This is a genomic window from Okeania sp. (assembly GCF_035285525.1).
Taxonomy (GTDB): domain Bacteria; phylum Cyanobacteriota; class Cyanobacteriia; order Cyanobacteriales; family Microcoleaceae; genus Trichodesmium.
The window spans coordinates 1-45,419 of sequence record NZ_JAYKGW010000129.1 but is presented as its reverse complement, the minus strand read 5'-3'; the positions used below and the strand labels follow the sequence as shown (position 1 = coordinate 45,419).

The following is a 45,419-nucleotide window of genomic DNA, read 5'->3' as shown; positions in this document are numbered from 1 at the left end:
ACTACAGGTTGTGGAACTGCTGTTTCCTGGACTACAGGTTGTGGAACTGCTGTTTCCTGGACTACAGGTTGTGGAACTGCTGTTTCCTGGACTACAGGTTGTGGAACTGCTGTTTCCTGGACTATAGGTTGTGGAACTGCTGTTTCCTGGACTGGTGTATTTATTGACTCTACAGGTTGTAGTTGACTATTGTTTTGTTGTTCTTCTTCCATATATCCTGAATGCAAGGAATTTTAGTTAGTTTGCCCTATTATTATTAGATTGACTCATCTCCTTTATTTGGTATGTTGGGTTTTAGGGAATTTTATCAGAAATTTTACTATATATAAATATTTTCCCTGTTAATATCGAATAGATTAGATAGATTTATGTGTATCAAATTGCACCAAAAAATCATCTAATCAGGACTTACACGGGAGGCACTATATATAGAGTATTGGTGCGTTGTGCGTTGTGCGCTTTTCATGTCGCGCAGCGAAACGCATCCTACCAATAGCGTTCGTGCGTAAGTCCTACTAATATTAAATCTTCTTGCTATGGTTTCCGATAAATAGAAGTATCATCAAAATAATTGGGTCTAAAGCCCAGCCTTGATCGGCGAAATGTTTTGATTCCTTGCTTAAATCCCCGTTAAAAAAAACAACTTCTGTACGTCACCAATCCAAGGCTCACCTATCTGACTTCTGACTTCTGACTTCTGACTTCGTAAACAGAAACCGGATTTGTGGGAGGTAAATATCAGTATAGTCAATATTTCATATAAACTCGGTTTCTCTGCTTTTTTTTTATACCAATACTACCGTATTTAATCAGGACTTACGCAGTCACCCTAGATATAGTGCTTAAAACCCCATGCGCAATCGTTTTTTTAACTCTATATATAGCAGCTTTGCTTAAGTACTGTTAATATAAAATCTCAAAAAATTAGTTAAATTTAAGTTAAAATTAATTCAGGTAGTGAGTCAATCTAAAATTTTTTTCTGCTGTTAAAGATATCTTCAAAACTGGGTAATACCCGGATACCTACAGGATGTTTTTGAACTTTTCTTAACTGATAATATTGCTTTATAGCAATTCCCATACTGGTTTAAATTTACAGCAAACAAGAATTATGATACATAAATCAAAACTAATTGCCACACTTATAGATAAAAATCGTGGTTTACTGACAAGTAAAAACGAGCAAAAAGAAATTTTGGCAGCGATCGCGAGACTAGAAGATGATAATCCTAACCCCCACCCTTTTGCATCAAAAAAGCTATTAAATGGTGATTGGAAATTACTTTATACTACTAGCCAAGAATTATTAGGAATTGACAAATTTCCGTTCTTGAAGCTAGGTGATATTTATCAATGTATCCGAGTTGAAGATACAGCTATCTATAATATTGCTGAGATTTACGGTTTACCATTTTTAGAGGGAATTATTAGTGTTGTTGCTCAGTTTGAAATTGTCTCTGAAAAACGAGTAAGTGTTAAATTTAATCGTTCAATTTTAGGTTTGCAAAGTTTAATTAGGTATCAATTTCCTCACAAATTAATTTCTGAAATAGAATCAGGAAAAAAATTTACTGCGATTGATTTTAATATTCAAAATCGTGAGCAAAAAGGATGGTTAGATATTACTTATCTAGATAAAGATTTACGCATTGGTAGAGGTAACAAAGGAAGTGTATTTGTACTAATAAAAGTTTCAGATAATACTGATTAGAAGAAAACTTGCTATAACCAAACTTTTACAAGTTCTAAGCCATAAGTGATGCAACTAATCCGAATCTTTGCCGTAATAATTAATTTAGGATTTGCTCCTCAATTTTTCTGCTGCATCAACCGAAAAGCTAATACTTTTACTTTTTTTTAGCACTTAAAATTGCTCAAACCTTTATCTCTAAATCCTGATGGTATTTAATCAGCAAGACCTAATTAAAGTTTGCTTATGGAAAGTCTTTTTGGCAAAGTAGAGAGTAGTTAAGACTCAAGAAGAATAGAGAATTATAGAATGAGGTACTTAGAAAAATCAAGGGATAATTTTTTTGCCCAACTATTGCCTGAATACTAACTATTTTACTATTTTAGTTTTCTTAGGCAAAAACCTGGTACTTTATTTTGACTTAAAAATTCTTTTACTTTTATTTGTCAATGCTTCTAGATTGTATTTGATCAGCAAACCCTAATTAAAAGTCTTCTATAAGAGAACTTAAATGCTGCAACACAGGATCTGACTCTGTGATAGATGTTTCAACTTCTGTAATTGATGTTTCATCAGGTAAATCTGTTTCTGTAGTTTTAGTACGAGTTAGTTCTGGTTCCTGAATAGTTTGGTAAATAGGTTTTTCTCTTCTATATTTATCAATAGCTGCTTCAATTTTTGGCAATTCTGCTTTAAAAGATTGTAAAACTTCAACAAACTTCGCATTAAAACTCAACTGCATTTGAGTCAATTGTTGATTCATTTGACTCAAGTGTTTTTTCATTTCATCTAATTCAGCTATCTGATTAGATTCATTTGATTCAGTTATCTGATTAGATTCATTTAATTCACTAGAAGCAATTGTTTTTTCCAACTCAGAAAAATGTTGGTTAAGCTTCTCATAAATTCTGTGTTCTAGACGTTGTAAATTTGACGCAGATTGAGCTATTTCTGTAGATAAAGATACATACAAAAATTGCCACAAAGCTTGCTTACAGAGATTACTAAAAGTTTGGTATTTTTGGGTATTTAACTCTTTTTCAATAGCTGCTAACAACTGTTTGTCTGCTGCCTCTTCGGTAAAAAAGACTTCTTTTTTCTGATTTTTTTCCCACAGCATCAGGTCATATTTTGATTAACTTAGACAGTAAGCATTCAGCCGTCAGCTATTAGCTATCAGAAGAATGCTTTGAGTTTGTGATAAAAGCTTTTTCATTTGAGAATGAAAAATTACTACAAAAGCCAGTTTTCAGGTTTATATTCGTTATAAATATCCTCCTTAAGCTTGAGGTTTTTATTACTGATAGCTGAGGTGCTAATAGCTAAATGCTTAACTTTAGACAAAGCACCATATCAAGTATTTTAGTAAATAATTTTGGAAAAACTTCTGAGCTGCTATAGATAATAATTCAGTTTTTCATCCAATATTCAACTTTACTTTAATACTTAGGGTTTGCTGATTAAATCTAAAAGCCTTTACCGAAATAATTAATAATTAAACAATTAAATAATTCGCGCCTTGAAGCCTCCCCTGGGATAGGGGAAAAAAATAAATCTTTTCCTTAAGCGCCAATCCTCTCACTATTAGGGAGAGGTAATTATCCATTATCCATTATCCATTAATGAAATACTAATGCTTTTAGCATTTTTAGGTATGGAAAAATTACCCGCTTTTAGGTTTCTCAAACACGGTAAGGTTCCCGATAAATTGGTGAAAAATCATGCATTCTAGGATTTTAGGGAGACCAAGGGTAGAAAAATCAAGAAATAATTTTTTCTTCTATGGTCTGTGTCTTCCCACCCTTCCCACACTCTGCTTTTTTTCAGCAAACCCTACTTATAGAGGGACAAAGAAAATTTATTTTCTACTTTGTCCCCATTATTGTTACTTTCAGATACAGAAACAACTACATTAAAAAAATATAGCGCTCTAATCAATTCTAGATTGGGTCTTGACATTGAAATTACCTATATTGTAAGTTCTAAGTCTAAATATCTTGGTTCTCAATGTCCAAAAAAGCAACAACTTACTTAGATGTTGCTAATTGAGCTTCCCCATAGATGTATTGTCCTAAAGCATTTGCTTCTCTGGGAGGTTGAGCCAAATGAGGTTTAAGGCCAGCTTCTTGGAGTAGTTTGACTAAATCTTCCTGGAAAAAATCAGCTCCACCACCAGTGAGAATAACATCACTTACCCTTTCTGGTATCCACTTAATTAAACGGGTACAAAGCTCTTTAGCAAATTCTTTACGCTTATCAGGTATTATACCATCAAGATCCACAGGTTTTGTGGCTCCCCTGGGACGATAAGAACGCTGACCTTCGGGCTTGTGGACAGCTTCTATCAAAGACAAAGACTGAGCATCTGCACCTGGAATCTTATCAGCTAAACTTTCATAAAATTTGTTCATACCAAAAGGTTCACTCTTAGAAGCAGCTCTGGCGAACCGAAAACGATCTACCATCAAAAAGTCAGAGGTTTGATGGCCAATATCAACAATGGCCAGAGATAGTTTAGGTAATTGTGGTTGAAATTCTTTGCCATGATTAGCCTCAGTCCATAACAAGGTACCATATCCTTCTGGCATAACCCAAACTTTGTTAATCCTAATTTCTATAGATTCAGCCCCTCGATAAGACATGAGATGACGAGATTGTAGTTGACTAATAATCTGTGCTTTTTCCTTCTCAAATTGTTCTTGGGAATAGAAAGGTAAACCGACAACAACCGAAAACTCTCCTGTGAGCTGAAAATAGCCTACACAGGCCAAAACTTTAACTAAAGCATCTTCAACTTTAGACTTAGCCAAAGTATCTTCAGTTTTAGGTTTAGGTAAACCTGGATTCTCACCAAATAGATTAGCTCCAAAGTCGGCAGCTAGTTGACCTAAAGCATATCCAACACCTTGATACTCTAACCACATATCTAATAGTGGATCTGTAGGTTTAGATTCAAAATTTCCCGATCTTACTTCTTCTACAGTTAATTTCTTAACATTAGCGGGAATAAAGACTACACTATTTGGGGTACGACTCACACAAGCTTTGGTAGCTGTCCGTCCTAGATCTGCACTAAGAATAACTTTTTTATTAGGATTCCCTTGTTTTTGAGTCAGCATTGCTGCTGCTGCTGGTTGTTTAATTACCATTAGATTCTATATACCTCCTCACTAAAACTTTTAAATCAAAATACTACCGTTATTGAAAGTCCTAAATTTCTATTCATAAGTTTCTATAAATTAGGTAATTAAGACTAACGGTACAGAAAGCATAAGCAACTCAAATCATCTGACAAAATTAATAATTGCATAAAACTAGAGTTACAGTACCTTCACAAATTCCAGTTAACTGGATAATACTTCATAAAAACATAATCACAATCACATAGGATAAGACAGGTCTTTAATTTTGTCAGTCTTATCTCAACTGAATGAACTATAACACCACATTAGTTAGTTGTTTCAAGTTAGAAGATATGCCTGAGGCATTTACTTCTCTACCTCATAGCAAAAAGCATTAAAGTTGTCCTATCGTTTAATATTAAGTTACATTTAATTAAGATTATGAGTGTAGAAAATTACACTTCTCATTTTTCTAATGCAATTTTACTAAAAGAGGCCATTTTTTAATGAAAATTTCTTGGAAAACCATCGTACTTTGGACTCTACCAGTTTTGGTCATTGGTTTTTTTGTTTGGCAAGGGGCATTTGCCCAGACACAAGCAAATATGGGCAGCAATACTGCTAGAAGCCGTATGAGCTATGGTAGATTTTTGGACTACTTACAAGCTGATCGAGTTACAAGTGTAGATTTGTATGATAATGGTCGTACAGCTATTGTCGAAGCAGTTGATCCAGAACTGGATAATCAAGTCGCCAAATTACGGGTAGATTTACCTGCTAATTCCCCAGACCTAATTTCCCGTCTGCGAGAAGCAAATATTAATTTTGATATCCATCCTCCACGGAATGAAGGAGCGGTATGGGGTTTATTAGGAAATTTGATTTTCCCTATTTTATTGATTGTAGGTCTATTTTTTCTATTCCGACGCTCTAATAATGTTCCTGGTGGCCCTGGACAAGCTATGAATTTTGGTAAGTCCAAAGCTCGTTTCTCAATGGAGGCCAAAACAGGGGTTCTGTTTGATGATGTGGCTGGAGTTGATGAGGCCAAAGAAGAGTTACAAGAGGTTGTGACTTTCTTGAAAAAACCAGAAAAGTTTACAGCAGTGGGAGCGAAAATTCCTAAAGGTGTTTTGTTGGTAGGCCCTCCGGGAACTGGTAAAACTTTGTTGGCCAAGGCGATCGCTGGTGAAGCTGGTGTCCCATTCTTTAGTATTTCTGGTTCGGAATTTGTGGAAATGTTTGTGGGTGTGGGGGCTTCCCGGGTACGAGACCTTTTCAAGAAAGCTAAGGAAAATGCTCCTTGTATCATTTTTATTGATGAAATTGATGCGGTGGGTAGACAACGTGGTGCTGGTATTGGTGGTGGTAATGATGAGAGGGAACAAACTCTGAACCAACTACTAACTGAAATGGATGGTTTTGAGGGTAATAGTGGAATTATTATTATTGCTGCGACTAACCGTCCTGATGTTTTAGATTCTGCATTGTTACGTCCTGGTAGATTTGACCGTCAAGTTACTGTTGATGCTCCTGATGTTAAGGGTCGTTTATCAATTTTAAATGTTCACGCTCGCGATAAGAAATTGAGTGAGGAAATATCTCTGGAGGAGATTTCTCGTCGAACTCCTGGTTTTACGGGTGCAGATTTGGCTAATTTATTGAATGAAGCTGCTATTCTCACTGCTCGTCGTCGTAAGGAAGCAATTACAATGTTGGAAATTAATGATGCTGTAGACCGAGTGGTTGCGGGTATGGAAGGTACTCCGCTGATGGATGGTAAGAGTAAGCGATTGATTGCTTATCACGAAGTTGGTCACGCTATTGTTGGTACTTTACTGAAAGAACACGATCCTGTACAAAAAGTGACTTTGGTACCTCGCGGTCAAGCTCGTGGTCTGACTTGGTTTATGCCTAATGAAGAGCAAGGTTTAATTTCTAGGTCGCAAATTTTGGCTCGTATTACTGGTGCATTAGGTGGTCGCGCTGCTGAGAAGGTTATTTTTGGAGATGCTGAGGTGACTACTGGTGCTGGTAATGACTTGCAACAGGTTACAGGTATGGCGCGTCAAATGGTGACTCGTTATGGTATGTCTAATTTGGGTCCGATGTCTCTGGAAACTGGACAAAGTGAGGTATTTTTGGGTCGCGACATGATGACTCGTTCTGAATATTCTGATGAAATAGCTTCTCGTATTGATGCTCAGGTTAGAAGTATTGTGGAACATTGTTATGAAGATGCTTGTCAGATGATGCGAGATAACCGAGCTGTTATCGATCGTTTGGTTGATTTGTTGGTGGAAAAAGAGACTATTGATGGTGATGAGTTCCGGCAGATTGTAGCTGAGTATGCTACTGTTCCTGAGAAAGAACGTTATGTTCCAATTATGTAGATTTCTTTGGTCAACAGGAAGGAGCGATTATAATTTCTTTGAAATAGCTAAGATTAATCAGATTTCTAATTGGTAACTTACAGCGGTTTTCATTTGAGTAAACCACAGTAGGGACGTTGCATAAGGGCGTCCCTACAAGATGCAAGGTTATGGGGATGTGGTTCATTCATTTGAAAAGCGCTGTAAAGGTCGAACTCTTGAGTTGGGTTCGGCCTTTAGTTTTTAGCTTTCATTTGAAATACTTGGATATTCTAAAAATATAAGGGAAGATTATAACCAAATTGACTGTCCTACCAATATTTTTCCTTGATATTCTTCGCACCATTTTTTTGATATCCCCATTTGGTATTTGATAGTTGCTTTGGGAGAAACTCCGAAAACATCAATAATTTCAGCTCCAGTTAGAAGAATAAGTGTGCTTATTTTATAAGTTGGTGGCGGTGCTAAAGCAATAAGATAACGTACCTGATTAACTTTAATTTGTAATTTTTGATTCCAAGTTTCATTAATAATCTCTTCAGAACCAGGATGATGACGACCAAAATCAACAGTAATACTTTTACCAGTATGATGCTTGATTTCCAAAATTTGATGACGAATATCAGGAAATAAACCAGATGAAGGTGGATAATTGTATCCCAAGCATTTAGCTACCTCAAATTCAAACCAATTCCCTTTTGGTCTAACTTCTAAAAGTCTACCACTACTATCCCTTGGTGAGTCTATTTCGATTAGTTCTTCTACCAAAATTGCTATTTCTTCTATTGTGTAGAGAAGAGAACTGTCTAAGGCAGGTTGAATTGCTAATACATTACCATCTTCCAAATCCTTTTGGTAAATCAATTTCTTTTTTCTTAGAGCTGATTGTCAGAGTTTTTCTCTTTCCATATTTTAATACCTTACTTATCGTTTGTTTAAGTATAAAATTTGTTCTATTTGCTGAATTTCATCATCGACTAAATTAAACCACTTATAAATGAGTCGATCATTATTTTCTTCAATAATTTGTTGTTCTTTTTTATTGGTACATTGTAAAATTAGGCGGGTATTTTCTATCAATTGATTGACAGGAGTTAGAGATTTTTCTTGTCGGAAGTTAGGTATGGGATAAGATTTTAAATAAGATGTCCAATAGCGAAACCTTTGAGAATAAAGTGTATTACCACTGGTTACTTTATGAAAAAATTCCAAAACTTTAGAATTTAATAAAGATAATATCAACAAGTAATGTTCAAGTGATTCTTCTTTTAGCAAAATATAAAAACAAGTACCATTAACAAATAATCCTTTGTTATCTATAGCAAAACAATTGTGAGTTGAAATGTCTGGTGTAACAATCTTAAGATTTTGAAAATCGGTGGGTGATTGGTGTACCCAAATCTCGTACCATTGTCGTCCGCTTTTGTTGATATAAGTACGTGCTTCTAGTTGTTTTTGATGAGACAGTAAATATTTTTGGGTATTTGGATATATATTTAAGTCAATTGGTAAGAGTTTATTATTTTGATATTTATAAGGATATAAAACATAGAGATCTCGTTTTTCTTGCCAGTCACAATGCCATTTATAAACATTATGGCTTGACAAAAGTGGAAAAATTACTGTTGACTCTAAATGAAGGTTATTAATAAAATCAAAAGTCATAGGTTTAATAAAAACATTATCAGCCGTTGTTTTAATTCCTACACTAATTTTATGACTAATATCGGCTAAGGTACAAAATGTATTTTGTTTCAATTTTTCAAGAAGTTGCTGTTCTGTAGTAGTATGAAATGTCCATATAGATTGATTAATTTTTGGTAAAGAGGTTTTGAATTGTTTAACCTGAAAGTAGCGTTGTTGCCACTGGATAAATTCGCAACTAGGTTGTTGGTTTAATAACTCGAATAAATTCTCAACTTTGAGATAGTTAGTGAGCAGTTTTCTAATTTGTTTAATAGAGGTGTAAAGAAAATAATCTGAAGCATAAATTTGTTTTTCTATAGTTAATATCATAGGTAAAATTGCAGCTTCAAATAATTTAGTATCTCCAAGGTCGATAATTTCAATAAGATTATAATGTTTTAAAATGTAAGTTCTTAATGCTTTTGCTCCTTGAGTTGTTAACAGTTTATTAGAGATAATATAACTTAATTGACCTTGTGGCTTGAGTAAATAATACCCTAATTCAATGAATAATCCAGCTATATCAAAGCGTCCACGGGCAGTTTGATATTTTTCAACGTAGTAAGTTCGATGTTCTTTTGGTTGTAAGTTTTGAATCCGAATATAAGGAGGATTACCAATTATGCAATCAAATCCACCTTCTGCAAAGACTTGAGGAAAGTTTTCTTGCCAATTAAATATTTTAGGACTTGAGCATAGCAAATTAATTTGATAATCTGTAAAGGAATGGAGTAAAGCATCCCCTTGAAAAATCGGGATATTTACTTCTTTAATTCCTAGTAATTTTGCTTTATTTTTGAGTTGTTTTTTTGCTTCATTTACAGCATTATTATCAATATCAACACCATACAAATTATTTTCTAAAATATGGCGGATATCTTCAGGATTTAGTCTGCCAAACTGCTTTTTCCACAATGAACAAAGTAAATCAAAAGCTTTCAGTAGAAATAGTCCTGAACCACAAGCTGGATCGAGTATTTTGATTTTTTGTAACGGTATAAATTTGTTTTTTTCTAAATAAGAAAAGAGGGTATTACTGACAATATAATCAATCACGTTATCAGGGGTATAATGAACACCTAATAATTTACGTTTTTTGGCTGAATATTTAGTTTGATGGTGTCGGGCTGAAGATTCTATTTTCATAGGTAAAAATTATATTATAGATGTCTGTCTATAATAAACTACGTTGTTAATATATTTTGATTTAATATTTCCATTGATAGTTATTTTAATGACTTTTTAGTTTGAGTTGAAATGACTAACAATCTGGGATTGATTTTTGAACTAGATTGTAGGCAATATATATACAGGTTTTGCTTAAGTTCTGTTAGTATGTCAAAAGCCGAACATTAGTATTATGTTTTGCCCTTGATATTTGATATCAAATTTGGCGAAGTATAGCAGTCGAAGCAAAGGTTATATTATGTTCAGATAAACACTATAGTCATTTTAAATAAGAATGAAACATTTTTTTTAGTTGAAATTATTTGATAGTAATAAATTTTTGTCTCAGTCTAAACTAAAATGACTATAACTACTCTCTTATTTATTCAGCAAGTCCTAATTATCAATTATCCATTATCAATTATCCATTATTGAAATCTATGGAATGTCCTATTAATCTAGATTGTTCTTTACTAAGTGATGAAGTTAAGTGCGAAAACTCCGGTTATTGTCGGGATTTAGCTGAACCGATGCCTTTACCCGGCCAATACATTGAGATTAATCTGGTAAGTCTTGATGGAAGTATCGAAAGATTTTCTTATTTAATGGTTCTTTTTCTGGGGCATCATATATTGCGAGGAGATACGAAGAAAGAGTTAGAAGAATGTGGGTGGTCTCCAGCATCTTCTTCAGAATATTTAGAGAGACATATAGATTATCGAAAATCTACTTTTATTACTAACTCTTTTCAAAAGTACGGCGATTTTGATGCTCTTTATTTTTCTGTTGATGCTCCTATAGATTCTCGGAGAAATTGTCTGGAAGTTATCAAAGATATACCATCATTAGGTTGGTATAAAGCTGTTCCTTTATGGCACAAAAAATTTTACTAAATAAAAGTAAGCATTCAGCTCTTCCTACCGAATGTTAGGCAAACAGCTTGTTTAAAAATTAAGCCAACAAATGAGTTAATAACTAACAGCTCAAAGTTGATAGCTGACGGCTAAATGCTTACAATTAAAATTACTTCTCAATCTTTACAGAAAGAATTTTGTCACCCTGACGAATAGCATTTACAACTTCCATATCTTCAGTTTTTCCAAAAGTTGTATGAACGCCGTCTAAATGACGTTGGGGAGAGTGACAAATAAAGAATTGACTGCCACCTGTATCACGGCCAGCATGAGCCATGGATAAAGTACCAGCTAAATGTTTATTAGCATTAATTTCACATTTAATTTTATAACCAGGACCGCCTGTACCTGTACCTTTTGGGCAACCTCCTTGAATCATAAAATTAGGAATAACACGATGAAAATTTAAGCCATCATAAAATCCTTTTTCACTTAATTCCACAAAATTTTTCACAGTATTGGGAGCATCATTATCAAATAATTCTAAGTTGATGGTTCCCTTTTCTGTTTCCATGATAGCTCGTGTCATTTTTTGATTTTCTCCTAAAGTTAAAGAAGCATTCAGCTTTGAACCTAATAAGTTAGTAAGGTTAGCAGTTAATAACCTTTTTATTTATTAGTTTTAATTCTACTTGGAGACTAATTTTTTATTCCAAGATAATGAGTTAATAACTCATAGCTGAAAGCTGATAGCTGATAGCTAGTTAATTAGTGGCATTATAGGCCATTTGCCAAAAGTCTTTTTCTAGTCTAGCGACATTTAAAAAAGTAGTTTCAGCTTGATTTTGCACTGTTTTTGAGACATCTTCTAATACCTCATTAGCTTGTGCTTCTAGTAGTTTAACATAGTTTGTAAATTCGGGGTTTCCCCAACGGTTAGCAAATTCATTATAAGGGGGTGACATTTTTCCTGGTAATTGCCAACCTTGATTATAAGCTAGTTCAATTTCCCACAATGCAGTTGCTTGTATTGGGTATGGCATTTCAGTTAGTTTATTCATAAAATTACAATATTCTTTACAAGTTGGTTGTTTTTTAGTATTCAAGTCTAATTGTCTTTCTGTTGCTTTATCTTTAAACCAATTTAGTTCATTTTGTAGGGCATTTAATCCACTCAGAATTAGATCAAAATGAGAAGTTGGAGCATAAGTTAAAATTCTGCCTACCATCCGAGTAAATTCTACAACAAATAGATAATCTTGTACCAACCAAGTGTTAAATTGTTCAGGTTTAATAATACCTAATTTACATTCATTTAAAAATGGATGTAGAGTAGCTACTTGCCATTGTTGAGAGTATTTTTTTAATAGTTCTTGACAGCTCATATATATTAGGGAATAGGTATGGAGGGAAAAGTTGGAAAAAAATTTCCTAGTCTAAGATTCACGATCAGTAATTTTCCTAACCAATTCTTTATCCATTCTCCATTTGGCAAAGAAAGGCTTTTCATCTTTGGGGATTAATTATCAATTATCTATTAAGATTCTATTTCTGCTAATTCTAACCATCTTTCTGTAGCAATATCTATTTCTTCTCCCAAACTTTCTACTTTTTCATGGAGTTTTTGAACTTCACTAACTTCTGTTGGAGGCTCATTATAAAGTTTATTTTCTGCTTCAGCTTTTTCTGCTTCTAATTGAGTAATTTTTTTCTCTAAATTATGATATTCTCGCTTCTCTTTTGATGATAATTTTCTTTGCCCAGTCTTATCGCGAGAAACTCTTTCGGATTTTTGTTGTTTAGCCTGACTTTCTTTTTGCTTTTCCTCAACTTCTACAGATTTTTTTGCTGCTGCTTCTACTTCTTTATAATCTAAATAAAGTGAATAATTTCCCGGATATTGTCTTAAATTTCCTACTCCTTCAAAAGCAAAAATTCTATCTACAGTTCTATCTAAAAAATAGCGATCGTGAGAAACAACTATTACACAACCATTAAACTCTTCTAAATACTCTTCCAGAACTGCCAAAGTTTGTACATCTAAATCATTAGTCGGTTCATCTAAAATCAAAACATTAGGAGCGCTCATCAAAACTTTTAATAAAAATAATCGTCTTTTTTCCCCACCAGAAAGTTTATAAACAGGAGCATATTGTTGAGTACCAGGAAATAGAAATCTTTCCAACATTTGAGAAGCACTAATTTGAGTACCATCTGCAGTTTGCACAAATTCTGCCACGTCTTTTATATAATCAATTACTCGTTGATTTTCTGTGGCAGCATCAAGCAAATTTTCTGAATGTTGGTCAAAATAACCGATGTGTATTGTGGAGCCAATTTCTACTTTGCCAAAATCAGGTTCAACCTTCCCTGTAATAATATTCATTAAAGTTGATTTTCCCACCCCATTACCACCAATAATTCCCACTCTATCTTCGGGGGTAAATTCATAAGTAAAATCTTTAATCAAAGTTCTACTACCGTAGAATTTAGAAACATTTTCTAACTCAATAACTTTTTTACCAATCCGACGACCGGCAGTAGAAATATCTACCTTTCCTAATGCTTCTTTAAATTCTCTCCCTTGCATTTCTTCTATGCGTTGAATCCTAGCTTTTTGTTTAGTGCTACGAGCCTTCGGACCCCGTTTTAACCATTCTAATTCTCGGCGTAATAAACCTTGATGTTTCTTCTGAGAACTAACAATTGATTCTTCTGCTAAAGCTTTCTTTTCTAAATAGTAAGAATAATTGCCAGAATAAATAAAAATATCCCCTCTATCTATTTCCATAATTTTGTTAGTAACTCGATCCAGAAAATAACGGTCGTGAGTAATTAATAAAATTGCTCCCGAAAAAGTATTTAAGTAACTTTGTAACCATTCTACAGACGCAGCATCTAAATGGTTTGTTGGCTCATCCATTAACAAAACATCTGGTTCCGCAAGTAAAGCAGTTGCTAAAGCAATTCGTTTACGATAACCTCCGGATAAGTTACTAACTTTAGCCTCAAAATCTTGGATTCCTAATTTACTCAGGATAACTTTTGCCTTAGTTTCTAATTCCCAAGCATTAGTAGAATCCATTTTTTGAGTTACTTCTGAAAAACGCGACATTAACTGATTATCTTCAGGATGATGAGCTAATTTTTCTGATAGTTTTTCGTACTCTTTTACCAATGCCATTTGTTCGCCACTATCGACAAAAACTTGTTCTAATACGGTGTTATTTTCATCTAAATTTGGTTGTTGAGGTAAATAAATAATCCTCACATTTTGATTGACTAAAATTTGACCACTATCTGTAGGTTCTAGACCAGCAATCATTTTTAATAGGGTTGATTTTCCCGAACCATTTGTACCAATTAAACCAACTTTGTCGTTAGGGTCTAAACTGAAACTGGCATCTTTTAATATTTCTTTGATGCCAAAATCTTTTTTGACTGATTGAAGTGTGAATATACTCATTTATTTTATTTTAGGGAGTAAGGAGTAGGGAGTAGGGGATCAGAAAAACAACTGTACCTCAGTAACTTGAGAAATACTATTACTAATTAAAGTATGGTTTAGATTATACATCAATTTTAGCTTCAAGCCAAATTCTTCAAAAAGTTTTTTATATTTGAGATTAAGGATGATTTTTAATATTAGCTAATATCTGAAGATTTACATGAAAAGTCAATTAAATATTGACTGAAATATAGTTATTATTTGAGGGTTTGGAGGGGGGTTGGGAGACCAAACTTCTACTGGTTTAATTTTGATTTATGGGGTGGGTTGGGAGACCAAACCTCTACTGGTTTAATTTTGATTATGACCAGATATGAAAAATTAGTTTAAAAATATAACTTATGTATTGCTAGTTTCTTGATTTGGTAATAAATAAATTATCCCGGAAATTATTGTTAAAGCAACAGAAATCCAAAACATAATTATTGTGGGAATTTGCCAAATTTCCGGTAAAGGAGCAATTAATAAAGCAATAGCAATAACTTGACTTCCAGTCTTTAATTTCCCCCAAATATTAGCTCCATAAATTTTGGTTTGATTAACGCGCCAACCAGCTATAGTTAGCTCCCTGCCTAAAATTAAAAATACTCCCCAAGCTGGAACTTTGCCTAATTCAATTAATGCTAATAAGGGCGTTAAAACTAATAATTTATCGACTAAAGGATCTAAAAATTTACCTAGGTCTGTAATTTGGTTAAGTTGTCGTGCTAAATAACCGTCTAAAAAATCTGTAGCTGCAGCAATTAAAAAGATAATTAAACATATCCAAAGATTTTGGTTAGTTGGAGTCTTGAGAAGGTAAAAAATAATAGGTATTCCGAGTAGGCGAGAAAAGGTTATTGAATTAGGTATGTTCATCGTTAGAAGGAAGAAGGAAGAAGAAAGAAGGAAAAAAGAGTAAATATTATTATATCAGGACTTACCCACACTGAACCCAGAAACCTGGTTTTCGTATACATCTATTGTGAGAATATAAAATTTATTCTAAAAACCGATTTTCTTTGCGTAAATCATAATATGTTAGTATATTCAGGTTGTAGTCTAGATTTTAATTTACTGACTGCTATAATTATTGAGATAATTTTATTAGCTTAAATTTTAATTATGTCTGTATCAAAAGAAGAAGTCAAGCAATTATTAGAACGTTTAATTTTTGATAAGGAACGTCCTCAAGATTGGGTGCAAGATGTTTGAGGAATGAGTCCAACTTTGGGAGAAACTGCTGCTAAGTTGCTAGATGTTTTTGATGTGTTAATTGCATCTTGTCCGGAGGCAGAATTAAATGATGTACTGCAAACTTTTTATGCAGAATTATTAGAGGAAGATGAGGATATTTCCTAATAGTAATAAAATAGTAATTGCTTTTGATATTAGTTAAGAATACTTGTAATTTCCTGACTTTTCAGCTATCAGTTATCAGTATCTCAATGGAATAACAGTAGTGGGCTATGTTAAAATAATATATTATGTCAATTACAATCAACCTAACACCAGAATTAGAAGCAGGATTCTAGAAAAAAGGAAGTCAACAGGAAAAAGACATTTCCGTAGTTGCCAGTGAATGACTTGCCAGAGTTTTAGACTGGGAAACTGCCGATACTGAAGCAGCTATTAAAGCTATTCAGCAAGGATTAGATGATGGATGAAAATGGTCGATTTAGTTCTTTTGATGAATTTGCTGAAGCGCAACGTCGTAAATATAATTTATGCCTTTAAGCATTCAGCATTTAGCATTCAGCTTAACCCAAAACGGTTGTAAAGGATTTTAATTTTGTCTGCTCAGTTTTGCTGATAACTGAAAAGGAGCGATCGCTGATTTTTCCATAGTTGATGTTTTTTTCATCTATTGTACAATAGTTACATTAGGGTAGAGTGATTAATGATTAAAGTATTAATATATAAAGGTTTTAGAATTTTTAAGGTGTCAAAAAGTGCCCTGGTTTCACCGAGATTGATATTTTATTCATCTATTGGACAATAGTTAAAGTTGGCTGATTAATCATTTCAGTTTTGCTGATAACTGAAAAGGAGCGATCGCTGATTTTTCCAAAATTGATGTTTTCTTTATCTATTGGACAATAGTTAGGCTGTAGGGGCGAATGGCATTTCGCTGCGTGACATGAAACTCCCTTAGCAAATGCAGCGGTACTACCTAAGTCCTATTAATCTGAAAAGCTCTCCAAAGTAAGGATACCAGCTTTTCTATCTACTACCAAACGCCGATTTTCCAGCCAAGACAAACCGATTAAAATATCTAGTATTCCATCACCAACAACAACAGGAACTTTGATTTCTTGATCATCAAAACAAACTGCACCTTGGTACAAATTAAAAGTTGCTACTCTGAATGCTGTCTGCTTTTCTTCTTGTTCTTGAAAATACCATCCTAGACTTTCTACATCTTGAGTATCTACTGCCAACCAGTCAGTAAAACCAGTATCTAACAGAGCATCAACTATTATTTATTCTCGAACCGTCGGCAGCTATTAGCTCTATTTCAAAAAATAACTCTCCTTTGTCACCAAAGTATTCTTGAATCATATTTTTCCAACTGCTCCTGTTTCATTGACGCACATTGCCATCAATAATGCACCAGGGTATTTTTATTGAGCTTTTTGGCGGGCAATATCCTGATCGCTAAATATTGGCGTACCTCTGGGTACTTTTCTGCGTGTTGTTTAGGTCATATTTCCAACTTTTTATATAAATCAGATGATAATATTATAGCAAACCTCATTGAATTACGGCACTTTTGAGGATTAATCTCTATCCAGTGTAACACAGCCTTCGTTTGCTGTAACAACCTGGAAGGTTGTGTTACCAAATCCTGGTAGCCTAAACCTTCTAGGGAGCTTGTATGTAAAGTATAAGGGCGAATAACATTTCCTGACGGAATGCTCCGCAAACGCCCCTAATCACGAGCAAAATACACGGTTCCCGAAAAATCACACTAACTTTCTTTTGCTTTCGCTTCCAAATTTTCCAAACGACTCCTCAATTCCTGATTTTCCTTTTTCATCTTATCTACTTCATTACGCAATTGTTTCAACGCTTTATCTGAACCAATATTTTTCTGCACTCTTTGTACTGCTTCTTCGGCTCGACGACGCACTCTGGCATCAGGACTCTGTTCAGCTATACTCTGCAATATTCCAATGGCTCCAGCAGTTTCCATTTGCGATAAAGCAGCAACTACAGACATCTGAGTTAAGAAAAATGTTTCCCGTGATAATTCTGTCAGTCGCTGCAAAATTCGTTCTAAATTAATCGGAGACTGAGCAGTGGAAATAGTTCCCAAAACACGAATAGAAGTCAAACGTAATGATTGCGGTACACCCAAAGCAGTGTATTTCAAAATCAAATTCAGAGCAGTTTCGGAAGTCTTGATTTTACTCAAACCTGATATGGCACTACAGCGCACCACCTCATTCCAACCTTCTTTCTCTTTTAATACCCACTTCAATAACTTAATTGCTTTTTCTTCAGTGAGTTTGTCATCAGAGTTAGCATTGGCACTACCAATATTTCCAATTGCAGAAACCGCAGCAGCTTCTACATAATAACTGTCATCCCCATCTTTGACTATAGATTTCAATAATTTATAACTTTTGGGGTTTTTGATTTCCGTTAGTGCTTCCACTACCGCACGACGCACGCGAGCATCTTTGTCTTTTAAACCTAGAGCTAAATTCTCAAAAACTTGGTCTAATTTAATTTTCCCTAGTTGCTTTGCTATCTCAAGACGTACACCCCAGAAAGGTTCATTTATTAATGCTTTTGCCAGCACTTTCATAGTTTCTAAACCCCCTTTTTTCCCTAGTGCTTCAGCAGCATAAATACGAGATATGGGATCTGGATCGTATTGTAATTGTGCTTTTAGTTCTGCTAATGGGTATTCTAATTTAACTGTTTTTAGATAATTATTACCCACATCAAAACTAATGAATTTTGGTTTTTCTGAGAGGGGGAAATAGAAAGTTTGTTCCTGTTCGTGTACCCCCACAGTAAAGTTAATTAATTCTGGTTCTTCGTCTTTAATATAACCAAAAGCTATGGGAATTTTTAGGTCAAATAATTGTTTACTTAGATTACTATTTTTGTCATTTTTAACTATGATTTGAGCGACAGTAATTTTGGCTAATTTATTTTCACCATCCCAAGCATAATTTACTTTATAATCTGGATGACCACCCCGAAAAACATATTGATCGAATAAGAATGATAAATTCCTTCCTGTTGCCTGTTCAATTGCTCTTAATAAATCAATAGTTTCTACAGTTTTATGAGCATTACTTTGCACAAAATTATGAATTGCTTTAGTAAATAATTCTGCTCCTAATTCTGTTTTAATCATGTGATAAACACAAGCACCTTTTTCATAAAGATGGCGGTCATAAAGTTCGATTGGTTCTCGATAAACATTAGTCACCATGGGGCGACGATAGCGACCTTTATCCTCAGCAATATAATTTCGAGCTTCTTTCAAAATATAATAAGCAGCATCATCTTTACCATATTCTTTTGCTGTCCATAATACTTCTGAATAGGAAGCCATTCCTTCTTTTATCCAAGCATGAGACCAATGTTTAATTACGACTAAATCTCCAAACCATTGATGGGCGAGTTCGTGAGCAACTAAACTTTCGGAACTACGGTTATCTAAAGCCGCTTTTTCATTTAATAAACATCTGTCTGTTAATAAAGTTGTGGAGGTATTTTCCATACCGCCAAAAATAAAATCACTAACGCAAACTTGAGCATATTTAGGAAAAGGATATTTATAGCCAAATTCTTGACTAAAAAATTCTATCATTTGCGGAGTTTTGCCCATAGTGCGTTGAGCATCTTCTTGACGTTTTTTCTCTACATAATAGGTTACAGGTATACCATTCCATTCATCTTGAATTTCGGCAAACTTACCTACTGCTAAAGTCATTAAATATGTAGGATGAACTTGTTTTTGCATCCAGTGATAAATTTTATCATTTCCACTTTCTTCAGTTTGGATAAGTTCACCATTGGAAATGGCAAGAAATTTATTGGGTACTTTAACGCGAATTTCTGAAGTTGATAATTGACCAGGATAGTCGAAACAGGGAAACCAAAAACGAGAATCTTCGTCTTCACCTTGAGTCCAAACTTGGGTGGGTTTGTCTGGGTAATTTTTGTCGGGAGCTATAAAATATATACCTCGTTGGGGGTTATTTACACCGTAAGCGATCGCCACCTTAATTTGTTCGCCGATTGTAGTAACTGGCTGTAGATAAATTTCTAATTCTTTGCCATCATAGTCAAAAGCTTGTTCTGTGTCGTTGATTTTAACAGAATTAATTTCTAGGTCAACTGCATCAAGAGTTAATTTATCAATATTACTTCTGACAGGATTTAAGCTGATGGTACAAGTTCCTTGAAAACTTTTGTTAGGTATGTCAAGTTCTAGGTCAAGGAAAATATGTTCTACTTGACCTGGACGGTCGGGGTTATAATGTGGCCTTGCACCTGGTAACTCGAAGGATTTGGAATTGTTTTCAGAATCAAAGTAAATATTGGACATTCGGTATGACTATTAATATTTTTTGGACAAAGCAACAGTTTTTTTGATGTTAATCCTGACAGCTATAGCTATAGCTATATTTTAGATTATTGTAGAATCTATATACAATCATCATATAGCTTAATCCGGGATTGGAGTGTGGGAGGTGTGCGAGATGGGGAGATGGGGAGCTATTTTTCTACCTTTTTCCCCTCTACGGTCGGGGTTAGGGGTGGGTTGACTCCGATCTTACAAAAATCCACATTTTTATAAAGATATGGTTAGAGCTTCTATAGTATTTCACTCAGACAAAATTTGCTTTAATTTACAGCCATCACATTTATTAAAAATAAAAAAGTAGACCATATAGATAGTTGTGAAAAAAATCCGTATAAAATAATACTATAAATTAAGAAGAATTACTAAGAGGCATCTTAATATTAGGGGTTGAAAAAGTCTTTTAGTAAGGGAGAGGAGTCAGGAGTCAGGAGTCAGGAGTCAGGATAAATGGGATTTATGGAGTAGGTAGTCAGAAGAATAGTCTCTTAATTTTTCTGCCTCGCGTTACCCCAAAATGCTCACTTTTTCAGCTCTATCAACCTAAAAAGCTGGTACTTTTTCAAGACATAAAATGGCTAAAACTTTGATCTGTCAATCCTTTTATATTTAATCAGCAAACCCTAATTATAAGGAAGGTAGAAGAGAAGGAAAAGAAAGGTTTAAAGGGAAAAGGTTTTTTGGTCGCGGAGCGCGGAACGGAGTTCTATCAATGATTATCCTGAGATGATATTACAGTTATTTTTCTTCTTTTCTGTTACCTATTGCCTATTGCCTATTGCCTATTGCCTATTGCCTACCTATGACTTATTGCCTATTACCTATTCCCTACTCCCTATAAATATATGAATAAATTTGAAACCTCCGACTTGTTATTACCTTTACCAGTAATGCCTTCAGTAGAAAATACATTTGCTCATTATACGATAACTTCCAGACTACCAGGTGTCATCGAACAAATTTTCCAAGACAATGATTTTCCTCCAGTTATTGTGCAAGAATTAGAATCTTTAGCAGAAGAAATATTTGCTGGATGGGTGCGCCCCTTGATAGACGACCAAGCGCCAGATCTAGTTGCTTGGAATTCGTCCTATATAAAACCTTTTGAGGGTAAAAGTTGGTTTGATGTACCCTTTTATTTTGCTGAAACTTATTTCTTCCGACGTTTATTAGAAGCAACGAATTATTTTGTACCTGGAATTTGGCAAGGGGTAGATCCATTTGGTTATCAAAAACGCTCAAGTCTAGAAAAATCAATGAATGCTATCCGAGGAATTAGTGTGCGCGCTAGCATTAGGGAGCAAGATAGTCTGACTGTGACACAACAATATTACTTCCATGCTTTATCAAAACCAGAAAATTATCAAACTTGTATAACTACTTTGCTGCAAACTGCTTTATGGGGTAATCAAGTCGATCTCAGTTTATGGTCAGCTAGAGGAGGAGATGATACTAATAGAGATCTGCACCAACAACAAACTCATATATTAATAGATCATACCTACGATCTGCTCAACTACTTAAACAATATCCATGGAAAACGTATCGATCTAATTATAGATAACGCTAGTTTTGAGTTAGTTTGTGATTTTTTTCTGATAGACTTCCTTTTATCTACTCAGACTGTCGATACTGTTTACCTACATTTGAAAGCACACCCAACTTTTGTGTCTGATGCTATGAGTCAGGATGTCTTTTACACTCTAGAAAGATTAGCTAATGATGTTTCAGAAAATGTCGGAATGTTGGCAACTCGCTTACAAGAATATATTGCTTCTGGTCGTTTAATTTGCCGAGAAGACTTTTTTTGGAATGCTCCTCTAGCTTTTTGGGAAATGCCACAGTCTCTAAGGGAAGAGTTAGCTAAAGCTAGTTTGGTTTTGATTAAAGGAGATGCTAACTATCGCCGTATTTTGGGCGATCGCCACTGGTTATTTACTACTTCTTTGTCAGATATTGCTAATTATTTTCCCACACCATTTGTGGCTTTGCGTACCCTGAAGTCAGAAGTAGCAACTGGGTTAGAACCAGACCAAATTGAAATATTAGATGAACAAGATCCTTCATGGTTGACTAATGGTCAGTGGAGTGTAATTCAGTTTGTCATACCAAAGGAAGGCACAAGAACGTAGGGGCGGGTTTGAGCAAAAATTTCTCGGTTTAATCTCAGATTGATCTAAACCCGCCCTCTTTTCTGCAACATCAAAATATGGCATTGACGGGTAAATGTAGGGGTAGGGGGCGAGTTGAGTTAATTTTTCGGTGAAAACTCGTTAACTAACTTTTGAAACCCGCCCCTATTTTTAATGTGGGGGTAGGGGGCGAGTTGAGTTAATTTTTCGGTGAAAACTCGTTAACTAAGAAAACTCGTTAACTAACTTTTGAAACCCGCCCCTACTGTTAATGTGGGGGTAGGGGGCGAGTTGAGTTAATTTTTGGGTGAAAACTCGTTAACTAAGAAAACTCGTTAACTAACTTTTGAAATCCGCCCCTACTATTTTAATTGATAATTCTGTGTTAATTTTAATTGGCAGCATTCCACTTTCCCACAATAACACTCGCCCAATCATCCTACTTTCAGGATATTCCCGTTGCAACGCCTTTAAACAAGGACTCGCTAACTCAGCAGGTATCGTCGCTAGCAAACCACCAGAAGTTTGCGGATCGAACAACAATGGATAAAGAGGATGGCGACTTCCCTCTTCCTGATTTTCAATTAATGCAAACAGTTGTAGATTTTCTGGATACAGAGAACTAAAAATACCTTGTGCCAAAGTTTCAATTACCCCTGGCAACACAGGAATAGTCTCCAGTTCCAACTCCACAGCAACTTTTTGCCCTTTCACCATTTCTCCCAAATGTCCGACTAATCCAAACCCACTCACATCGGTGCAAGCAGTTGCACCATACTCCAATAACAACTGAGCAGCATTTTGATTAGAAATCAACATCGAGCTAATAGCACTTTCTATCCAACGTCCCCTTGCTTTGAGGCGCATATCCGCAGCAAATAATGTTCCGGTTCCCAAAGGTTTTGTTAATATCAGCACATCTCCTGGTTGCATCCCTCTATTGTACAATAGTTTTTCTGGTGATGCTAAACCATTACAAGTGAGACCAAAAGCAAGTTCTTCTCCCTCGGTTGTATGACCACCTATTAATACAGCACCCGCTTGATTGAAAACTTCTGTTGCTCCCAATAATAATTCATATAAAGTATCCTGCTGTTTAGTTGGAGTCGCATAGGGAATAGTAGCGATCGCTAACCCACTTTGAGCTGTCGCCCCCATAGCAAATAAATCGTTCAAACAATGATTAGCTGTAATTTTTCCTAACAAATAAGGGTCATCGACTAATGCCGGAAAATAATCTATCGTTTGCACCATTACTTTATCGGTTGGCACTCTCACCACGGCTGCATCATCAGGATTATCTATACCCATCAAAATATCAGCCCTCTTGACTTTCTGGGAAATTTGGTGCAGCACATTTTCCAAAACTCGACTACCAACTTTGGCTCCACAACCAGCACATTGCATTCGGTTTTCTCCCTTTTGGGTTTTTGCTGCCATTGTGAGATTGGAGAATCGATCGATAAATTTACTGTCAATATTGTCTTTCCAACGCCAAAGGAAACGATGAGGACCAAAACCTATTTGACCACGAGAAGCGATCGCCTGTTCGTCACCAGTACCAATCAAAATTAGGAAATTTTTCTGAGGTATAAATGATTTGAGTGGTTTTCCCAGGAGAGCGCGGTGTAGATTTTCAAACAGAGGTTTTCCTTGTCGCACCGCAAACACACCAGCTTTGGGGCGAGCATGGTTAACCATTGTTGCCACATCTCCTGCTGCAAAAACTTGGGGATGGGAAATTGATTGTAATTTCTCATTGACTAAAATAAAACCTCTGGCATCAGTTGCTAAACCTGCTTGTTGTAACCAAGGAGTTGCGGATGCTTGAGTCACCCAAAATAGAATATCGCATTCTACTTCTAACCCTGAATCACAACGAACCATTTTCGGAGTGGAGTACAAAAAATGAGGAGTTTCATTGATTTTCACATCCGTAACCAAATCACGCTCGCTTTTTAGTTTAGTTTTTTCACTATTCATGGGTGCATCTGAGACCAAATCAGTGTCTGGCACCTCCCTGGTAAAATCGCTATTTGCGACTTCCCCAACATTTTCCTGTAAATGCAAAACCACTCCCCGACTTCTCAAAATTTTCTCAACCTGTTTTCCTACCCAACGCTGACGGTCTGGTAATAATTTAGTTCCTCGCTGAAATATATGTAATTTTAAATTATCGGTAGGTTGTTGAGCATGACGATAAATCTGATGGAGATGACTTTGCACCGAGAAAGCTAACTCTACTCCTCCAGCACCACCACCAACTATACCAATGCGAATTTTCTGGTTGGGAGATGCAGAAACCATTGTTGTTATTTGATGCCAATAAGTGAGAAATTTTGATATCGGTTTGACTGCAATGGCATATTTTGTTGCTCCCGGTACAGTCAAACTCGCGGGAGTGCTACCAATATCAATGGAAAGTAAGTCAAAATTTACAGGGGGACGGTTAGCACAAAATACCTGATTTTTCTTCAGGTCTAAACCTATAGCACGGTCTACAAATATTCGAGCGCTAGCAAATTTGGCGAGGGGACGCAAGTCGATGTGACATTGGTCGAAGTTGTATAAACCTGCCACATATCCAGGTAACATTCCGGAGTAGGGAGTGTGATAGACATCTGTGAGCAGAGTTAGTCTGACTCCTGGTATGGGGTTCATGGCAAATTTGTGGATGGCGATCGCATGACTATGACCGCCTCCTATTAACACAAGGTCTTTTTCTGTTGGTGTAGATGATTTCATATAATAATTAGGGAATAGGGAATAGTCGTAACTTGTCTGGGTGACACAACCTTCCAGGTTGTTACAGCCTCGAAGGCTCTACTACAACAAGTTAATCAGGTCTAAAACTAATTTTGCTAATTCTTCAGTTGCACCAAGGGGAGCAGTCAGATGAAACTTAACATCAGGATATTTTTGGGAAAGTTGATTAACAGTATTCGCGATCGCATCAGTAATACCGCCATTGAACAAAAAGTAAGGCAAAACACCAATTTTTCGATATCCCTGTCTCATCAACATTTCCACTCTAGACTCAAGGTTAGGGGCAACAGACCAATAAGCATTACATACCAAAACTTGGTAATTCTTAGTAAGAGACTGGGATATTTTTTGCACAACCTCATTAGCACTAGGACGACGACTACCATGAGAAAGGAGTATCCAAGCATCAGCAGTTACAGAAGTAATTTTAGTTGCTAGCAAATTTACCATTTCAGGATGGGAACCAATATAGGGAAATACATTAATTTCTAATTTATTTTCCAGTTTCAAGTTACTATTTTTTTCTGGTGAAACCATTTCTGAGGCAGCGATCGCTCTTACCCGTTCTCGGAATATGTCAATTTCTGTGGGAATATCTTCAGTGACATGAACTCCCGGTAATAGAAATAAAGGTATTATTTGCATTTGACTAATGTGCAGTGCTCGTGTATATTCCCAAAAATTCTCTATTTGTTTATGTAAAGGTTTTGCCCCTAGTTCTAAAACCCCTGTAGAAATTATAGGAAACTTTAATGTATAATTATTTGTGAAATTTTTAGTCAAAATTATTTGTCTAGATAAAAGTTCAGCTAGAGTCTGTAATTCTAGCTTTGGTCTTGGGTCGCGACTGCCATGAGATAGTAAAAAATATGTTGATAAGTTGTTAGTCATTTAAGTTATTAGTTGTCATAAATTAGGTAAGCATTTCCTGGGTCATGCTGCGCCAACAGCCGTCAGTTATCAGCCATCAGCTACCTGTTTGTCAGGAGAAATTAATCTCTAAAAAGTGAGATATAAATAATAAACATCGTCAGCTAATTTTAATCCCTCCTGTAGGTTAGCTTGGTTATTAACTCACTGCTAAATGCTTACTAAATTAGTCCTTTAATGGTAAAACCAATGTATAAGCATCTTGCCTTTAATAGGTGTACCAAACTAAGATGAAACATGGTGTATTTAGGATAACATATTTATAGACTAACTGGGCTTATACAAACCAACCAAGAAACCGGGTTTATTGCCATAATATTGTTGTTCAAACCACGAAATTGCTAATCAACCCGGTTTCTGCATAAATCTTGACTAAAATTACCAATCAAAAAATGAGAAAATTATTAAAGTTAACTATTTTAACAGTAGCAGTCACTGGTTTCTACACAGTCAATTTTCCTCTATTATTAAATAGTTCAATGTCTTTTTTGAGTTTAGTTAATGCTGCTCAAAAAGATGAGAATATTCAAAGTGAACAAGAAAAAGAAATTAATCAAATACCAAGTAATAAGATTCCAGAAGACCCGAAGTTTAAACCGGTAATGGAGTATGCTATTAAACATAATTTAGCTGAACTTTCTATGGCAGAAATTATGCAGGCGATCGCTGATTATTTTATTGGTACTCCCTACAAAGCTGGATTATTAGATAAATCAAATCAAGAATCTTTAGTTATTAGTTTGGATGGATTTGATTGTGTATTATTTGTGGAAACTGTTTTGGCATTATCTAGAGGAATAGCTATCAAAGATTATTCTTATTTGACTTTTGTTAATCATATTATTGACCAGCGTTATTCTGAGGGAAAAATAGATGGATATTGTAGTCGTTTACATTATTTTTCTGGGTGGATTGCTGATAATCAAAAACGTGGAAATGTTAGAGATATCGGTTTTGAATTAGGAGGAAAGAGGCTAAATAAACAATTTTTTTTTATGAGCAAAAATAGATGGAGTTATCCACAAATTTCTGGAAATAATAAGAATTATCAGTGTATTGTCAATATGGAAGATAGTATTAGTCAACTAAAAACAAACTATATTCCCTACGATAAAATTAGTAGTATTTATTCACAATTAAAACCAGGAGATATTATTGCTTTAGCGACAGAAATTAATGGGTTAGATGTGACTCATACTGGCTTAGTTTATCGTAATTTTGATGGTAATATTGGTTTAATTCATGCCTCTCCTTCTGGAAAAGTAACTGTTGCTTATGATTTAGCAAAATATATTTGGAATGTGGAAAGTGCTATTGGTATTTTAGTAGCAAGACCAGTCGATCCAGGAAAAGTAGTAGGGGAGTAGGAAAGTAGGGGAGTAGGGGAGCTATTTTCCTTCTTCCTTCTTCCTTCTTCCTTCTTCCTTCTTCCTTCTTACTTCTTCCTTCTTCCTTCTTACTTCTTCATTTATGACTCAAACCTCACTATCAGTAAATTCCGAAAATTTCAACTTCAGCGCTCTAGCTAAAAATGTTAAAGTAGCCTTAATTATTCAATTAATAGACTTATTACTGATCTACTTAGTTAAAATATTTCTCCCTAGATGGATGGTTCAATAATGGATAATTGATAATTACCTCTCCCTAAAAGGAAGAGGATTAAATCAAAGGAAAAAATTTATTTCTCAAGGGGAGATTAGATATGGTTAGGGAACCCATCCATCTCACCCTTCGGGAAGCTCCGCTGACGACCGCTTTTTCTCCTTTAAAGGGGAAGCTTCAAGGCGCGAATTATTTAATTATTAATTCTTCGGTAAAATCAAGTACGGAATTTATGAATATGTCATCTCTTGGTCATTACTTTTAGCTATTCCCGCAGGATTGGGTTTGCCTCGCACAGTATTGCGCTTAATTTCCGATAGAGCAGCGATCTCTAATAGCTTAACAATAGCTTTATGGAAGCTCTGACTTGTTTTTATAGTTATCAAGTATTGGCGAATTTATCCTTCCGTTCCTTATGTTTTTTTTGCTCAAAAAAATAACACAAAATCGGGTGAAATAAATAATTAATAATTAGAGATAATTTTTATTATCAATTATTCATTATAATGTTAGAATCTGAACAATGTTAAGGATATTTATGTTGTATTATGGCCGTTGATATTATTGACTATGAAATAAAAGGAGAATCTCTACAATTAGTAGAAATTGAACTTGACCCTCAAGAAGGAGTTCGAGCCGAAGTAGGAGCAATGACCTATATGGAACAAGACATTGAAATGCAAACTACTACTGGTGGGGGTGCTTGGAAAGGTTTTAAGCGAATGTTGACTGGGGAAAGTTTTATGATTACTACTTTTTTTAATCGAGGTAAAGGTAAAGCTAAAGTTGCTTTTGCTGCTCCTTATCCAGGGCAAATTATTACTTTAAATTTAACAGAATTAGGTGGAGAGTTTTTATGTCAATCTAGTTCTTTTCTTTGTGCTGCTAATGGTATTGATATTGAAATTGCTTTTACTAAAAAGATAGGTGCTGGTTTCTTTGGGGGAGAAGGTTTTATTCTGCAAAAATTACAGGGAAATGGATTAGCTTTTGTTCATGCTGGCGGTACAATTATAGAAAAAAAATTAGCTGTAGGGGAAGAATTACGAGTAGAGACTGGTGCAGTTGTTGGTTTTTCTAAGTCTATTAAATATGATATTGAAATGATGGGTAATTTGAAAAATATTGTCTTTGGTGGAGAGGGTTTATTTTTAACTAAATTAACAGGTCCTGGTTTAGTTTATATACAAAGTTTACCTCTTTCAACTATGGCACGAAAAATTGTTTCTGCTGCACCTATAAGTAGTTAATTTATCAGAGAAAACAGATTATAAGTTCCATACAACGTCCCTACAGAGTCGGGGAAAATAATTGGTTATTTCTACACAAGGAATCCATAAACCCGGTTTCTTAAAGAAACCAGGTTTATTTGCGTAAGTCCTGCATTTTAATAAAAATCTTTGTATTTTCCCTCTTCCCTCTTCCTTCCCTACTCCTTACTCCCTGTTCCCTGATTTTTTAGATTTCCGAGCGGGATTAGCAGTTAATTCTGATGGCAATGATTCAACCGTACCCCACTTGTTCAACACATCTTGAAGTAAAATTTCTTGTTGACTTCTTAATTGATCTACATTAGCTCCTTTATTCAGAATAGCAAACCAAATAATTCCCTTTTCTTTTGTTGGTAAAGCACCTCCTAAAGCACTAACATAATTTAAAGTTCCAGACTTTACTACTAGAAAATTTGGCAGTAGTTTCCGTTCATTTAAAATACCTTTATCTTCACCAACTACAGCAAACACATCTGCCACACTCATATTGTATTGCTGAAGATAATTATTAATTGCTAAAAACATTCCCACAGCAGCACGAGGAGAAATTCGATTTTCTTCTCCTAAACCAGAACCATTAATTAATTGAATTTCCTCTTTTGTTACTCCTGAAAATTCAGCAGCTTTTTCGGCAACTATTTGCGGACCTCCCACAGCTTCAGCTAACATCTCTGCCATTAAATTATTACTATATTGATTCATTTTTTTGATAAGTTCGGCTAGGGGAAAAGAATAATGTTCAACTAATTGTTTGAGATTTTCTGGAGGAGTAGGAGAAACTTCGACAACTCCATCAATTATTACTTCAGGTTTTGGTGTTTCTGGAGGTAAAGTTTGATATTGAGTTAAAGCTTCTCCCGACCAAATTTGACTATTAATTCCTTCTTTAAATAAATTACCAGCAGTTTGAGGATTCGACTGAAAATTCATATAAAATTTACCAGCAATAATTAGATTTCCAGTAACTCTTTGAATCCCCTTTTTATTTAATAAATTGCCAATAGCGATCGCTTCTTCCCAAACAAAAAATGGATCTTCTCCTCCTTGAATAATTAAATCCCCATTTAAGACTCCATTTTCAATTTTTCCAGTTATAGAAATTAAGGTAATAAATTGATGGTCAGGATTAAAAGTTTTTAAAGCAACTAAAGAAGTTGCCACTTTAGTAATAGATGCTGCGGGTAAAGGAATTGTACCTTGATAATTTGCTAATAAAGTATCATTTGATTGTATCCATATTCCTTGATTTTGTTCAGAAAATCCTTGATTTGTTAATCTATTAAGATATGTTTGTATGGGAGTATCAGCTATTTTTTCTGGATTATTTGTAGGTAATATTAAAGGTTTTTCAGGAACTTCAATTGATGTTTGTGGAGAGGGAGTTATTTCTGGACTGGGAAATGTTATTTCCGGTTCAGAAGATTGACATCCAATTAAAAATAAGGAAATAAAGAAGGTAGTTATTGATAGTTTATTTTGTATTAGTTTCATCAGAAATTATTGTGGTATAAATTCAGTAAATTTAGGTGGGGTTGAGAAACCCGAAGCCAAACACATAATATCATATATTTAACTTGATTATAGATTATGCAAAGAAACCTGGTTTCTTGCCTTGATTATTGTTATTTAAACCACAAAGTTTCCTTGATACACCCAGTTTTTGCGTAAATCCTGCATAATTTAATAATTCGTAACCATTCAGCTATCAGCTTTTTTTAACTGACACAAGCAACGACTTAAGGTTAGCTGATGACCTGACCAATCTTATTAATAACAGGACTTACGCAAAGCTGCTACAGAGTCAAAAAACTATTGCGCTACAGTTTGAAGCACTATTAGGACTTACGCAAATAAACCCGGTACGAGCGTATCAACCGGGTTTCTGGGTTCAGTTCAAACCACGATATTTTGTCGATCAACCCAGTTTCTGCGTAAGTCCTGAATAATTTTTAATTCTCGCGCTTTAGACTAATTCTTCCTTTGGTGTAATAATGAGTTAATAACTGATAGCTAATAGCTGACAGCTAAATGCTTACAATAATTCTCTGGATTTCCAATTATTTTTTCTGTGGTAAAAAAATAATATTTGGTTTTTGCTATTGTTCAAATCAGGACTTACACAGATGAACCCAGAAACCAGAGACGAGGGTAGATTATTACTGCTTAAAACAACTATTGATCCTAGAAACCAGGTTCCTCTCCTGTAAGTCCTACAAATAATAAATAGTTGGTTAAACTAAAAAAGTTTACCTACTTATGATTAAATATACAACAGATTTCATCCAGGGTGTGGTACAGATATCACAAACAAGATGTCTGTATTGCAAAGGTTTATTTAAACCCTGCTCGATCTGGCAAGGTCTTCCTGTTTATAGTTATATTGTGCATGAAATCTGCTGTAAATAGTTTCTGTCAATCTGTACCCAAAAATCTAAAATCTAAATTATGACTAACAAAACCAGCCAAACTATCCTTTTAAATCCCTATATTGAATTAACCAATCAAAACCATACTATCACTTTCCAACTCACACAAGAGCATCATAGATTAGGACGCGATCGCAACCGTGCCGATCTAGTAGCACCTTCAGATTGGTTAGTCATATCTGGTTGTCATGCTACCATCCAGAAAATAGGCGATCGCTACCATATTTATGATGGTAATGGTAATCAACCCAGTGCTAATGGACTATTCATCGACCGTACCCGCATTACCCCATCTGAAGGACACCCTCTGGAAAATGCCATAGAAATGAAAATCGGTCTCGATCCCAAAAATCAAGTCTTGTTGAAATACTTTGAACCAAATAATCCTGTAGCTTCACCATCTTTGCCAAAAACCAGCTCTATCTCTTTGCAACATCGAGTGTTAATTGGTCGCAGTCATAATGCTACTTTAGAATTAGACGCTCCCACTGTTTCCCGTCATCATGCTACCATTGAACCCAATGGTCGGGGTGACTACATTTTACGCGATCATAGTAGCAATGGTGTTTTTGTCAATAAGGTACGGGTTAAAAGTACTATTGTTGTCAAGGACGGAGCAGTAATTAAAATCGGACCTTTTACTCTGATTCGTCGTGGGGATAATTTGGAAGTATTTGATAATGGCAATCAAATTCGTCTTGATGCTGATCGCCTCTACAAAGAAGTCAGAGAGAAAGCTGGAAAAACAAAAGTTATACTTAACGATCTTTCTTTCGCGATCGAACCAGGGCAGTTAGTTGCTTTAGTGGGAGGAAGTGGCGCTGGGAAGTCTACTTTAATGCGAACATTATTAGGAATAAATCCAACAACTGCAGGGACAGTTTATCTTAATGGTGAAGATTTAAGAAATAATTTTAATATTTATCGGACTCAAATAGGTTATGTTCCTCAAGATGATGTTATTCATGCCGAACTAACAGTATCAGAGGTGTTAAGTTATGCGGCAAAATTGCGTTTGCCTGCAGATATTAATGTTCCGGAAGTAGTCGAAAAAACCCTCGAACAAATAGACATGAAACAGTGGAAAAATGTATTAGTTAGTAAGTTAAGTGGAGGGCAAAGAAAAAGGGTAAGTATTGGGGTAGAATTATTAGCAGACCCGAAATTATTTTTCTTAGATGAACCCACATCTGGACTCGACCCATTGTTAGACAAAAGAATGATGAAACTATTAGAAAAGTTAGCAGAACAAGGTCGAACAATTATTTTAGTTACCCATGCCACAGCTAATATTAAAATTTGTGATCGCGTAGTCTTTTTAGCTAGAGGAGGACGTTTATGTTACTTTGGTTCTCCCCAAGACGCTCTCGATTTTTTCTCTGTAAATACTGGTAACTTTACCGATATTTACGAACAACTAGACACCAGGGATGCAGAGATAGACCAATGGGTAAATAAGTTTCATCAATCAATATATTATCAGCGCTATATTTCCAATCATCTAAGTATTAATAATTCTCCACCTATTACTAAATCACCACCCAAAACCCAACCACCTTATTTTTGGCAACAACTAATTATTTTAATTCAACGATATTTTAAATTAATGTGTCAAGACCGAATTAATTTAGGTTTTGCTTTATCAATTGCTCCCATTAGTATTTTATTAGTTTTCTGGGCAGTTATAGATGAAAACCCATTAATTGGAGACCCCGAAGCAGATTTAGCTCCTTTAGCTTTGAAAGTATTATTTGTATTTACTTGTTCTTTTTTATGGGTTGGTCTTTCCAGTTCAGCACAGGAAATAGTCAAAGAATCAGCTATTTATATTCGGGAAAGATTAGTAAATTTAGGATTATTTGCTTATCTAGGTTCAAAAGTAGTAGTTTTGGGATTATTAGCAATTATTCAAACTGCATTAATAGTATTAGTAATTACCTTAGGATTTGAGAATCCGGAACCAGAATTAATTGCATGGCCAATAGGGTTAGCTATTACGACTTTTTTAACTTTAATAAGTTGTATTAGTCTAGGATTAATGATTTCTTCTTATTTTAAAAATGCTTCTCAAGTTAATATTGTTTTACCCTTAATATTAGTGCCTCAAATTATTTTTTCTGGTGTTTTATTTGAAATGAAAGGTATAGCTAGTAAATTTTCTTGGCTAATGTTAAGTCGTTGGTCTGTAGCTGCTTATGGTTCACTGGTAAATGTGAATAAAATGGTGCCAGAAGCAACTGAATTACCAGATGGGAGTATCATTCTTTTACCATTTGAAGGTTCAGATGTTTATAATCTTGACTGGGAAAATTTAGGTTTAAGTTGGGGGGTTTTATGTTTACATTCTCTGATTTATTTGGGTTTAACTATTTGGTTTCAAAAACAGAAAGATATTATATAATAATTAATAATTAACAATTAATAATGAAAATTATAGAATTAATAGCCGTAACGTACTAGGGTAATGCCGTGTCAAGACTTAAAATGGTGGCTTAGGAGCAAGCAACCACCGAACATATCTCCCCCCAGGAGAGGGGAGTTTTTCTCCCCCTTCCCTAGCAGGGGGGTTAGGTTTTTGCGCCTCACATTTTCATATAGAATCCGGTTATATAGTATATCTTCATAATTCTGTCTACACTACAATCTCCGCGTCTGGTGTGTCTCCCCCTCTGGTGTGTCTCCCTACCATACAATAACTATTCAACCGGATTCTATATCAAGTGGGAGGAGAGGGGAGTTTTTCTCCGGGGGTTGGGGGGTTAGGTTTTTCGCCTCACATTTTCAAGCTTGACATGACAAAATCGGGACTTATGGAAAGGTGCTATATATGGTGCTTTAGTGCGTTATGCTACCGCTTTACATGTCGCGTAGCGAAACACACCCTACCAACAGCGTTTATACCTAATTCCCAATCGGGATTTACGAAAAGGTAATATATATGGAGTTTCGGTGCGTTAGCGGTAGCGTAACTCACCCTACCAATAGCTTGACACGACAATATAATAATTTTACCATTAATGCTACCTCATTTGTCCGAAATATGTTGTATATTTAATTCAGAACTTACGCAAAGAAACCCGGTTTCTCGTAGAAACCGGGTTTCTGGGTTCGCCTGCGTAAGTCTTGTAATTATTAATTATCCATTATCCATTTATGACTAACAAAACAGGGCAAGCTACCCTATTATTCAATAATCCCTATATAGAATTAAATAATCAAGGCCAAACCATTACTCTTGAACTGACACAAAAACGTCATAGATTAGGGCGCGATCGCCTCCGTGCAGACATAGTAGTACCTTCAGATTGGTTAGTCGTCTCTGGTTGTCAGGCCGCCATTCGCCAAGAAAACAATCGCTACTATATTTATGATGGTGACGGTCGTCAACCTAGCACTAATGGATTATTTATCGACCGTACCCGGATTAGTTCATCTCAAGGTTACGCTCTCCAACATGGCATAGAAATAAAAATCGGTCTCGACCCCCAAAACCATGTTATTCTCAAATACTTTGAACCCAAAAATCTCATAACTAAGGCATCTTTGCCAACCACCCGTTCCATATCTTTGCAAACTCGGTCAGTGGTAATCGGTCGCGATCCTGATGCCAATCTACAATTAGATGCTCCCAGTGTTTCCCGTCATCATGCTACTATTGAACCTAATGGTCGGGGTGATTACATTCTGCGCGATCATAGCACCAATGGTGTTTTTGTCAATAAAGTACAGGTTAAAAATAGTATTATTGTCACTGACGGAGCGGTAATTAAAATCGGACCTTTTACCTTGATTCGTTATGGCGATACTCTGGAAGTTTTCGACCCCGGAAATCAAATTCGTCTTGATGCTGATCGCCTTTACAGAATAGTCAGAGACCAACGGGGGAAAACACGAGTGTTGTTGAATGATATTTCTTTCCCCATCGAACCAGGACAGTTTGTTGCTTTAGTCGGAGGAAGTGGTACTGGGAAGTCAACTTTGATGCGAACATTATTAGGAATAGACCCTACAACTAAGGGGAAAGTTTATATTAATGGTGAAGATTTAAGGAATAATTTTAATCTTTATCGGACGCAAATAGGTTATGTTCCTCAAGATGATATTATTCATTCCGAACTAACAGTATCAGAGGTGTTAACTTATGCGGCAAAATTACGTTTACCTCCAGATATTAATGTTCCAGAAATAATTGCAAAAACTCTCGAACAAATAGAAATGGCAGAGAGGAAAAATGTATTAGTTAGTCAGTTGAGTGGAGGGCAAAGAAAAAGGGTAAGTATTGGGGTAGAATTATTAGCCGATCCGAAATTATTTTTCTTAGATGAACCTACATCTGGACTCGACCCAGGATTAGATAAAAAAATGATGCAACTATTAAGAAAGTTGGCAAATCAAGGTCGAACTATTATTTTAGTTACCCATGCCACAGCTAATATTAAAATTTGCGATCGCATAGTCTTTTTAGGTAGAGGAGGACGTTTATGTTATTTTGGTTCTCCCAGAGAAGCTCTAAATTTTTTCTATCTAAATACTGGTGAGTTTGCTGATATTTATAATGAACTAGAAACCACTGATGAAAATATTAATGAATGGGTAAATAATTTTCGTCAATCAGAATATTATCGGCGGTATATTTCCAATTATTTTAGTCCTGATAATTCTCAACATACGACTCAATCACCTCCGAAAAAACAACCCCCTTCTTTTGCACAACAAATATTTATTCTCATAGAAAGATATTTGAAATTAATTTCCCGTGACTTAATTAATTTAGGTTTAGCATTATTAACTGCTCCGATTGGTATTGGTTTAATTTTATTGGCAGTTAGAGATAAAAATCCACTCGTAATAATTGGCGACCCCGAACCTACTTCAGCTCCTTTAGCTTTACGAGTATTATTTGTATTTACTTGTGCTTGTTTATGGGTGGGTCTGTCGAGTTCTCTACAAGAAATAGTGAAAGAATCAGCTATTTATATTCGAGAAAGATTGGTGAATTTAGGATTATTTGCTTATCTAGGTTCAAAAGTAGTAGTTTTAGGATTATTAGCTATTCTCCAAACTGCATTAATAGTGTTAGTAATTCTCTTGGGATTTGAAAGTCCTGATCCAGAATTAATTTCATGGCGAATGGGGGTGAGTATTACGACTTTTTTAACTTTAATGAGTTGTATTAGTTTAGGATTAATGATTTCCTCAATTGTGAAAAATTCTTCTCAAGCTAATAGTGCTTTACCCTTAATATTGTTGCCTCAAATTATTTTTTCTGGTGTATTATTTGAAATGACAGGTATAGCTAGTAAATTTTCTTGGCTAATGTTAAGTCGTTGGTCTGTAGCTGCCTATGGGGCTTTAGTCAATGTGAATAAAATGGTTCCAGAATCAACTAAATTACCAGATGGAAGTATAGTTCAATTACCATTTGAACCTTCAGATGTTTATAACCTTAATTGGGGAAATTTAGGTTTAAGTTGGGGGTTTTTATGTTTACATTCCTTGATTTATTTAGGTATAACTATTTGGTTCCAGAAACGAAAAGACATTATATAAACAGTTATCAGTTATCAGCCGTAGGTTGGGTTGAGGAACGAAACCCAACCTACAACTGAAATAATACACCATCTGTAGGGGCGTTTCATGTCGCGCAGCGAAATGGTATTCGCCCCTTTCTTGTTAATGTTTATCCTTTCTTTCTTCTTCCTTCTTCCTTCTTCCTTCTTCCCTCTTCCTTCTCTATGATTGAAACTGATTTAATAACCAAGTATAAACTTGAGTTTGATTAGTTCGACGAGCGCGCTGAAGCGCCTCATTTAATAAAGAAATTTCTAAACCAGGTAAAACTTGGGACTGACTAATTTTTCTACTACCACTATTAGCAATAGCAAAGGCAATAATTTCTACATTCTGCACATCAACTATCCAATATTCAGCTATGTTAAGTGCTTCATAAAGCAAACGTTTTTCCCCTATATCATCAGAAAAAGAAGTATTAGCAACTTCAATAACTAGAGTTGGTGGAGGATAAATATCCAGGTCAATAATAGAAGTTTCCCAAGGAATAACATCAGCATTTTTTCCTATGTAATAGGAAGCATCAGGTTGAGCTGCTCGAAATCCAGTTTTGCGGTAGGTACAGTTATCTATAGCATTCAGGGCAATATTTTTAGTTGTAGCAAAGAAGGCAACTGCAGCCATAATAATTGCATGGTCTCTACCATGTTGATTTCCTAATGGTGACATTTCTATTCTAAATTTTCCTTTGTGATAGTAACTTTTGGCTTTTTCATAACTTGGGTCTTCAATAGTTTGGACATATTCATCCCAAGTTCCTGTTATCCAGGTGTTTGTTGGTAGTTGGGTTTGAGTTTGGTTCATGTTTTTGTGGGAAAAGGTATCTTTATATAATATTATAGGCGATCGCCTCTTGACAAACAGAAAAAGTTGTTTTATTCTGAGATTAAATAAGTACTGTGGAAAAATAGTAGCTTTTTTTTTAGTGGGGCATTCAAATCCAATATCAGTTATCAGCTATTGAGTGATTAAATGATAACCTTGTAGGAACGTTGGATGCAATGTTCCTACTTATCTATTCCCTATTTTGAAACTGATTATATGAAAAAGTCTACTACATTTCTTCTGGCTCAACAGTATCAGTTTCCAAGTTAACTCCTGCATATAAAACTTCAATAGCACAAGTAAATTCAATACTTTCTAATGTAATAGACTCACCTTCTGTATATCCACAATACTGCCAACTTTTTCCCTCCCCACGTTGAAAAATTTCTACAGATATCGCTCCTTGATCTACTAAAACATATTCTTGCAAACTGGGAAATTGACGATAATATTTAAACTTATCGCCGCGATCGTATTTTTCTGTACCGGGGGAAAGAATTTCAATAATGACTGTCGGATGTTGGATAAACTTACGGGATTTTAAATCATCAGCATTACAAGTAATTACTAGATCGGGATAAAAATAACGATCATTTTTATGATCCTGAACTTTAACATCCGACACATTTACTTGACATCCTTTTTGACGGAGATGGGGCATGAGAGCTATACAAAAATTAATAGCAATCTTATTATGAGGAATACTCGATCCAGTCATAGCTATAATTTCACCGTCTATATATTCATGGCGAAATTCCTGTTTAGCTTCCCATTCTAGATATTCTTCCTGGCTCATTTTTTGGTAATCTTGGGGTTGAGCAATCATACGTTTTTTCTCCAATGTTTGGTCTGATTAAAAGGGCAAATATTCAACTTATTATTAATATAATAGTCCGTGTTGAGAATTTACAACAAATTCCAAGTATCTGAAGTAAAAATTTAATAATTAAATCTTCTCAGTAGGATTTTTCGGAAACCGTGCATCTTGCTGTCGGTAACTGACAAAAATGGAATCTGCTGAAACTTCTGATATCATGTCTGTTGGTATCGTTGGCGTAAAAATTGGGGAAATATCTACCAACATAATAAGGTTTTTCGGCCGTTGTAGGGGCAAACGGCCGTTTGCCCCTACTTCTTCGTTAGTTCTTTCTATAAACGCTCCGATGCTACCGGACATGATATGATTTTTTGTTTCTCACTTTTGACTTTTAACTTTTAATTTCAGATGATATAATTAAACAACAAGAACTTAATTTATCGAACAACACTTTTGGCAAGGGTAACATTTATGGTTAGAAAAATTAAAAATAAACGTCTTCTCTTATTATTATTGCGCTTATTTTACAATGCTGACGAAAATCACCCTAAGCGAGAAATCTATCTAGATTCAATGGAAACAATATATAGTTGTATCCAGCAGAAAGACTTTTGCTTTTTATTCCGGTTACTCTATGTAACTGATAAAAGTCGTGCTAACAAACAAAAAGTTTATCGTTTGCTCGAAGGTAAGTTAGAAAAATTAGAAAAATCCTTACTGCCATTATTAGAGAATGAGTCAGTCAGGAAATTACCAAATGCTATGGCTGCTGCTCCTACTCCAGAGCAAGGAGAGGCAATGGCAGCAATGTTTCAGAATTTAGGTAACTTAATTAACGTTTTTCCCAAAGCAAACCGAGCTACTAATATAGAAATCGCTATTCAATGTCAAGAAATAGCTTTGACATTCTTTACTCGTGAATCTTTTCCTAAATACTGGGCTAACTGTAACAATGATTTAGGAACATCATATCTTTTCCGTATCGAGGGAGAGAAAGGAGAAAATATAGAAAAGGCTATCCATTTTTTCCAAAACGCTTTAGAAATACACACCCGTGAAACAAATGCTAAAGTTTGGGCAAAGATAGCAGTTAATATAGGTGCTGCCTATATTTATCACTTTCGCGAGGATAATACAAAAAATTTACAAACAGCAATTAACTATTTATCAGCAGCTTTGGAGGAATTTGATTCCAATAATTTCCACTCAGAATGGATAGAAGCCAAAACAAACTTGAGTCTGGCATATACTTACACTGAAACGGAAAAGGAAAAAGAAGAAAATAGGGAAAAAGCTATCGAATGTGCCCTAGAAATTTCCCAGGAAGTAGATAGAGAAAGAGAAGCAGAAATATGGGCTAGAAATCAAAAACTTCTGAGTTTGGCTTATTTTAACCGTCTCCAGGGAACAGAAACAGAAAATTTACAAGCATCTATTAACTATTCTGTATCTGCTCTAGAAGTATTTAGCCGTCATGCTTTTCCTGAAGAATGGGTAAGAAATAAAATTCTTCAAGGTATTGCTTATTCTCGTCTGAGTCGTATTACTTCGACAAATGAGCAAAATGCGGAAAAAGCGATCGCTTGTTTTTTAGATGCTTTCGAGATATGCACGTCTACAACTTTTCCTCAAGCATATTTAGGTGCTCAATTCTATCTTGGTGAAGTCTACCAAAACAATGAAGAGTTGCAGAAAGCATATAATGCTTTTGCTCATGCTATTGAGACTCTACAAACTTTGCGCCGTCATATACTTTCTGGCTCAGGATTAGAAGTCGATAAGCAAAAGTTGGCAGAAATATGGAATCAAATCTATAAAAAAATGGTGCAAGTTTGTCTAAAATTAGGTTATGACAAAGAAGCTCTTGAATACGTCGAACAAAGTAAAGCTCGCAACTTAGTCGAACTTTTGGCAAACCGTGACATTTATCCTAAAGGTGATATTCCCCAAAATACGATTGAGAAGTTAGATAGAGTGCGACGAGAGATTCCATCATTGTCGAGAGAGTTAGAAGCAGTTAAGAAGCAAATACCAAGAAAGAGCGAACAGTCAGAGCTGGGAAAATCATTAGAAGTTTCGCAGAAAGAATTACAGGAAAAATTACAGCAGTCGCGACGGGAGAAAGAAAAACTGCTCGAAGAAATTAAACTTATAGATTCCAGTTTTATTCTGACTCAGGAAGTAACACCTATTTCTTTCCAGGATATTAAGAATCTTATTGATGAAAATACTGCAATTATTGAGTGGTATATTCTGGAGGATAAAATTGTTACTTTTATTGTCACTGCTCATAACTCTCATCCTGTAATTCAACAATCTTCTGCTGAAGATGTAGAAACTTTTAAGGATTGGGCGAATCACTATTCAAGAACTTATGGTAACCAGCCGTGGAGAGATGATTTAGCTTCTAACCTAAAGCATCTTTCTGAAATACTAAACATTAATTCCATTGTTGACAAAATTAATGATATTTTCGATAAACAAGAAACGAAATGCAATCGACTTATCCTCATTCCCCATCGCTACTTGCATCTTTTTCCTCTCCATGCTATGCCCCTAGCAAACGGCGATTTGCTTCTCGAACGTTTTGAAAGAGGCGTTAGTTATGCTCCCAGTAGCCAATTATTACAACTAACTCAAACTCAAAAACGTCCTGACTTCAATCATTTGTTTGCTATCCAAAACCCTACAGAAGATTTAGTTTTTGCCGATATAGAAGTAGAAATACTCCGCTCCTTATTTTCATCACCAACAGTTTTGAAAAGGGAATATGCTAGAGAAGAAAATATTAAAACTCATCCAGAATTATCCCTTGCTCATTGTATTCACTTCTCCTGTCATGGGGTATTTAATCGGGATTTACCTTTGGAGTCTGCCTTAAAGTTAGCAGAAACCAACGAGTCAAACTCAGATATTTTAGAAGATGGAAGACTGACTTTGGCAGAAATATTCGGCCTCAACTTGACTAAATCTCGTCTAGTCACCCTATCCGCCTGCGAAACCGGAATTTCTGACCCCAATAGTATCAGCGATGAATATATTAGTTTACCCAGTGGCTTCTTATTTGCCGATACTCCCAGTGTTGTCAGTAGCTTGTGGAAAGCAGATGATTTTTCCACATTTTTGCTAATGATAAAATTCTACAAAAATCTGCAACATTCCTATCTAAAAAGTGGAAGTGTTGCCCTCGCCCTTAACCAAGCCCAGAAATGGTTGCGGAATTTAACTAGCGAAGATTGCGAAGCGTTTCTTGACTCTCTCCAACCAGAATTGGATTCTATTATTGCGAACTTACCCAGAAAAGAAGGAAAGCGAGTCAAAGCTAGAATCAAAGGGGCGCTAAAACTTCACCCCTATCCTTTTGCTAATCCCTACTATTGGGCAGCTTTCACCGCTACCGGGTTTTAGGATTCATCGTCGGTGGCTTCGCAGAAGTTTTTAACCCCAATCTTAACTATATAAATAGCCACCGGAGTTGCTAATGCCACAGGTATACCACCAGAAGCAGCCAAAGATACAATTAAAGCAGTAACTACTCCTGGGAGTAAGTCGTCTTTAATTCCTCTTGGCAGATTATATTGCGAGCTTGTTTGGATAAATCTTTCAACCAATTCTTTTTTTCGTCTCTACTTTCTCCCATCCCTGCTTCTAAAGCAATAATTTCAGTAGCAAACTCCAAATCTCCTTTTTCTTCTTCTATCTCATCCAAGGCAGCTAAAGCCTCTGGATAATTTGCTAATTGAGAACGAAAATTTTCAATTTCTTCTTGTGTAATTGTAGTCATAGAATTATTATGATTTATTGGCTGAAATTTGTTAATGTTTTTATCTAAAACTTCTGTTGTTGTTTCTACTAACTGGTTAGAAAAAGATTTGGCTAAATCTTCTCTTAACCCATTTCCAATATAGAATTTCAGTAATGCCTCCCAAGACATATCTCGACTAGCAGCCACTTTTTTGAGGGACGCTAAAGTATCTGTCGGAATATTCAAAGAAACTTTCTCTTGAATACGGGGGTGCAGTTTAATAGTAAATTCTTCTTCTTCAAGGTTGTTCATAGAGTCTCCTTTCATTTCGAGTAGCTTTACGGGCAGAAATTATCCGGTTTCGCCTTCCTCTTTCTACATAGACAACTAATAAAAGGCGTTGTTCTAGAGAATAACCTAGAATAAATTGACGCTGCTCCCCAGTGGGAATATTCTTAGGAGTGGCTTCACCTTCTTGGTAAAAGGGATCGAAAAAGCTTCCGTTGCTTCCTCAAAGCTAATACCATGTTTTTCTAGATTATTTTCAGCTTTATTGCTATCCCATTCAAACTCAACCCCCTGTCGTTGATAGAAAACATTCATATGTTCATTCTATTGTTTTTTTGTATGAGATACCAGACCTAAATTTTCCTGACATCTATTGCTTTTTATTAAGCACAACTTCATAGACAAATGCTATGAATTTTACTATATCAGGAGTTATGCAAAGATACTATATTATAGAATATAGAATTAAAAAACTATAGCGCTATAGTTTTGAGTGCTATATCTATAGTTTCTGTGTAATTCCTATATATGAATTTTGAACATCATCTCATCTGAAATTGTAGCTTACAGCAGTTTTCATATCGGTAAACCACAGTAGGGACGTTGCATGCAACTTCCCTACAAGATTTTGCTTATGACAATGTGGTTCATCTATTTGAAAAGCGCTGTATTACTATTCAGACACAGGAACATCATCAAACTCAAGAGGAATTTTATTATTCGACCAGAAGAAAATTTGCATAACTTCTATTTTGTTAACTTCTAATGATACTTTATCAAAAGTAATAGATGCTTTTAGGGATACATCTTTAATCAAGTTTTCACTCGCATAACTGCGACTTCTAGATGTTCCTATTTGAGCTTTTGTTGCCAGATATATTTCACCTGCTTCAATTATTCTACTTCTAACATCATTTGAGCTAGCATACAAACGTAACTGAGCATTTTTTTCTGTACTTGTGATTAATAGTTCGCAATTAATGCTTTGACTATCTACATTAACATTAGTTTTTTTGCAGCTCTGAAGTTCAAAAACAAAACCATTAATTTCGTAGAATCTTTTTAGGCTAGAATCTTTTTTAGTTGAAGAATCTTCTACATTATTTTCACTTTCAACAGAATTTGTAGGATTTTGATTCTCATTTTTAAGTTCTTCTACCTTTTTTTCTAAGCTATTATTTTTTTCCTGACAATCTTCTAATTTAACTACTAATTGATCTTCGTTTTTTTTCAGTTCTTCAACTTGTTTCTCTAAATCTTCTAATTCTGATGGTTTTATCTCTTCAGGTGCATCTTTTAATTCGGGCAAATTACTAGCAAGATATTCCTTCACATTATAACCCCCAACAAAACCTAAAATGACTGCAATAATTATTGGTATTCAAGGAAAATATCTTTGCTGTCTAGGTGAATCTTTAGTCATCTGTTTACTAACCTCCTTTATGTCATTTTCTGAAAGTAAATATAATAATCCTAATTATCTAAGACTCTCTTTAACTGAGTCAATAGTAATTCTTCCTTCTAGCTCGTCTCTTCTTTGAGAAAGCCGTTCTATTAATTTTTTAAATTCATCCTCACTTAAGCTCTTTTTTGATTTCATGTCCCCTGTTTATCTAAAGTTTGCTCTTTTGTTTACATTCAGCCCAAATAGCTTTCTATTACATTCAATGATTATATATCCTACAAACTAAAATTGGCTATAAAAAAAATAGTAATAATTATTTACTGAAACTTCTGTTTGTTTTAAATATCAAATTATACATCATCTGTAGGAAAGTTTCATGTCGCCCAGGCGACATGAAAACCAAAGCAGTAACGCACCGAACATTATGAAAAAAGTAGTGCGTTATCAGAATCTTTTGTTTAAGAATCTGATTGATAAACTTGTCGTAATTCCTCGATAGTTTCTACAGTTTTGATAGAAGCCAAAATTGTTTCTAAAACCTGAATATTTTCAATAGTATTAATCTCTGAAAATATCTCTTTTTCTGATAAGCCAAATTTCAATTCTAATCCTAGTTCTATTCCAGAAAGTATTCCTCTTTGTTCTCCAATTTTTATTCCTCTTTGTTCACCTCTTTGTTCTCCTTCTTGTAATATCTGTTTATACCAAGGAGATTGTTTCAATACAGCCATATCCCACCTCATTATTTGTTGTACTATTTTACTTTTTAATACAAATGTAGCAAAAGATGCCTGAATAATGGATAATTGATAATGAAGACTATCTCTAATTATTAATTATTAATCAAATTTAAAGCTTCTCGTTTTAAGGATAAAAAACATAACAGGTGATTTCTTTATTTTTAATCAAGTAGGGATTTTAACAAGAGGTAATTATTCATTATTCATTATTCATTCTACCCAACGAGTCGGATCGATTCCAATTATATTTTTACTGCTGATATCTACTTTTTTTTGTTTTTTCATTCTTTAGTAGATTGCCAATTCTATCATTTTATATGAAACAGTCTACTACAATTTTACTGGTAATAGATGTTGATTTTTTTTAGTTTTTATCTTATCTTATTTCCTCTATTTTATCTGTTGAAAATACTTCATAAAAACAATGCAAAATGAAAAGCAAAAAAGTAACGCACCGAATATTCTGAAACAGTCGGTGCGTTACTCTTAATTATCCATTATTCATTATTACTGTATGCTTCTATTGGCAAACAAGAATAAACAAAGTCGCGATCGCTAAAAGCATTATTAACTTTCCCTACAGTCTATATCTGAGCACACCTTCTCCATTGTGGATAATAATAGCACAAATAAATTAAAAGTCAACCCTTTACTCAAATTTTTTTCCCTGGAAATATGAAAAGGAGCGATATCGCTATTTCAGTTATCAGCGATCGGCATTTCACTAGGGTGCGTTACGCTTCGCTAACGCACCGAAGGAAGAGGCGATGCGTTACGACGGATTTCTGAATCTCTTTCATAGTCTAAATTTAGTCCGTCTTTTTATGTCCGCAAAGAGCGCGCCAACGCACCCTACAAATTTTGGCTAGGGAACAGGCAGGATGCCTGTGCTACCTAACTATAAGCTTCTAT

Annotated in this window: 30 protein-coding genes and 1 pseudogene; 10 read left to right on the top strand and 21 right to left on the bottom strand. The window is 35.1% G+C overall.

Features of this window, described 5'->3' with window-relative positions:
* Window positions 1–212, bottom strand: a 212-nt coding sequence (locus VKJ25_RS12420) for a hypothetical protein (protein ID WP_375340329.1), incomplete at its 3' end; no start/stop codon positions are given.
* An 899-nt stretch (window positions 213–1,111) separates the two neighbouring features.
* On the opposite strand from VKJ25_RS12420, the gene VKJ25_RS12415 reads away from it, so the two are divergent.
* Entirely contained in the window at window positions 1,112–1,711 is a 600-nt protein-coding gene (locus VKJ25_RS12415) for a PAP/fibrillin family protein (RefSeq protein WP_324236944.1), read from the top strand.
* A gap of 463 nt (window positions 1,712–2,174) precedes the next feature.
* Here the strand turns inward: VKJ25_RS12415 and fcmC are convergent, their stop codons facing one another.
* Window positions 2,175–2,810, bottom strand: a complete 636-nt coding sequence (fcmC, locus tag VKJ25_RS12410; protein WP_324236943.1) for a filament morphology membrane protein FcmC — start codon at window positions 2,808–2,810, stop codon at window positions 2,175–2,177.
* 907 nt (window positions 2,811–3,717) lie between these two features.
* A complete protein-coding gene (fcmB, locus tag VKJ25_RS12405) occupies window positions 3,718–4,839 on the bottom strand; it encodes a filament morphology actin-like protein FcmB (RefSeq protein ID WP_324236942.1) in 1,122 nt (373 codons plus the stop codon).
* 479 nt (window positions 4,840–5,318) lie between these two features.
* Between fcmB and ftsH2 the strand changes: the two genes are divergently transcribed.
* Entirely contained in the window at window positions 5,319–7,205 is a 1,887-nt protein-coding gene (gene ftsH2 / locus VKJ25_RS12400; protein ID WP_324236941.1) for an ATP-dependent zinc metalloprotease FtsH2, read from the top strand.
* Window positions 7,206–7,475: 270 nt separating this feature from the next.
* On the opposite strand, the gene VKJ25_RS12395 is transcribed toward ftsH2, so the two are convergent.
* Together VKJ25_RS12395 and VKJ25_RS12390 are read right to left on the bottom strand one after the other, a co-directional pair.
* Window positions 7,476–8,048, bottom strand: a complete 573-nt coding sequence (locus tag VKJ25_RS12395) for a hypothetical protein (protein ID WP_324236940.1) — start codon at window positions 8,046–8,048, stop codon at window positions 7,476–7,478.
* A 60-nt stretch (window positions 8,049–8,108) separates the two neighbouring features.
* Entirely contained in the window at window positions 8,109–10,016 is a 1,908-nt protein-coding gene (locus tag VKJ25_RS12390) for an Eco57I restriction-modification methylase domain-containing protein (protein ID WP_324236939.1), read from the bottom strand.
* 461 nt (window positions 10,017–10,477) lie between these two features.
* On the opposite strand from VKJ25_RS12390, the gene VKJ25_RS12385 reads away from it, so the two are divergent.
* Window positions 10,478–10,930 carry a hypothetical protein gene (locus tag VKJ25_RS12385; protein ID WP_324236938.1) on the top strand — a complete coding sequence of 151 codons (453 nt, stop codon included), beginning with the start codon at window positions 10,478–10,480 and terminating at the stop codon, window positions 10,928–10,930.
* A 130-nt stretch (window positions 10,931–11,060) separates the two neighbouring features.
* Here VKJ25_RS12385 and VKJ25_RS12380 read toward each other — a convergent pair whose 3' ends face one another.
* From VKJ25_RS12380 to pgsA, 4 genes are all read right to left on the bottom strand, one after another.
* The gene (locus VKJ25_RS12380; protein ID WP_324236937.1) at window positions 11,061–11,480 is read right to left on the bottom strand and encodes a peptidylprolyl isomerase; all 420 of its coding nucleotides are present in this window, start codon (window positions 11,478–11,480) and stop codon (window positions 11,061–11,063) included.
* A 175-nt stretch (window positions 11,481–11,655) separates the two neighbouring features.
* Window positions 11,656–12,276, bottom strand: a complete 621-nt coding sequence (locus VKJ25_RS12375; RefSeq protein WP_324236936.1) for a TenA family protein — start codon at window positions 12,274–12,276, stop codon at window positions 11,656–11,658.
* A gap of 152 nt (window positions 12,277–12,428) precedes the next feature.
* The gene (locus VKJ25_RS12370; RefSeq protein WP_324236935.1) at window positions 12,429–14,357 is read right to left on the bottom strand and encodes an ABC-F family ATP-binding cassette domain-containing protein; all 1,929 of its coding nucleotides are present in this window, start codon (window positions 14,355–14,357) and stop codon (window positions 12,429–12,431) included.
* A 381-nt stretch (window positions 14,358–14,738) separates the two neighbouring features.
* A complete protein-coding gene (gene pgsA / locus VKJ25_RS12365; protein WP_324236934.1) occupies window positions 14,739–15,257 on the bottom strand; it encodes a CDP-diacylglycerol--glycerol-3-phosphate 3-phosphatidyltransferase in 519 nt (172 codons plus the stop codon).
* 339 nt (window positions 15,258–15,596) lie between these two features.
* Between pgsA and VKJ25_RS12360 the strand changes: the two genes are divergently transcribed.
* Window positions 15,597–15,740, top strand: coding sequence for a hypothetical protein (locus VKJ25_RS12360; protein WP_324236933.1), 144 nt, complete (start codon window positions 15,597–15,599; stop codon window positions 15,738–15,740).
* 821 nt (window positions 15,741–16,561) lie between these two features.
* On the opposite strand, the gene VKJ25_RS12355 is transcribed toward VKJ25_RS12360, so the two are convergent.
* Together VKJ25_RS12355 and VKJ25_RS12350 are read right to left on the bottom strand one after the other, a co-directional pair.
* On the bottom strand, window positions 16,562–16,819 hold the full coding sequence (locus VKJ25_RS12355; RefSeq protein ID WP_324236932.1) for a hypothetical protein: 258 nt from the start codon (window positions 16,817–16,819) through the stop codon (window positions 16,562–16,564).
* A gap of 530 nt (window positions 16,820–17,349) precedes the next feature.
* Window positions 17,350–19,953: a M1 family metallopeptidase gene (locus VKJ25_RS12350; RefSeq protein ID WP_324236931.1), complete on the bottom strand. Its 2,604-nt coding sequence runs from the start codon at window positions 19,951–19,953 to the stop codon at window positions 17,350–17,352.
* An 881-nt stretch (window positions 19,954–20,834) separates the two neighbouring features.
* Here VKJ25_RS12350 and VKJ25_RS12345 point away from each other — a divergent pair.
* Entirely contained in the window at window positions 20,835–22,121 is a 1,287-nt protein-coding gene (locus VKJ25_RS12345) for a damage-control phosphatase ARMT1 family protein (RefSeq protein WP_324236930.1), read from the top strand.
* Window positions 22,122–22,460: 339 nt separating this feature from the next.
* On the opposite strand, the gene selD is transcribed toward VKJ25_RS12345, so the two are convergent.
* Window positions 22,461–24,866 (bottom strand): selenide, water dikinase SelD, encoded by a 2,406-nt coding sequence (gene selD, locus VKJ25_RS12340; protein ID WP_324236929.1) that lies wholly within the window; start codon window positions 24,864–24,866, stop codon window positions 22,461–22,463.
* An 81-nt stretch (window positions 24,867–24,947) separates the two neighbouring features.
* Complete coding sequence (locus tag VKJ25_RS12335) at window positions 24,948–25,778, bottom strand: sirohydrochlorin chelatase (RefSeq protein ID WP_324236928.1); 831 nt, start codon at window positions 25,776–25,778, stop codon at window positions 24,948–24,950.
* A 431-nt stretch (window positions 25,779–26,209) separates the two neighbouring features.
* Here VKJ25_RS12335 and VKJ25_RS12330 point away from each other — a divergent pair, with 431 nt between their 5' ends.
* Together VKJ25_RS12330 and VKJ25_RS12325 are read left to right on the top strand one after the other, a co-directional pair.
* Entirely contained in the window at window positions 26,210–27,184 is a 975-nt protein-coding gene (locus VKJ25_RS12330) for an N-acetylmuramoyl-L-alanine amidase-like domain-containing protein (RefSeq protein ID WP_324236927.1), read from the top strand.
* A gap of 783 nt (window positions 27,185–27,967) precedes the next feature.
* Window positions 27,968–28,669 (top strand): TIGR00266 family protein, encoded by a 702-nt coding sequence (locus tag VKJ25_RS12325; RefSeq protein WP_324236926.1) that lies wholly within the window; start codon window positions 27,968–27,970, stop codon window positions 28,667–28,669.
* Window positions 28,670–28,855: 186 nt separating this feature from the next.
* On the opposite strand, the gene VKJ25_RS12320 is transcribed toward VKJ25_RS12325, so the two are convergent.
* Window positions 28,856–30,181, bottom strand: coding sequence for a D-alanyl-D-alanine carboxypeptidase (locus VKJ25_RS12320; protein ID WP_324236925.1), 1,326 nt, complete (start codon window positions 30,179–30,181; stop codon window positions 28,856–28,858).
* A 954-nt stretch (window positions 30,182–31,135) separates the two neighbouring features.
* Here VKJ25_RS12320 and VKJ25_RS12315 point away from each other — a divergent pair.
* Together VKJ25_RS12315 and VKJ25_RS12310 are read left to right on the top strand one after the other, a co-directional pair.
* Window positions 31,136–33,517, top strand: a complete 2,382-nt coding sequence (locus VKJ25_RS12315; RefSeq protein WP_324236924.1) for an ATP-binding cassette domain-containing protein — start codon at window positions 31,136–31,138, stop codon at window positions 33,515–33,517.
* 752 nt (window positions 33,518–34,269) lie between these two features.
* Entirely contained in the window at window positions 34,270–36,666 is a 2,397-nt protein-coding gene (locus VKJ25_RS12310; RefSeq protein ID WP_324236923.1) for an FHA domain-containing protein, read from the top strand.
* 183 nt (window positions 36,667–36,849) lie between these two features.
* Here the strand turns inward: VKJ25_RS12310 and VKJ25_RS12305 are convergent, their stop codons facing one another.
* The 3 genes from VKJ25_RS12305 to VKJ25_RS12295 form a co-directional block, all read right to left on the bottom strand.
* Window positions 36,850–37,491: a Uma2 family endonuclease gene (locus VKJ25_RS12305; RefSeq protein ID WP_324236922.1), complete on the bottom strand. Its 642-nt coding sequence runs from the start codon at window positions 37,489–37,491 to the stop codon at window positions 36,850–36,852.
* 250 nt (window positions 37,492–37,741) lie between these two features.
* On the bottom strand, window positions 37,742–38,338 hold the full coding sequence (locus VKJ25_RS12300) for a Uma2 family endonuclease (RefSeq protein WP_324236921.1): 597 nt from the start codon (window positions 38,336–38,338) through the stop codon (window positions 37,742–37,744).
* 120 nt (window positions 38,339–38,458) lie between these two features.
* Entirely contained in the window at window positions 38,459–38,689 is a 231-nt protein-coding gene (locus VKJ25_RS12295; protein ID WP_324236920.1) for a hypothetical protein, read from the bottom strand.
* A gap of 111 nt (window positions 38,690–38,800) precedes the next feature.
* Here VKJ25_RS12295 and VKJ25_RS12290 point away from each other — a divergent pair, with 111 nt between their 5' ends.
* Entirely contained in the window at window positions 38,801–41,737 is a 2,937-nt protein-coding gene (locus VKJ25_RS12290) for a CHAT domain-containing protein (protein WP_324236919.1), read from the top strand.
* Window positions 41,738–41,861: 124 nt separating this feature from the next.
* On the opposite strand, the gene VKJ25_RS12285 is transcribed toward VKJ25_RS12290, so the two are convergent.
* From VKJ25_RS12285 to VKJ25_RS12270, 4 genes and pseudogenes are all read right to left on the bottom strand, one after another.
* Window positions 41,862–42,386, bottom strand: a complete 525-nt coding sequence (locus VKJ25_RS12285) for a hypothetical protein (protein ID WP_324236918.1) — start codon at window positions 42,384–42,386, stop codon at window positions 41,862–41,864.
* A pseudogene (locus VKJ25_RS12280) lies at window positions 42,373–42,677 on the bottom strand (BrnT family toxin). Before VKJ25_RS12280 ends, VKJ25_RS12285 begins: the two are co-directional and overlap by 14 nt.
* Window positions 42,678–43,035: 358 nt before the next feature.
* On the bottom strand, window positions 43,036–43,695 hold the full coding sequence (locus VKJ25_RS12275) for a hypothetical protein (protein WP_324236917.1): 660 nt from the start codon (window positions 43,693–43,695) through the stop codon (window positions 43,036–43,038).
* Window positions 43,696–44,225: 530 nt separating this feature from the next.
* On the bottom strand, window positions 44,226–44,498 hold the full coding sequence (locus tag VKJ25_RS12270) for a hypothetical protein (RefSeq protein WP_324236916.1): 273 nt from the start codon (window positions 44,496–44,498) through the stop codon (window positions 44,226–44,228).
* Between the last annotated feature and the right edge of the window lie 921 nt (window positions 44,499–45,419).

Bases quoted from the DNA above. Each gene is read 5' to 3' on its own strand.
- VKJ25_RS12415 (WP_324236944.1), top strand. From the start codon at position 1,112: ATGATACATAAATCAAAACTAATTGCCACACTTATAGATAAAAATCGT.
- VKJ25_RS12325 (WP_324236926.1), top strand. From the start codon at position 27,968: ATGGCCGTTGATATTATTGACTATGAAATAAAAGGAGAATCTCTACAA.
- VKJ25_RS12350 (WP_324236931.1), bottom strand. From the start codon at position 19,953: ATGTCCAATATTTACTTTGATTCTGAAAACAATTCCAAATCCTTCGAG.
- VKJ25_RS12370 (WP_324236935.1), bottom strand. From the start codon at position 14,357: ATGAGTATATTCACACTTCAATCAGTCAAAAAAGATTTTGGCATCAAA.
- VKJ25_RS12375 (WP_324236936.1), bottom strand. From the start codon at position 12,276: ATGAGCTGTCAAGAACTATTAAAAAAATACTCTCAACAATGGCAAGTA.
- VKJ25_RS12380 (WP_324236937.1), bottom strand. From the start codon at position 11,480: ATGACACGAGCTATCATGGAAACAGAAAAGGGAACCATCAACTTAGAA.
- VKJ25_RS12310 (WP_324236923.1), top strand. From the start codon at position 34,270: ATGACTAACAAAACAGGGCAAGCTACCCTATTATTCAATAATCCCTAT.
- VKJ25_RS12335 (WP_324236928.1), bottom strand. From the start codon at position 25,778: ATGACTAACAACTTATCAACATATTTTTTACTATCTCATGGCAGTCGC.
- VKJ25_RS12285 (WP_324236918.1), bottom strand. From the start codon at position 42,386: ATGAACAACCTTGAAGAAGAAGAATTTACTATTAAACTGCACCCCCGT.
- VKJ25_RS12390 (WP_324236939.1), bottom strand. From the start codon at position 10,016: ATGAAAATAGAATCTTCAGCCCGACACCATCAAACTAAATATTCAGCC.
- fcmC (WP_324236943.1), bottom strand. From the start codon at position 2,810: ATGCTGTGGGAAAAAAATCAGAAAAAAGAAGTCTTTTTTACCGAAGAG.
- VKJ25_RS12295 (WP_324236920.1), bottom strand. From the start codon at position 38,689: ATGTCCGGTAGCATCGGAGCGTTTATAGAAAGAACTAACGAAGAAGTA.
- pgsA (WP_324236934.1), bottom strand. From the start codon at position 15,257: ATGAACATACCTAATTCAATAACCTTTTCTCGCCTACTCGGAATACCT.
- fcmB (WP_324236942.1), bottom strand. From the start codon at position 4,839: ATGGTAATTAAACAACCAGCAGCAGCAGCAATGCTGACTCAAAAACAA.
- VKJ25_RS12330 (WP_324236927.1), top strand. From the start codon at position 26,210: ATGAGAAAATTATTAAAGTTAACTATTTTAACAGTAGCAGTCACTGGT.
- VKJ25_RS12345 (WP_324236930.1), top strand. From the start codon at position 20,835: ATGAATAAATTTGAAACCTCCGACTTGTTATTACCTTTACCAGTAATG.
- VKJ25_RS12315 (WP_324236924.1), top strand. From the start codon at position 31,136: ATGACTAACAAAACCAGCCAAACTATCCTTTTAAATCCCTATATTGAA.
- selD (WP_324236929.1), bottom strand. From the start codon at position 24,866: ATGAAATCATCTACACCAACAGAAAAAGACCTTGTGTTAATAGGAGGC.
- VKJ25_RS12305 (WP_324236922.1), bottom strand. From the start codon at position 37,491: ATGAACCAAACTCAAACCCAACTACCAACAAACACCTGGATAACAGGA.
- VKJ25_RS12320 (WP_324236925.1), bottom strand. From the start codon at position 30,181: ATGAAACTAATACAAAATAAACTATCAATAACTACCTTCTTTATTTCC.
- ftsH2 (WP_324236941.1), top strand. From the start codon at position 5,319: ATGAAAATTTCTTGGAAAACCATCGTACTTTGGACTCTACCAGTTTTG.
- VKJ25_RS12290 (WP_324236919.1), top strand. From the start codon at position 38,801: ATGGTTAGAAAAATTAAAAATAAACGTCTTCTCTTATTATTATTGCGC.
- VKJ25_RS12360 (WP_324236933.1), top strand. From the start codon at position 15,597: ATGAGTCCAACTTTGGGAGAAACTGCTGCTAAGTTGCTAGATGTTTTT.
- VKJ25_RS12270 (WP_324236916.1), bottom strand. From the start codon at position 44,498: ATGGCTGTATTGAAACAATCTCCTTGGTATAAACAGATATTACAAGAA.
- VKJ25_RS12385 (WP_324236938.1), top strand. From the start codon at position 10,478: ATGGAATGTCCTATTAATCTAGATTGTTCTTTACTAAGTGATGAAGTT.
- VKJ25_RS12300 (WP_324236921.1), bottom strand. From the start codon at position 38,338: ATGATTGCTCAACCCCAAGATTACCAAAAAATGAGCCAGGAAGAATAT.